This window comes from Enterococcus sp. AZ009, from assembly GCF_050548785.1.
Lineage (GTDB): Bacteria > Bacillota > Bacilli > Lactobacillales > Enterococcaceae > Enterococcus_D > Enterococcus_D entomosocium.
The window spans coordinates 2,248,542-2,306,212 of record NZ_CP172960.1; the positions used below are offsets into that span (position 1 = coordinate 2,248,542).

General features: G+C 41.8%; 50 protein-coding genes (2 of these 50 cut by a window edge). 8 read left to right on the forward strand and 42 right to left on the reverse strand.

Annotated features, from left to right (window positions below; translation table 11 throughout):
* The 5 genes from thrC to trxB all read right to left on the reverse strand — a co-directional run.
* Positions 1 to 936 carry the 5' portion of a threonine synthase gene (gene thrC, locus IGJ74_RS10840; protein ID WP_005235476.1) on the reverse strand. Its footprint begins 123 nt before the window's first position, so the window shows 936 of its 1,059 coding nt (coding positions 1-936); its start codon is at positions 934 to 936; the stop codon falls past the left edge of the window.
* A gap of 2 nt (positions 937 to 938) precedes the next feature.
* A complete protein-coding gene (locus tag IGJ74_RS10845) occupies positions 939 to 2,189 on the reverse strand; it encodes a homoserine dehydrogenase (RefSeq protein WP_061054254.1) in 1,251 nt (416 codons plus the stop codon).
* Positions 2,190 to 2,305: 116 nt separating this feature from the next.
* Complete coding sequence (locus tag IGJ74_RS10850; RefSeq protein ID WP_005235473.1) at positions 2,306 to 2,599, reverse strand: ArsR/SmtB family transcription factor; 294 nt, start codon at positions 2,597 to 2,599, stop codon at positions 2,306 to 2,308.
* Positions 2,600 to 2,846: 247 nt separating this feature from the next.
* A complete protein-coding gene (locus tag IGJ74_RS10855) occupies positions 2,847 to 4,574 on the reverse strand; it encodes a phospho-sugar mutase (RefSeq protein WP_016620427.1) in 1,728 nt (575 codons plus the stop codon).
* Positions 4,575 to 4,721: 147 nt separating this feature from the next.
* A complete protein-coding gene (gene trxB, locus IGJ74_RS10860) occupies positions 4,722 to 5,654 on the reverse strand; it encodes a thioredoxin-disulfide reductase (RefSeq protein WP_218192965.1) in 933 nt (310 codons plus the stop codon).
* Between the two features lie 185 nt (positions 5,655 to 5,839).
* Here trxB and IGJ74_RS10865 point away from each other — a divergent pair, with 185 nt between their 5' ends.
* Entirely contained in the window at positions 5,840 to 7,225 is a 1,386-nt protein-coding gene (locus IGJ74_RS10865; protein ID WP_008378420.1) for an MATE family efflux transporter, read from the forward strand.
* A gap of 153 nt (positions 7,226 to 7,378) precedes the next feature.
* Complete coding sequence (locus IGJ74_RS10870; protein ID WP_005235460.1) at positions 7,379 to 7,849, forward strand: glutathione peroxidase; 471 nt, start codon at positions 7,379 to 7,381, stop codon at positions 7,847 to 7,849.
* A 231-nt stretch (positions 7,850 to 8,080) separates the two neighbouring features.
* Here the strand turns inward: IGJ74_RS10870 and IGJ74_RS10875 are convergent, their stop codons facing one another.
* Together IGJ74_RS10875 and IGJ74_RS10880 are read right to left on the reverse strand one after the other, a co-directional pair.
* On the reverse strand, positions 8,081 to 9,514 hold the full coding sequence (locus IGJ74_RS10875; RefSeq protein ID WP_008378424.1) for a 6-phospho-beta-glucosidase: 1,434 nt from the start codon (positions 9,512 to 9,514) through the stop codon (positions 8,081 to 8,083).
* A gap of 20 nt (positions 9,515 to 9,534) precedes the next feature.
* Complete coding sequence (locus IGJ74_RS10880; RefSeq protein WP_008378426.1) at positions 9,535 to 10,926, reverse strand: 6-phospho-beta-glucosidase; 1,392 nt, start codon at positions 10,924 to 10,926, stop codon at positions 9,535 to 9,537.
* A gap of 260 nt (positions 10,927 to 11,186) precedes the next feature.
* Between IGJ74_RS10880 and IGJ74_RS10885 the strand changes: the two genes are divergently transcribed.
* Positions 11,187 to 12,107: a MurR/RpiR family transcriptional regulator gene (locus IGJ74_RS10885; protein ID WP_005235454.1), complete on the forward strand. Its 921-nt coding sequence runs from the start codon at positions 11,187 to 11,189 to the stop codon at positions 12,105 to 12,107.
* Positions 12,108 to 12,183: 76 nt separating this feature from the next.
* Here IGJ74_RS10885 and IGJ74_RS10890 read toward each other — a convergent pair whose 3' ends face one another.
* The 14 genes from IGJ74_RS10890 to IGJ74_RS10955 form a co-directional block, all read right to left on the reverse strand.
* Positions 12,184 to 14,103, reverse strand: coding sequence for a beta-glucoside-specific PTS transporter subunit IIABC (locus IGJ74_RS10890; RefSeq protein WP_005235453.1), 1,920 nt, complete (start codon positions 14,101 to 14,103; stop codon positions 12,184 to 12,186).
* 197 nt (positions 14,104 to 14,300) lie between these two features.
* Positions 14,301 to 15,143: a BglG family transcription antiterminator LicT gene (gene licT, locus IGJ74_RS10895; RefSeq protein WP_005235451.1), complete on the reverse strand. Its 843-nt coding sequence runs from the start codon at positions 15,141 to 15,143 to the stop codon at positions 14,301 to 14,303.
* A 306-nt stretch (positions 15,144 to 15,449) separates the two neighbouring features.
* Positions 15,450 to 17,225, reverse strand: coding sequence for an ABC transporter ATP-binding protein (locus IGJ74_RS10900; RefSeq protein WP_005235438.1), 1,776 nt, complete (start codon positions 17,223 to 17,225; stop codon positions 15,450 to 15,452).
* Positions 17,225 to 18,973, reverse strand: a complete 1,749-nt coding sequence (locus tag IGJ74_RS10905) for an ABC transporter transmembrane domain-containing protein (RefSeq protein ID WP_218192964.1) — start codon at positions 18,971 to 18,973, stop codon at positions 17,225 to 17,227. Before IGJ74_RS10905 ends, IGJ74_RS10900 begins: the two co-directional genes overlap by 1 nt.
* A 198-nt stretch (positions 18,974 to 19,171) precedes the next feature.
* The gene (locus IGJ74_RS10910; RefSeq protein WP_005235432.1) at positions 19,172 to 19,390 is read right to left on the reverse strand and encodes a YneF family protein; all 219 of its coding nucleotides are present in this window, start codon (positions 19,388 to 19,390) and stop codon (positions 19,172 to 19,174) included.
* 107 nt (positions 19,391 to 19,497) lie between these two features.
* Positions 19,498 to 20,301, reverse strand: coding sequence for an ABC transporter permease (locus IGJ74_RS10915; RefSeq protein ID WP_005235431.1), 804 nt, complete (start codon positions 20,299 to 20,301; stop codon positions 19,498 to 19,500).
* Between the two features lie 2 nt (positions 20,302 to 20,303).
* Positions 20,304 to 21,212, reverse strand: a complete 909-nt coding sequence (locus tag IGJ74_RS10920) for an ABC transporter ATP-binding protein (RefSeq protein ID WP_005235429.1) — start codon at positions 21,210 to 21,212, stop codon at positions 20,304 to 20,306.
* Between the two features lie 252 nt (positions 21,213 to 21,464).
* A complete protein-coding gene (locus tag IGJ74_RS10925) occupies positions 21,465 to 22,988 on the reverse strand; it encodes a helix-turn-helix domain-containing protein (protein ID WP_082741613.1) in 1,524 nt (507 codons plus the stop codon).
* Between the two features lie 298 nt (positions 22,989 to 23,286).
* Positions 23,287 to 24,336, reverse strand: coding sequence for an LPXTG cell wall anchor domain-containing protein (locus IGJ74_RS10930; protein WP_005235425.1), 1,050 nt, complete (start codon positions 24,334 to 24,336; stop codon positions 23,287 to 23,289).
* A gap of 182 nt (positions 24,337 to 24,518) precedes the next feature.
* On the reverse strand, positions 24,519 to 26,141 hold the full coding sequence (locus tag IGJ74_RS10935; protein ID WP_218192963.1) for an Ig-like domain-containing protein: 1,623 nt from the start codon (positions 26,139 to 26,141) through the stop codon (positions 24,519 to 24,521).
* Between the two features lie 265 nt (positions 26,142 to 26,406).
* Positions 26,407 to 28,497: an ABC transporter permease gene (locus IGJ74_RS10940; protein WP_087663995.1), complete on the reverse strand. Its 2,091-nt coding sequence runs from the start codon at positions 28,495 to 28,497 to the stop codon at positions 26,407 to 26,409.
* Entirely contained in the window at positions 28,469 to 29,245 is a 777-nt protein-coding gene (locus IGJ74_RS10945; protein WP_008378452.1) for an ABC transporter ATP-binding protein, read from the reverse strand. Before IGJ74_RS10945 ends, IGJ74_RS10940 begins: the two co-directional genes overlap by 29 nt.
* An 89-nt stretch (positions 29,246 to 29,334) precedes the next feature.
* Positions 29,335 to 30,282, reverse strand: a complete 948-nt coding sequence (locus tag IGJ74_RS10950; protein ID WP_218192962.1) for a sensor histidine kinase — start codon at positions 30,280 to 30,282, stop codon at positions 29,335 to 29,337.
* Positions 30,279 to 30,974, reverse strand: coding sequence for a response regulator transcription factor (locus tag IGJ74_RS10955; protein WP_005235415.1), 696 nt, complete (start codon positions 30,972 to 30,974; stop codon positions 30,279 to 30,281). The genes IGJ74_RS10950 and IGJ74_RS10955 overlap by 4 nt, the downstream gene beginning before the upstream one ends.
* A 162-nt stretch (positions 30,975 to 31,136) precedes the next feature.
* Between IGJ74_RS10955 and IGJ74_RS10960 the strand changes: the two genes are divergently transcribed.
* Positions 31,137 to 31,754 carry an FMN-dependent NADH-azoreductase gene (locus IGJ74_RS10960; RefSeq protein WP_005225804.1) on the forward strand — a complete coding sequence of 206 codons (618 nt, stop codon included), beginning with the start codon at positions 31,137 to 31,139 and terminating at the stop codon, positions 31,752 to 31,754.
* Positions 31,755 to 31,894: 140 nt separating this feature from the next.
* Here the strand turns inward: IGJ74_RS10960 and IGJ74_RS10965 are convergent, their stop codons facing one another.
* The 4 genes from IGJ74_RS10965 to tyrS all read right to left on the reverse strand — a co-directional run bounded on the left by IGJ74_RS10965 (position 31,895) and on the right by tyrS (position 35,552).
* On the reverse strand, positions 31,895 to 32,281 hold the full coding sequence (locus IGJ74_RS10965; protein ID WP_034872565.1) for a cytidine deaminase family protein: 387 nt from the start codon (positions 32,279 to 32,281) through the stop codon (positions 31,895 to 31,897).
* Between the two features lie 44 nt (positions 32,282 to 32,325).
* Positions 32,326 to 33,219 carry a deoxyribonuclease IV gene (locus tag IGJ74_RS10970; protein ID WP_008378462.1) on the reverse strand — a complete coding sequence of 298 codons (894 nt, stop codon included), beginning with the start codon at positions 33,217 to 33,219 and terminating at the stop codon, positions 32,326 to 32,328.
* 88 nt (positions 33,220 to 33,307) lie between these two features.
* On the reverse strand, positions 33,308 to 34,219 hold the full coding sequence (locus IGJ74_RS10975) for an AEC family transporter (protein ID WP_016612232.1): 912 nt from the start codon (positions 34,217 to 34,219) through the stop codon (positions 33,308 to 33,310).
* A 70-nt stretch (positions 34,220 to 34,289) separates the two neighbouring features.
* Positions 34,290 to 35,552: a tyrosine--tRNA ligase gene (tyrS, locus tag IGJ74_RS10980; protein WP_087663992.1), complete on the reverse strand. Its 1,263-nt coding sequence runs from the start codon at positions 35,550 to 35,552 to the stop codon at positions 34,290 to 34,292.
* A gap of 262 nt (positions 35,553 to 35,814) precedes the next feature.
* Between tyrS and IGJ74_RS10985 the strand changes: the two genes are divergently transcribed.
* Positions 35,815 to 38,253 (forward strand): transglycosylase domain-containing protein, encoded by a 2,439-nt coding sequence (locus tag IGJ74_RS10985; RefSeq protein ID WP_142437098.1) that lies wholly within the window; start codon positions 35,815 to 35,817, stop codon positions 38,251 to 38,253.
* Between the two features lie 142 nt (positions 38,254 to 38,395).
* Here the strand turns inward: IGJ74_RS10985 and ccpA are convergent, their stop codons facing one another.
* The gene (gene ccpA, locus IGJ74_RS10990; protein WP_008378470.1) at positions 38,396 to 39,394 is read right to left on the reverse strand and encodes a catabolite control protein A; all 999 of its coding nucleotides are present in this window, start codon (positions 39,392 to 39,394) and stop codon (positions 38,396 to 38,398) included.
* 194 nt (positions 39,395 to 39,588) lie between these two features.
* Between ccpA and IGJ74_RS10995 the strand changes: the two genes are divergently transcribed.
* Together IGJ74_RS10995 and IGJ74_RS11000 are read left to right on the forward strand one after the other, a co-directional pair.
* Positions 39,589 to 40,689, forward strand: coding sequence for a M24 family metallopeptidase (locus IGJ74_RS10995; protein WP_218192961.1), 1,101 nt, complete (start codon positions 39,589 to 39,591; stop codon positions 40,687 to 40,689).
* A 54-nt stretch (positions 40,690 to 40,743) separates the two neighbouring features.
* Positions 40,744 to 41,622 carry an NAD-dependent epimerase/dehydratase family protein gene (locus IGJ74_RS11000; protein WP_008378472.1) on the forward strand — a complete coding sequence of 293 codons (879 nt, stop codon included), beginning with the start codon at positions 40,744 to 40,746 and terminating at the stop codon, positions 41,620 to 41,622.
* A gap of 82 nt (positions 41,623 to 41,704) precedes the next feature.
* Here the strand turns inward: IGJ74_RS11000 and IGJ74_RS11005 are convergent, their stop codons facing one another.
* From IGJ74_RS11005 to hprK, 6 genes are all read right to left on the reverse strand, one after another.
* The gene (locus tag IGJ74_RS11005) at positions 41,705 to 42,385 is read right to left on the reverse strand and encodes a YtxH domain-containing protein (RefSeq protein WP_005235400.1); all 681 of its coding nucleotides are present in this window, start codon (positions 42,383 to 42,385) and stop codon (positions 41,705 to 41,707) included.
* A gap of 14 nt (positions 42,386 to 42,399) precedes the next feature.
* Positions 42,400 to 42,825 carry a DUF948 domain-containing protein gene (locus IGJ74_RS11010; RefSeq protein ID WP_005235398.1) on the reverse strand — a complete coding sequence of 142 codons (426 nt, stop codon included), beginning with the start codon at positions 42,823 to 42,825 and terminating at the stop codon, positions 42,400 to 42,402.
* A gap of 160 nt (positions 42,826 to 42,985) precedes the next feature.
* Positions 42,986 to 43,903 carry a UTP--glucose-1-phosphate uridylyltransferase GalU gene (gene galU, locus IGJ74_RS11015; RefSeq protein WP_008378473.1) on the reverse strand — a complete coding sequence of 306 codons (918 nt, stop codon included), beginning with the start codon at positions 43,901 to 43,903 and terminating at the stop codon, positions 42,986 to 42,988.
* A 17-nt stretch (positions 43,904 to 43,920) separates the two neighbouring features.
* Positions 43,921 to 44,949, reverse strand: a complete 1,029-nt coding sequence (locus tag IGJ74_RS11020; RefSeq protein ID WP_430608418.1) for an NAD(P)H-dependent glycerol-3-phosphate dehydrogenase — start codon at positions 44,947 to 44,949, stop codon at positions 43,921 to 43,923.
* Positions 44,950 to 45,024: 75 nt separating this feature from the next.
* Complete coding sequence (gene lgt / locus IGJ74_RS11025) at positions 45,025 to 45,855, reverse strand: prolipoprotein diacylglyceryl transferase (RefSeq protein WP_005235390.1); 831 nt, start codon at positions 45,853 to 45,855, stop codon at positions 45,025 to 45,027.
* A gap of 14 nt (positions 45,856 to 45,869) precedes the next feature.
* Positions 45,870 to 46,805: an HPr(Ser) kinase/phosphatase gene (hprK, locus tag IGJ74_RS11030; protein ID WP_005235388.1), complete on the reverse strand. Its 936-nt coding sequence runs from the start codon at positions 46,803 to 46,805 to the stop codon at positions 45,870 to 45,872.
* 157 nt (positions 46,806 to 46,962) lie between these two features.
* Here hprK and IGJ74_RS11035 point away from each other — a divergent pair, with 157 nt between their 5' ends.
* A complete protein-coding gene (locus IGJ74_RS11035; RefSeq protein WP_008378475.1) occupies positions 46,963 to 48,663 on the forward strand; it encodes a M3 family oligoendopeptidase in 1,701 nt (566 codons plus the stop codon).
* A gap of 63 nt (positions 48,664 to 48,726) precedes the next feature.
* On the opposite strand, the gene IGJ74_RS11040 is transcribed toward IGJ74_RS11035, so the two are convergent.
* From IGJ74_RS11040 to IGJ74_RS11085, 10 genes are all read right to left on the reverse strand, one after another.
* Positions 48,727 to 49,086 carry a phage holin family protein gene (locus IGJ74_RS11040; protein WP_005225788.1) on the reverse strand — a complete coding sequence of 120 codons (360 nt, stop codon included), beginning with the start codon at positions 49,084 to 49,086 and terminating at the stop codon, positions 48,727 to 48,729.
* The gene (locus IGJ74_RS11045) at positions 49,086 to 49,394 is read right to left on the reverse strand and encodes a PspC domain-containing protein (RefSeq protein ID WP_016612239.1); all 309 of its coding nucleotides are present in this window, start codon (positions 49,392 to 49,394) and stop codon (positions 49,086 to 49,088) included. Before IGJ74_RS11045 ends, IGJ74_RS11040 begins: the two co-directional genes overlap by 1 nt.
* Positions 49,395 to 49,443: 49 nt before the next feature.
* Positions 49,444 to 51,006 carry a daptomycin-sensing surface protein LiaX gene (gene liaX / locus IGJ74_RS11050; protein WP_016612240.1) on the reverse strand — a complete coding sequence of 521 codons (1,563 nt, stop codon included), beginning with the start codon at positions 51,004 to 51,006 and terminating at the stop codon, positions 49,444 to 49,446.
* 525 nt (positions 51,007 to 51,531) lie between these two features.
* A complete protein-coding gene (gene phoU, locus IGJ74_RS11055) occupies positions 51,532 to 52,209 on the reverse strand; it encodes a phosphate signaling complex protein PhoU (RefSeq protein WP_008378477.1) in 678 nt (225 codons plus the stop codon).
* An 11-nt stretch (positions 52,210 to 52,220) separates the two neighbouring features.
* On the reverse strand, positions 52,221 to 52,979 hold the full coding sequence (pstB, locus tag IGJ74_RS11060) for a phosphate ABC transporter ATP-binding protein PstB (RefSeq protein WP_005235379.1): 759 nt from the start codon (positions 52,977 to 52,979) through the stop codon (positions 52,221 to 52,223).
* Between the two features lie 31 nt (positions 52,980 to 53,010).
* Entirely contained in the window at positions 53,011 to 53,817 is an 807-nt protein-coding gene (gene pstB / locus IGJ74_RS11065; RefSeq protein ID WP_005225783.1) for a phosphate ABC transporter ATP-binding protein PstB, read from the reverse strand.
* A 13-nt stretch (positions 53,818 to 53,830) separates the two neighbouring features.
* Complete coding sequence (gene pstA / locus IGJ74_RS11070) at positions 53,831 to 54,715, reverse strand: phosphate ABC transporter permease PstA (RefSeq protein ID WP_008378478.1); 885 nt, start codon at positions 54,713 to 54,715, stop codon at positions 53,831 to 53,833.
* On the reverse strand, positions 54,715 to 55,635 hold the full coding sequence (pstC, locus tag IGJ74_RS11075) for a phosphate ABC transporter permease subunit PstC (protein ID WP_005235375.1): 921 nt from the start codon (positions 55,633 to 55,635) through the stop codon (positions 54,715 to 54,717). The genes pstA and pstC overlap by 1 nt, the downstream gene beginning before the upstream one ends.
* A gap of 97 nt (positions 55,636 to 55,732) precedes the next feature.
* Positions 55,733 to 56,587, reverse strand: coding sequence for a phosphate ABC transporter substrate-binding protein PstS (locus IGJ74_RS11080; RefSeq protein WP_304414150.1), 855 nt, complete (start codon positions 56,585 to 56,587; stop codon positions 55,733 to 55,735).
* A gap of 399 nt (positions 56,588 to 56,986) precedes the next feature.
* Positions 56,987 to 57,671: the 3' portion of an alpha/beta hydrolase gene (locus IGJ74_RS11085; protein WP_218192959.1), read on the reverse strand. It continues 47 nt past the right edge of the window; 685 of the gene's 732 nt are visible here — the last part of the coding sequence; its start codon lies off the right edge, out of view; the stop codon is at positions 56,987 to 56,989.

The window sequence follows — 57,671 nt, forward strand, 5'->3', positions numbered from 1 at the left end:
GACGGCAACGACAGTCTCACCTGGTTTGATTTTCCCTGCTTTCACGTGCTGGATGACACCAGCCAGCGATGCAGCTGAGCCTGGTTCAATAAACACACCATCTTGCGCAGCAATTTTACGGTAAGCATTCAAAATTTCCTCATCGGTTACTGCATCGATGTGTCCATTTGATTCATCACGAGCGGCTTCTGCCAACTGCCAGCTGGCTGGATTGCCGATCCGAATCGCTGTAGCGATCGTTTCTGGCTGTTCGATGACTTCCCCACGGACGATCGCAGCAGCACCTTCAGCTTCAAACCCATGCATTCTTGGCAACGTGGTGCCTTTTTTCTCATGCCATTCTTTGAATCCTTTCCAATAAGCCGAGATATTCCCAGCATTACCAACTGGAATTGCAAGAACATCAGGCGCCTGTCCTAGCTGTTCGCATACTTCAAAGGCAGCTGTTTTTTGTCCTTCTAAACGATAAGGATTGACAGAGTTCACTAATGCCACAGCTTCTGTTTTCGCAATATCCCGGACTGCTTTTAACGCTTCATCAAAGTTTCCTGGAATCGAAATGATGTCCGCTCCATAAACGATCGCTTGCGCCAGTTTCCCCATAGCGATCTTGCCTTCTGGAATGACGACATAAGCTTTGATTCCTGCTCTGGTCGCATAAGCGGCTGCGGCTGCACTAGTATTTCCTGTCGAGGCACAAACGATCGCTTTCGCGCCTTCTTCCACCGCTTTTGCCACCGCCATCACCATGCCGCGGTCTTTAAATGAGCCTGTCGGATTCAGGCCTTCGTATTTTCCATACAATTGGATCCCTAATTCATTTGAAAGACTTGGTAATGGAATCAGAGGTGTATTTCCTTCAGCCAGCGACAATGCTGGGGTATTTTCATTAACTGGGAGATATTCCTTGTATTGATGCAATAATCCTTGATACATGTTTATTCCTCCATCACTTTCATTATTTGCACGTTTTGCGTATTCGCGTATGCCTTGAGTGCTACTGTTAGGTCCTTTTCACTGATTGGCTTCGTGATTCCAGCTATTCGTTGGCTTGCTTCATCAAATGCTGTGTGCTTTGATTCAAACCATTCTGGGAAAGAAGCTGCATTAAGGTCTTTACTTGAAAAGGAAACATAGTGTTGCACAGGAACTTCTTGTACCGAAGCCAATGCTGTTTCTTTTTCAAAGGTTAAAAAAGGTTCAACGATCCCGAATGTTTTGTTTTTAGCCAATACCGTCAAATCGGCAACCACACTAGTGGCTGTCGGACGCGATCCAGCCCCTGGTCCATAAACCATCGACTGATCAATTCCGTCGCTTTTGATAAAAATACCATTGAACTCATTTTGGATCGTCGCCAAGGCGTGGTTTTTTGGCACTAACACCGGCCCAACCGATACAGTAAGGGAACCGTCATCAGTCTTTTGAGCTGCGCCAATCAATTTCACTTCATAGCCAAAAGCTTGTGCCTGCTTAATATCTTCTACAGCTAATCCGCGAATACCTTTTGTTGCAACATCAGCAACGTCGATTGTTTTCCCAAAAGCAAATTTGGTCAGGATCACCATTTTATAAGCCGCATCGATACCGTCAACATCATTGGAAGGATCTGATTCGGCAAAACCTTTTACTTGAGCTTGTGACAACGCATCTTCATAGGTCATGCCATCTTCCGTCATTTTCGTCAGCATATAATTGGTCGTCCCATTGACGATGCCAAAAATCCCTGTGATCGTATCAGGTAGATAGTGGGTGCTCAATGTGCGCAAAATCGGAATTCCTCCCCCCACACTGGCTTCATAATAAAGAGAAACACCGGCTTTTTCAGCAATTGCCAGCAGTTCAGGTCCATGGGTGGCAATCAGATCTTTATTTGCCGTCACAACATGCTTTTTATTTTCTAAAGCAGCTGAAATAAACGCTTTTGCCGGATCGATCTTCCCGATCAATTCCACAATTACGTCGATGGTCTCATCTTCAAACAACTCATTTGCCTCATTCGTCAAAGCAAACCCATACTTAGCTGCTAACGCAGACTTATCCTCATAAGGCGAAGCTAATGCTTTCGTGATTTGTACACTGACTCCTGTGCGTGCTAGAATGGCTTCTTTTTGCTCTGCCAGCACTTGGCATACCCCGCTGCCGACAACACCCATTCCTAATAATCCAATGTTCAATTGCTTACCCATAATGCCCCCTAACTGAAAACGTTATTAAAAACCGTTCATCTAATTTTAATATTTCCACTAGCATACCAAAAACAATAAGAAAAAACTAGGACTTTTGAGAAATTCTCGCCCTAGTTTTAACGGTGATGGATATGTTCGAATGTTTTTTGCAAAATATCCACAACATGTTTGTCATCAAGACTATAAAGGATGGTTTTTCCTTGTCTTTCCGACTTTACGATCCGATTATCTTTCAATAGTTTCAACTGATGAGAGACTGCTGATTGTTCCATATGTACTTGTTCCGCGATTGAAGTGACATTGCGTTCACCCTCTTGAAGGGACAACAAAATTTTTAATCTGGTCGGATCACTAAGCATCTTAAAAATCTGCGTTACTTGCTGAATTTCCTCTAATTTAGGCGGAGTCATCGCGCCACATCCTCTCTTATTTCCTTTTGCATTTTAGCCCTTGATAGACGGCTTGTCAATCAGCGGCCGCCAAACAAGGAGAAGTAATTAAATAAAAGACAAGAATAGATCCAAGTGTCAGAAAATTCCCTTTAGAAGCTTAGGTCCCTCAACAACTGTTCGTTGAGGGAAACAAATGCTTCTTTTTCTACCACTCGGATCATTCAGTCAAATTGCAATTTTTTGATTATGAAGGCAGCAGATGACTTTATTCACCTGTGATTTCTTCAATCGCTGCTTGCAGATCAGCAATTTTTTGTTCTGCTGCTTCTGCCGTTTCGCCTTTTACACCAATATAAAACTTGATTTTCGGTTCGGTCCCAGAAGGACGAACCGCAATCCAGCTTTCATCTTCCAAGGTGTATTTCAAAACATCAGAAGGCGGTGTGGTCATTTTTTGTTGGTGACCATCTAAGCCCACACGAGTCAAAAGTTTAAAGTCTTCTGTTTGTACGACAGGGGTTCCTGCGAAGACAGAAGGTGCTTTTTCACGGAAAGTCTTCATCAAGGCAGCAATCTTAGTTGCCCCTTCCATGCCGCTCATCGTTACAGAAATCGTTTTTTCTGCATAATAACCGTACTCTTCAAAAATATCTTGCAGACCGTCATACAATGTTTTGTTTGATTGTTTGTAAAAAGCAGCCACTTCTGCTAATAAAACGAGCGCTTGGATCGCGTCCTTGTCCCGTACGAATGGTTTTACTAAGTAGCCATAGCTTTCTTCAAAGCCAAACATAAAGGTTTGAGAATGGTCTTTTTCAAATTGTTGGATTTTTTCGGCAATAAATTTAAAGCCGGTCAATACATTGATCATATCCACATCGTAGGATTTAGCGATCGCTGTTGGCAATTCACTAGAAACGATCGATTTTAAGACTGCTGCATTTTCTGGCAATGTCCCAGCTGTTTTATGGGCTTCTAAAATGTAACGGATCATCAATGCGCCTAACTGATTACCTGTCAACACTTGGTAGTTGCCATCTGGCATTCTTACTGCAGCTCCTAAGCGATCGGCATCTGGATCTGTTGCGATCAACAGGTCAGCACCTTCTTTTTCTCCTAAAGCAATCGCATATTCAAAGGCAGAGTGCTCTTCTGGATTCGGTGATTTTACTGTACTGAAATTTGGATCAGCAACCGCTTGAGAAGGTTCAATAATGAATTGTTGGAAACCAGCTTGTTTCAACGCTTTCTCCCCAAGCATCCGCCCTGTTCCGTGAAGTGGTGTATAGACAAGTTTCAAATCTTTGCCCACCGTATCGATCAATTCTTGATCGATCGTGACTTCTTTGATCTCTTTCAGATAGGCAGTATCGATTTCTTCGCCAATAATAGAGATCAAGCCGCTGTTTTTGGCTTCTTCTTCACTTAATACAGGGATCTCTAACGGATTTTCAATTTCCCGAACGAATTTTGTCAATGCATCCGCATCTGCTGGTGGCATTTGTCCACCATCTTCCCCATATACTTTGTAGCCATTGTATTCGGCTGGATTGTGAGAAGCTGTGATCATGATTCCAGTAAAGGTTTTTAAGTAACGCACAGCAAAAGATAATTCTGGCGTCGGACGTAAGCTTTCAAAGACGAAGGCTGGAATATCGTGTTTTGCCAATGTTTTTGCCGCTTCCATCGCGAACTCAGGTGAAAAATGACGGGAATCATAGGCGATCGCTACGCCACGACGTCTTGTTTCAGGATCTTGTGTATCCATAAAGCGAGCCAATCCTTCGGTTGCTTGACGAATCGTATAAATGTTCATCCGATTGATACCAGGTCCTAAAATTCCTCGCATACCGGCAGTCCCAAATTCCAAAGGCATATAAAAAGCGTCTTCTAACATCGCAGGATCTGCTTCTAATGCGGTCAATTGTTCTTTTAATTGTGGATCTAAGTGTTCACTGTTTTTCCATTGATTAAATGTTTGTTCCCATGCCATAAAATAACCTCTCCTTTTTCCGTTAAAATGCTCTAAAATTAGTATAACACTACTTACAGATTTCTCAAAGAATAACCAAACGAAAAATAAAAACAGCTGCTATCAAAAGTGATTGACACTTTAAAAATAACAGCTGATTCCATTAAACTATTTCGTTAATTGAGCATCCTTTTGTGTTTCAATAAAATCAAACACTTGTTGACCAGCAATACTGCCATCGCCGACTGCCGTCGTGATTTGACGCAAGCCTTTTTCACGAACATCGCCAACCGCGTAAACACCAGGAATTGAAGTTTCCATCTGCTCATTGGTTAAAATCCAGCCAGCATCATTCGTGATACCGCTGGCTTTGAATGGTTCTGTCAACGGATCTAAACCAACATAGATAAAGACACCGCCAGCAGCTTCTTCTGTCACTTCATCCGTTTTTACGTTTCTGATTTGCACGCCAGTCACGACCATCTCATTGCCTTTGATTTCTTCAACAACAGAATCCCAAATAAAAGAGATTTTCTCGTTGGCAAATGCGCGGTCTTGAATGATTTTTTGTGCTCGTAATTCGTCACGACGGTGAACGATCGTTACTTCGGAAGCAAATTGTGTTAAGTAGATAGCTTCTTCGACTGCCGAGTCGCCTCCGCCAACAACAATCAAGCGTTTGTTACGGAAAAAGGCACCGTCACAAACCGCACAGTATGAAACACCGCGTCCCGCGAATTCTTCTTCGCCTTTGACGCCTAACTTTCTATGTACGCATCCTGTGGCAATGATGATTGTTTTCCCTTGATAAGTTTTGTCTTCGGTGGCAACTTCTTTGAATTCACCTTGATCCGTGATGCTCTGAACAATCCCATAGGCATTTTCAACACCAAATTTAATGGCACCTTCATACATTTTAAATGCTAATTCAGGGCCTAGGATTGATTCGTATCCTGGGTAGTTTTCAACTTCAGCCGTATTGTTCATTTGACCGCCAGGTGCGCCTCGTTCAATCATTAGTACTGATAAATTCGATCTTGACGCATAAAGCGCTGCTGTCATCCCCGCAGGGCCTGAGCCGATGATAATTACATCATACATATATTTCCCTCCAATTTGGACTACCCATACTTTACTTTCAAAAGCAAATTCTTTCAACTCATCTGCTTACAAAAAATAATAAGATATTCCTGCTTTTACTTTTGAAAATTACATTGACTTTCTTTTCAATTTTTGTAAAATTTTCACGATACGTCTATTATATAGAAAATAAGGAGTCCTTACAATTGAATAAGAAAAAACTTTTAGGAAAATCAGACCGTGAACTGCTTTTCCTCAGCTGGCCGATTTTTGTTGAGCTATTTTTGCGGGTCGTTATTGGGAATGTCAACGTTTGGATGATTTCTCATTACTCCGAGCCAGCAGTAGCGGCCGTCAGTGCTGCCAATCAACTATTGAATTTAACGGTCTTTATTTACGGTTTCATCACCGTGGGTACTCAGATCATTATCGCACAATTGATTGGTGCGAAAAAACGCGACCAGATACCGAAAGTCATCAATACCGCTCTTTTTGGCTCATTGTTCATCGGGATTTTGATCAGCTTAATGTTCCTTTTCGGCTCAACCTATCTCCTTCGTTTCATGGGATTGGATGCTGAATTAGTTGCTTTAGGTCATGGGTACTTACAAGTGTATGGGGGAAGTCTGTTCCTTTCATCGATCACGGCGGTCATAATTGCTGTCATGCGTAGCCACAGTTTCACAAAACCTGCGTTATTGGTGCCGATGTTTGCTAGTATCCTAGCCGTCATTGGGAATTACTTTGTCTTATATAGCCCCTTTGGTTTACCGAATTTTGGTGTGACCGGATTGGCATTTTCTAGCGTCTTTGGTAATTCGATTGGTTTAATAATTGCCGCAATGTTGCTGAAGAAGCATGTGAATTTTTCTGTTTTATCTGCCCGTTTCTCGAATGTCTCTTGGGGTGTGATGAAAAACATTTTGACTTACGGATTGCCTTCTTCTGGCGAGTCTCTTTCCTATCAAGGAGCGCAAGTCGTAGTGACGATGATCGTGGCTCAACTTGGTGCCAGCGTCTTGATTGCAAAATCTTACGTAACAGCTATCACCCAATTTGTTTATTTGATTGCCTCCGCATTGAGTCAAGGGAATCAAATCATGATTGGCCGCAATGTCGGTGCTGGAGAATACGATCGCGCGCATCAGCGAGGCATGCGCACGATGGTGATCGGGATCATTGCCTCGGTAACGATCTGTTTATTGACTTACTTGTTTATTGAGCCAATCATGGGAATCTTTACCACCAACGCGGAAGTGATCGAGATTGCCAAAGGTGTCTTTTTGGTAGAGATCGTTTTAGAAACGGCGCGTGCAGTCAATATGATCCTTGTGGGTTCCTTAAATGCAAGTGGCGATGTGAAGTTCCCATTGATCTGTAGTCTAGTTGTTCTATGGGTCATCAGCTTACCGTTTTCCTATTCACTGGCGATCGTCTTTAAATTCGGCTTGATCGGCGTTTGGATCGCTTATGCCATTGACGAAGCATTGCGCAGCGTCTTAATGATTTATCGTTGGCACTCCGGTGTATGGAAAACTAAATCTGTCGTTCATCCACAAGAAACAGAACCCGAAGTATTGCCAGAAGCATAATTAAAGTCCAGCGGTCTCGGTGACTGCTGGACTTTTTTGTTTTCCATAAAAAATAAAATGCGCCAAGAAGTTTGCTTGGTTTTTTTGAAGACTTTGCTCTATACTTGTCTCAGAAGCTATCGACTACGATTTACATTAAAAGGAGCGTTTGCTATGTCAATCTATGACTACCAAGCAACATTGGAAAATGGCGAAACTTATTCGCTAGCAAAATACGAAGGTCAACCGCTAGTGATCGTCAATACAGCTACGAAGTGTGGTTTGAGCCCGCAGTTCAAAGAATTACAAGGTCTTTATGAAACTTATAAAGACCAAGGATTGGTCGTTTTAGGGTTTCCTTCTGATCAGTTCAAACAAGAAGTCGGGTCAGCCGAAGAAGCCGCAGCCGCTTGCCGAACCACCTATGGTGTCGACTTTCCGATGCACAAGTTAACAGTGATCAATGGAAAAGACGCGGATCCCTTGTTTCGCTATTTGGAAGAAGAAGCACCTGGCACGCTAGGAAAAGCCATTAAATGGAATTTCACGAAATTCTTGGTGGATCGCCAAGGTAAAGTCGTTGAGCGTTTCGCTCCCCAGACAAATCCTCAAAAAATGATTCCAGAAATTGAAAAAGTTCTTTAAAAAACAGAGAAAGGCGATTTTGAGGACAAAACATGTCATCCTTAAGGTCACCTTTTTGTGATTGCTACAACATAAACATTATACAACAATCACATTGGCGCTTGTCAAAATATCTGAATGTCTATTTCTTCTTAAAGAAACCATTCGTTACAAAGATTTCAAAAAGACTTTAAAAAAACTGCAGTTGATCCCCTTTGATTTCTCAACGGGATCAACTGCAGCTTCTTTTGATTAGTTATTCGATAAATCTTCACCATTTGAAGCAATCACTTGTTTGTACCAATCAAATGATTTTTTCTTTGTTCGTTTCAAGGTGCCGTTTCCTTCATTGTCACGGTCCACATAAATGAAACCATAGCGTTTTTTCATTTCACCTGTTCCAGCTGAAACTAAATCGATACAACCCCAAGTCGTGTAACCCAATAAGTCGACACCATCTTGTTCAACCGCATCTTTCATTGCTTGGATATGCTCTGCCAAATATTGGATGCGGTAATCATCTTCCACATAGCCATCTGCATCTGGTGTATCCACAGCGCCTAGACCATTTTCAACGATAAACAATGGTTTTTGGTAACGGTCATAAATGTCATTCATTGTAATCCGCAAACCAAGTGGATCAATTTGCCAACCCCACTCACTTGCTTCCAAGTATGGGTTTTTCACAGAGGCAAAAATATTGCCAGCCGTTTGTTCTAACAATTCAGCGTCCGTTGTTGATACGCGTGAAGAATAGTAAGAGAAAGAAATAAAGTCTACGGTGTGAGCTTTCAACAGCTCAAGGTCGCCTTCTTCCATTTTGATTTCGATCCCATTGCGTTCCATTTCTTTCAGCGCATATTGTGGATATTCCCCACGTGATTGAACATCAATAAAGAAATAGTTTTCGCGATCTGCTTTGCGTGATTCCCAGACATCTTCTGGTTTGCTTGTATATGGATAGTACGCGCCAGCAGCCAGCATACAACCTACTTTGTTTTCAGGATCAACTTCGTGAGCGATTTTCGTTGCGATTGCGGATGCCAACAACTCGTGATGAGCCGCTTGATATTTCACTTGCTCAACGTTATCGCCTTCTTCAAAATAAAGTCCCGCTCCCATAAATGGCGCATGTAGAATCATGTTGATTTCGTTGAAGGTCAACCAGTATTTTACTAATCCTTTGTAGCGGTTGAAAATCACGTTACACAAGTTTTCATAGAATCCGACTAATTCACGAGAACGCCATGCTCCGTATTTTTCAACTAAATGCATTGGGCAATCAAAGTGAGTGATCGTTACTAATGGTTCGATCCCATATTTGTGGCATTCTTTGAAAAGATCTTCATAGAACTTCAAGCCGTCTTCATTTGGTTCTGTTTCATCCCCTTTAGGGAAAATCCGACTCCAAGCGATCGACAAACGGTAGGTTTTAAAGCCCATTTCGCCAAATAGCGCGATGTCTTCTTTGTAGCGATGATACATATCGATCGCTTCTTTTGCTGGGTAGAAATGTTCGTCATCAAAATCGAACATTTTCATTTGACCAGTAATGACTGGAAAACGATCTTTGCCGATCGGTACCACGTCAACGTTTGCCAAGCCGCGTCCTCCTTCTTGGTAGCCTCCTTCACATTGATTGGCAGCTGTTGCGCCGCCCCATAAAAAGTCTTTTCTAAATGCCATGTTTCTTTCCTACTTTCTCTTTATTTAACTAGTTCGCGATCAAGTTCGCGGGCTACTTCATCTTGTACTTCTACGCCTTCTTTTTCAAGACGTGCGATCGTTTCCTTAAATTTAGGCAAGTGATCTTTGTGGGCAATAAACAGTTCGTCCATGACACGTTTTGCCGTATCACCTGATGGAACCAATGGGTTGATGGTGAAGGCTTGTAATGCGATATTGTAATCCCCAGTCACTGCTGCTTCGATCGTTAATAATTCCATTGCTTTCATTACCTGTAACCAACCTTTTTCAGCTGTCGGTAACTCACCAAAGGCAACATTTCTAGCACCTTGTCCGCCAACGTAAGCTGTTACTTCAACTACACAATCGGCAGGAAGATCTGGAACGGCGCCTTCATTTTTTGTTGAAACAACGATTTGGGTATTTTTATTGGCATAAATGGAAGCAATCGTTTCACACGCTGCATCTGAGTAATACGCACCACCACGTTTTTGCAGCTGTTCAGGTTTATGATCCAATTCAGGGTCTTTGTACAACTCAAACAATTCGGCTTCGGTTTGTTTCACTTGCTGTGCACGGGTCCCAACAGTCTTGTATTCTTCGATCGCATGATTCAGCATTTCTTCTTGACGATAGTAGTAACGATGATAACCGCAAGGGATCATCTTCATTTGTTCTAGCTGTTCTTTGTAAAATGGAATATCAAAGATATTCTTCGGTAAGCCATTGTCTTCTTCATACATTTTATCAATAATATCCATCGTTACATCGTTGCCGTGTGAATCAGCAACTTTGTGCCAATGGAAGTGGTTCAATCCTGCAAATTTGTAGATCAATTCGTCCGGTTCTTTACCGATCAAGGCTGGCTCAATCATGGTTGCCATGACTGGCACATTACACAACCCGATCACTTTGTCCCATTTTCCGTAACGCACGATTGCTTCAGTCACCATGCCGCTTGGATTCGCAAAATTGATCAACCAAGCATCCGGACATAAACGTTTCATGTCTTCAACAATTTCAAGAATGATTGGAACCGTACGAAACGCTTTGAACATTCCGCCAGGGCCGTTGGTTTCTTGACCAATCATGCCATAATAAGCAGGAATTCGTTCATCTTTAATGCGGGCATTCAGCAACCCTACTCGAAATTGGGTCGTAACGAAATCAGCATCTTTTAGCGCTTCTTCTCGATCCAATGTCATGTGGATTTTTACATCGTAGGGTGACGCATCCCACATCCGTTGTGCCATCGCACCAACGATTGCTAATTTTTCTTTTCCTGCTTCGATATCTACTAGCCAAATTTCACGAATCGGCAATTCTTCATAGCGTTTGATAAAGCCTTCCATTAACTCCGGGGTATAGCTGCTGCCGCCACCAATGGTTGCAATTTTAATTCCTTTTGTCATTGTATTGCTCCTTTGCTATTTTATTTACATTCTTATTATCATTCATAAAAACATTTGATTCAATGTAAATAGCATATTTAGAAAAAGCGTTTGCAAATCTCGCTTCTTCTTGCAGATGTTTTGTAAAAAAGATTTACAAAGAGCATCAAATAAGGAATAATTAGGATGTAAACGATTCGCTAGGTACTGAATAAAAACGAATTTTTGTAAAAACCATTTACAAATAATCATAAAAAAATGTAAAAAGGAGCATATATACCATGTTGTTACAAGAAAAAATGCGCCAAATCAAACTAGCACCAGCGGAACGATCGTTGATCGATTATTTATTAGCCAACCCGACTGCGATGGCGGATCAAACCATTAAGGAATTGTCAGAAAAGACCTACGTTCATCCTTCTACTTTTATTCGGATTGCTAAAAAATTAGGCTTCAATGGTTGGCTCGACTTAAAAACGGCCTTTGTGGAAGAGCAAACTTATATGAGCAGCCATTTTACAGATGTAGATGCGAACTTCCCTTTTTCCTCCCATGACGGCATTATGACCATCGCCAAAAAGTTGGCAAAGCTTGAACAAACAACGATTGAAGATACGCTTTCCTTGATCCATCATGATGAATTACAAAAAGCGAAACAATCGTTGCTCAACGCCAACCATATCAAGATCTTCGCCAGTAATGCCAATACCTTGATTTCTCAAGACTTTGTTTTGAAGATGCGGCGTTTAGGAAAAAACATTCACGTCTGCGACACCTTCGGCGAGAGTGCTTACGAGGCATCTAACTGTACCTCCGATACGACCGCGATCTTGATTTCTTACACCGGTGAAAACAAAATGGTCAAAGAAATCGGTAAGATCCTTGCCGAGCGGCAGGTTTCCATCATTGGCATGACGAGTATCGGGGAGAACTCCTTGGCGAAATTAAGTAATTGTGTTTTGAATATCACGACAAGAGAACGGCTCTACTCAAAGATCGCCAACTTTACGATCAATACGTCCGTTTGCTACTTGCTGGATTTGTTGTACGCAGTCGTCTTTTCGGAGCATTATGAAAAAAACTTGCAGCATTTGATCGATATTGGCATGGCTTATGACAAGCGCCCTACATCATCGACGATAATCGCTGAGCCAACCTACGATAAAAATCTTCATTATAAAGACTCACTGTTTCCCAATTAAATGACTGACAAAAAGCGATCGCTTCACATGGGCGATCGCTTTTAACCTTACGTAGAACTTGTTAGAAAGTTTTTGGCTAAACTAAAGCCGTGATCAAATCATCGGAACAGCCTACCTCACGTTTGTCTGACTCGATGATATCCAAATAATCGGCGGAGTTGGTGACTAACACTGGGGTCTCAATATTAAATCCAGCTTTGATCAATGCATCCTTATCAAAGGTGATCAATTTTTGTCCGCGAGTCACCGTGTCTCCTTGCTTCACATGGGCTTCAAAGTATTCACCGTTTAATTGAACAGTATCTAAACCAATATGGATCAAAAGCTCTAAGCCGTTCTCAGAGATCAACCCAATGGCATGTTTGGTTGGGAACAAGGTCATTACTGTTCCGTCAAAAGGAGCCACAACTTCGCCTTTTGAGGGATGGATCAAGATGCCTTTTCCTAGAATCCCTTGTGCGAAGGCTTCATCTTTTGCACTGCTTAGTGGTGCGATCGTTCCTTCAACAGGGGAAGTGATTACTTCTTTCCGAACAGTCATCGCTGGTTGTCCTTCTGCGATTTCTTCTTCCACCGCATCATCTTTCCAGAAAGCCATCGTCAAACCAAAACCAATCGCTGCAGCGATCAAGATCCCGATGACCGAGAACCACATGCCACTGGCATCGCCTTCTGGAGTGATATAGTTAAAGATTCCAAAGACGCCTAAACCACCAGAGGTATAGCTCGTTGTGCCATTGATCATTAAGAAGGCACCTGCGACCGCCCCACCAATCATTGAGAAGAAAAACGGCATTTTTTTCGGTAACGTGATCCCATAAATTGCTGGTTCTGTTACACCAAAAAGTCCTGAGATAATGGCTGGTGGACATAGAGCTTTTAGTTTTTTGTCTTTAAGTTTAAAGTACATAGCCATCACTACCGCTGTTTGGGCAAAGCTGGCACCAAATGATGCTACCAAAATTTGACTGTAGCCGAGCTGTGTCACTTGCATAATGTGTAGTGGCACAACTGACCAATGCAAGCCGAAAATAACCAAGACTTGCCAGAAGAAGCCTAATAACAAACCATAAATCGCTGGAGAGAAGTCCATCAATGCTTCAAATCCTGAGCTTAAAAGATCCGTCAACATACTGATCACAGGTCCAATCACCAAAAAGCCAATTGGCAATGCAATCAATAAAACCAAGAAAGGCACTAAAAATGTTTGGACAACAGACGGAATGATTTTCTTCGCCAATTTTTGAACTTGTGCAGCGAATGCGATGATAAAGATTACTGGAACCACACTACTAGTATATGTCGCACCAACCCACGGAATCCCTAAGAAGGTTTCATACGCTGGCAAGCCTAATAAGCTATAAGGTGCAGCAGCTCCCTCGCCAGCTCCGGCAACAAATGCCGCTTGCAAGGCTGATCCTTGAATCGTCGGATAGCAAAGCGCCGACCCGATCACGATTCCCACCATTGGATTTAAGCGGAATTTTTTTGCTGACGTATACCCTAAAATCACCGGCATAAACATGAAGATCGAATCACCAATCGCATTGAACATCACATAGGTACCAGTCGTTGTTGTATAATCGATCAAACCTGTTGTACCAATAAAAAGCAACAGTGCGTTTAGTCCTTTGATCATCCCAGCCGCACACAAAGCACCTAAGAAGGGTTGGAAGCAGCCGCTCAAAATATCGATCAAACGATCAAACAAGTTGCCACCTGAGGCTGTTTCTTCAGCATCACCACTGATTCCTGCAACATCGATCACTTCTGCATAGACATCTGGCACATGGTTTCCGATAACCACCTGGTATTGACCGCCACTCTTCATGACCGTCACGACACCTTCCATGTTCTTTAAGACTTCATCATTTGCGACGCCTTCATCCTTTAATTTAAAACGCAGGCGTGTGATACAATGCGTCAAGCTATTGATGTTCTCTTTCCCACCGACATTTGCGACAATTTTTTCTGCTAATTCACGATATTTACCCATTTTTGATTCCTCCAATTTTTTTGTATTGAAGGTTTAGCCAACTGAATGTCACTATCCAAAATGTTTCGTCTTTGATATGCTGCTTCTTAACTAGCGGTCCTAAAAATACGTTTTAATAAAAATCATTGCCAAAAAATTATTCTTTCTTCTATATCTTGCACTGAGTAAAACTCCTTCTCCTTTCTTCTTTATTTCAATCAACGATTTTTTTGCACAAGTCTGGCAATATGAATCGTTAAATACAAACTTTCGTCACTGGACATTTGATACTGATATTGATTTTCTAATAGTTCAGCGATTTTTTGTACGCATTGATACGCATTTCGGTACTTCACTTTGACCATAGCCAAAAGATCTTCATCGGTTTCATCCGTATGAGGGGTATGGTTTTGCATTCTTGAGACAAAAAATTTCAAATGCGTAGTGAAGCGATAAAAATAAACGGACTCTTCATCAAAGGTGGTTTTGAAAAAATATTTAACAATGTTAATGATGTCTTGCATCGTTTGGGTTAGCTCAGCAATATTGCCTTGGTCACCATTTTCGGTTTGCGCATTGACCAGATGCAGAGCAATAAAGCCAGCTTCATCATCTGGCAGCTGAATCCCGTAATGTTCTTTGATTTTTTCTACTGTTTTGCAGCCTATTTGGTACTCATCGGGGAAAAAACGCTTGATATCCCACAATAAGACATTTTTGACCGTCATTCCTTTTTTCGATCGTTCAATGGCACAGTGCATATGATCTGTCAGCGAGATGTAGATGGAATCATTGATGGGGGATGACAATTCTCGCCGAGCATACTCAATGATCTCATTGGATAATTCAAGATATTCCAGTGGTAAGTCAGCAAGCAGCTCTTGAAATTGAGATAAGATCGTCTGATTTTCTAAGCGATATACTTTATCGACCGTTTCTGAAGAAATGTCATCTCCCACTTTTTTCTTAAAGGCAATCCCCCGCCCCATAACAATAATCTCGTTTTGACTTTGATCGGTAGTGATCACAACATTATTGTTTAACACTTTACTGATTTTCATGTCCTACCCCCACTTACTTTATCATTGCGGATATGGTTCATTGCTTGTCTTTATTGTTTAGCCAACAGTCAACACAGAAAAAACCTCATGAAAGCAGCGCAAATACCGCAGCTTCATCAGGTTTAGCTTGTTAAAAATCAACAATCACTATCCATTAGAACCAGTTCTATTATCTTTATCATAGCAAAGGTAGAAAGCGCTGTCAATCGTTGTTCGTTATTTTTATTTTCATCCCTTCCTTCTTTTTTTCGTACAAAAAAACCTTAAAAACGAGAGTCTTTAAGGTTAGCATTACTATCAAAGCTATTAAACTTCACTTGCCTGCAAACGGTACATATCGGCATACAACCCTTTTTGAGCCAAAAGTTCATCATGGGTGCCTCGTTCGACGATCGAGCCTTTATCAAGCACCAAAATCAACTCAGCATCGCGAATGGTAGACAATCGATGGGCGATCGCGATCGTGGTTCGCCCTTGACGCATATTTGCCAAGCCTTCTTGGATCAGTCCTTCTGTTTCAGTATCGATATTGGCAGTCGCCTCATCCAAGACCAGCACTTTCGGATCGGTCACCATCGTTCGGGCAAAGGAAATCAATTGCCGTTGCCCGCTTGAATAACTGGCACCCCGTTCAATCACTTTGGCGTGGTATTTACCAGGTAGTTTTTGAATAAAGGCATCTGCTTGAACAAATTTTGCTGCTGCTTCGATCTGTTCTTCACGAATGTCCTGATTCAATAAGCGGATATTGTCAGCGATGTCCCCATAAAACATGAAAGCATCTTGCAATACGAGTCCAACTTTTTTCCGAAGCTCTTCCATCGTGAAGTCGCGGATATCTTGATCATCGATCAAAATTTGCCCTTCCCCAAATTCGTAAAAACGCATCAACACATTGATGATCGAGCTCTTGCCACTTCCTGTGTGACCGACTAGAGCCACGGTCTCACCTGGATAGGCGATGAAAGAAATATGATTCAATACGTTGTTTTTTCCATCATAGGAAAAACTGACATCGCGAAATTCAATTTTTCCTTTGGTGATGGTTTGACTGGCATCGGAATTTTGCTGCGGCGTATATTCTTCGTTATCCATAATCTTCAAAATCCGGCTGCCGGCTACCATCCCATCAGTAAAGACGCTGAGAAAATCCATCATCTGTGTCATTGGATTAAAGAATCCTTGAATATAGGTCGTAAAGGCGAAAATTAACCCAACTTCAATCGGCGATTCTAAAGCATCAAACCCAAAGAGCGTCAATGACAAGGCGATCGCTAAGGCATACAACAAACTAATGATTGGTGATAGTAGCAGCGCATTCGTGCGGATCATAGCGTATCTGGTTTTCAAATAATCATCGTTGGTCGCTTCGAATTCTTCATTCAGCCGCGCCTCTTGGCGGAATTGTTGAATGATCTGCATACCAGAAATCGATTCATTCAATTTCGTATTCAGCTGACTCAGTTTTTCCCGCATTTGACGATAGATACGAGAGCTGAATTTTTGATAATACCAGATGACTACCATTAGGATTGGCAGAAAAATCAAGTTTAGTAAGGCAATTTTGACGTTGATGCGGAACATGGCGGCAAAAGAAGAAACCACCGCAAAAATTCCTGTCAATACCATCAAGAAGACATACCAAAATTCATACAATGTTTCTGTGTCGTTGCTGACCCGTGAAACGATCGAACCCGCTGGCGTCTGATCGAAATAGCGCATCCCAAGACTATGCAATTTTTCAAATAATTTTGCTCGAATATATTGATAGGTTTTTAAAGAACCCATTGAATAAAGGAACCATTGGAAAAACCAAATCACGGCTTTTACCAACACCCCAAAGAAATACAACGCAGCAAAGAAATAAATGACTTGCTGGGTCGCCGTCTGATTGGTCAAATAATTATCCATAAAGGTTTGAATGATCAAAGGCAACAAGATATTGATGATCGATAGCACAAAAGCAAAAAAGATCGCTGCATAGAAGGTTTTTCGAAACGGTTTGGCAAAAAGAAACATTCGTTTGATGATGTTTTTTTGCTCTTTAAAGGGAATCGATTTGCTCCATTCTGATTCTTGCATTAGGCTTCACTCCCTTCGATTTTGGCTTCTAGTTGCTGTTTGTCCCACATTTTTTTATACCAGCCATTTGCAGCCAATAATTGTTCATGGGTCCCACGTTCACTGATTTTCCCATTGTCGATCACGAGAATTTCTTCTGCATGCTTGACACTGCTTAGGCGGTGGGCAGCAATGATCGTTGTTTTATTCTGACGGAATGTCAGTAATTGTTGTAAAATAGCTTCTTCCGTTTTGGCATCTACTGCTGAAAGGGCGTCATCTAAAATCAATAATTCTGGGTCAGTGATCAAGGCACGGGCAATGGATAAACGCTGTTTTTGTCCGCCGGAAAGAGAAACACCACGTTCCCCCACCATCGTTTCGTACCCTTCAGGAAACTGACTGATATCCTCGTGGATCACTGCTAATCTAGCAGCCGCTTCAACTTCTGCTTGAGAAGCCCGTGGTTGCGCGAAGCGGATATTGTCTCGAATCGTCATGGAAAATAAGAAATGATCTTGCGGAACATAACCGATCGAACCCAAAAGAGCATTCAAAGAGTAATGCTTGCTGTCGATGCCCCCGAAGGTGATCGCCCCATCAAATGAATCATACTCTCGCAACAAGAGCTTCATCAAAGAGGTTTTTCCTGCACCAGTTTTCCCGACCACACCAAGTGTTTGCCCGGCAGGCAAAGTAAAGTGGATGTCTTGCAGGGCAAAATCATCTCCTTGATAGTGAAAATCATTGATTTGAACGTTCACCGTTCCTTGGGCTGGGGCATCGACCGCATCTTTGGCTTCAATGATATGGGTCTTTGCCGCCAACAATTCGGCAACCCGATCATAACTAGCATTGCCTCGTTCCAGCACATTAAACAGACGTCCGATGGCAAACATCGGCCAAACTAACATACCGATATAACTGATGAAGGATACCAATTGACCGATCGAGATGGTACCGTCCATAACATAATTGCCGCCAACGATGATCGTCAGCACATAGGAGATTCCGATGATGATCGTAATAAACGGATCAAACAAGGCATCCAGAAAATTGACTTTGCGGTTTTTGATAATGGCATGGTCGATTTTGGTTTGAAAATCAGCGATGTCCTCTTTTTCCTGTCCAAAAGTTTTGATGACTTTCATCCCAGTAATACTTTCTTGGGCTTTGTCGTTGATGGAAGAAAAGGCTTCTTGCGAGTCACGAAACGCATCATGCAATTTGCTACCAAGAACCCGTGCCATGACTGCTAAGAAAGGCAGCGGCAATAGAGCAATGATCGTTAACCGCCAGTCGATAAAGAGAACCATCGCAATGATGGTTGCCCCTCCCGAGATGAAGGAATCGGCAAAGGTTAAGATCCCCGCCCCTGCCACATTTTGGATGGCATTCAAGTCATTGGTGGCATGGGCCATCAAATCACCTGTCCGATGCTTTTGATAAAACAACTGATCCATCCTTGTAAAATGTGCAAATAGCTGTCTGCGTAACGTTTTTTCTAGCCGAGCGGCACTGCCCCAGATATGCGTTCGCCAGACAAAACGAAACACATATTGAGCGATAGCTGAAGCAATCAAGATCATAACCCAAAAAAAGATCGTCTGCATCGAGATCTCTTTTTCCGCAATTTCATCGATGATGATCCCGATAACTTTGGGAGGGGCCAACTGTACCAAGGCGACTAGGACTAAAGAGCCTACGCCTAACAAATAATGTTTCTTTTCTTGTTTAAAAAACCAACCTAACTTCCTAAATATTGACATAACACTCTCCATTTCTTTGTGACCTGTTGCCTAAATTTTGCGATTTTTCCGAATATTTATTAGATTCAGATTCGATTGCTACCCCGCTATTCACAGAACGTAAATAGAAAAAGCAGCCTGGGGACATTCTATTGGTTTCTGCATTTTGCCGCAATAAAAAGCGAGCTGATAAAATCAGCCCGCTTCTTAGAAAAAAACCTACTTTTGGTTTTTCATTTGCTGCATCATCTGACGAATCTTTTTCTCAGAAGGTTTTTGACCCATTGACATCATCATCGAGCGAAGCATATCCTCATTAACGGGAGGATTTTTCTTTAGATAATCTTGCATATATTTACGCGCCAAAAAGAAGCCGCCGACAGCGCCTAGTAATGCTGCAACAACAGCGATCACGATTACGATTCCTACACTAACCATTTGAAAACTCTCCTTTCTCTTGTACTCTCAATGAATCATTTTACTAGAAAAAAACACAAAAAGAAAGAGTGAAAGCTGGATTTATCCAAAAACTTTCACTCGTTTCCTCAACTTAATGCGACATCTCTTTTATTGAATAACCAATTTGTTAAAAGGTAGATTAAAACACTATAAACAAGGATCCCGATCGCCATTTCCCAATAGCCCAATCCCGGATCAAAGCCAGTCATCTGCATGTCAGGACTATTTAATAAACTCGGTATCTGCTCTTTGATATTCATAAAATTAAACGGGTTCCACTTCAGCCATGGGTATTTTTCTTGCGCAAAAAGCATGATCGAGTTGATGATGCTGCTTCCAAACAACATACCCAAGCCTAAGCCAACCGCCAGGCTTTGAGAGCGAATGACGGCTGAGATAAAGATGGTCAATGCAATATAAAAGACAATCAATAGCAAGTTGGTTCCCGCAAAAACAAGGGCAACGAAAATCGCCGCTAGCCCGTTGTAGCCAGTAGCAGCAAAAGGTGATTCAGCTGCTAAAAATAAATTGGCGGCTGCTAAACTACTGATTAGTAAAACAGCAGTCCCTAAAAGCGCAAATAAAAACGTGTTGATGGCTTTTGCTGCTAAGATTTGGCTTCTGGAAAAAGGCCGAATCAATAAGAACTTGATCGTTCCACGACTGAACTCTTCCGCCACTGAAGAAGCTGCCACAATCACTACAAATAAGTTTAAAAAGGAAGTCATGTCGCTCAAAGAAGCAAACAAATCATTGGCACCAATTTCTGGACTACCTAAGCGTACAACATAGGTCAAGCCAAACGTCATTAAAACCAATAAAAGCAACATGATCCAAGTAGAACGCTTTTTGGTTAATTTGATCCATTCATTTTTAATCAATGTCAGCATGCTTACAAACCTCCTTCTTCGGTCCAAGCCAAGAATGTATCTTCTAGAGAAGATTGCTTTGTCCGTAGTTCTTTCAAGCCGATCCCAGCCGTCACGATCGCTGCAGCGATTGCCGAACGCTGATCTGTTGCTAGAGTGACTTGCAATTCATCTGCAACCTGCAAGACCTCGACCTCAAAGGAAGCTTTTAACAGTGCTTCCGTTTCCGCATTATCATCAGTTTTAATAATCAGTACATTTTTCTCTGCTTTCAACTCTGCCATTGCTACTTGATGAGTGACTTTTCCTTTTTGCACCACGATCAAATGATCGGCAATTTGTTCGATATCGCTTAATTGATGACTGGAAACTAAGACAGAAACGCCTTTTTCTCTCAAAGAAAGAATCATTTCTCGAAACTCCCGCATGCCTTTAGGATCCAGGCCATTCATCGGTTCATCTAAAACTAATAAGTCTGGTTGATGGACCAATGCCTGGGCAACACCTAAACGCTGACGCATCCCTAATGAATAGGTTTTGACTTTTTGATGGATGTGTCCTTCTAAATGTACCTGACGAATAAGAGCTTCTAATTCTGCTGTCGTACTTTTTTTCTTCGCCATGCGCTGATACTGCATCAAATTTTCATAGCCTGTCATATAATTATAAAACTCAGGATTTTCAACGATCGCACCGACTGAGGCAATCGCGGTTTTAAAAGAAGAATCCAGTAAATTCCCCATAATGGCAATCGATCCTGTGTTGTGCTTCATCAACCCAACAATCATCCGAATGATCGTCGTCTTCCCAGCCCCATTAGGCCCTAATAAACCAACGACTTGTCCTTGGTCCACCACAAAGGAAACATCCTCAATGATTCGTTTGGTTCCAATCAATTTGGAAACATTTTGCAGTGCTAATACTTCTGTCAAAGTTACCCCTTCTTCCTAACACCTTTTCTGCAACGATTTTAAATAAAAAACGTTATGATAATATGTATACCATGCCATCTCTGTAAAAAAAAGTCAAGAAGCGAAAAAGGAACGACGATGTTCCTGTTTTTGCTTCTTGACACCTGTGTTTATCAAAGTCGCTTTTCACTTTCGCCTTACTGCCGAAACTTACGAAATTATAAGTTCTGTCTGCTCAGCCAACCCACGCGGCTGATTATTTACATGGTACGATCAAATCGATTGGGCAAAAACGAGCTTTTCAAAAGCTGCCTTGTTCTTGGCACTTCTGATCTGTTTGATCGTTTGTTTAAGTTGTTTCCACTCCTTTGCGCTTGGTTGACCGTTCCAATAAAAGATATAGGGCTGTTCTTCCTCAGAAAATTCTTGATGAATCGGATAATCACTGATGACCAAATCTGGTTTTTGAGTAAGTGAAAGATGCGCCATCGCTCGATGCGTTGCATTCAATAGTCGGTTCTTCATCCAAAGTTCTTGCGTTTTTCCGTATTTCGAATGGATCGAGAAAGTGACTGGCTGTTCATATTTGATAAAAATAACTCTCAATAACATACAGTATTGGAAAATCAATCGGTCATTCTTTTGCAGCAATGCACGCAAATCAGGTAAAGAAACAGTCGCTTCCTCAAAAAATCGTTTCACGGTCGGATAAAGCACTGGGAAAGCCGCTTGTAGCTCTTGCTTGTCGGTCGGTTTACCAAAACTATCACTTTTTTGTCGGGTACCAAAAAGGTTGGAAGCAGAATGGATCATTACGAAATTAACTAGTAAATAGTTTTTTTCAGCATCGGTAAACCTCAGACGAAAACACTGGGCTAGTTGTTCAACAAGTAATACTTCTGGCTGATACTTGGGTTGGGTCAACCACGAGAGTTCCGCCTCGCAAAGATCCTCTTCAAGATAGGTGTTCATTACGCCAAACATAAAATACAAGAAGCTGCATTCAGGCTCCGAGATTTCAGATAGAGAAAGGTGATTGCCGTTGAATAATGGCTTTAAAAAGACCTCAAAAAACTGATTCCTTTCAATCAGTGGATGTTCAAAGGTACTTACTTCCTCTGGTAAAAAAGTGATTGGATGCTTTTGATGAATTCTTTGCAGGGAGATAGCGAATAGATTAAGAAACTTATCGATATCGATTTTTCTCATATAAGAAGCATGAGTTTCAAACAAAGCCATAACGCTTTCTTTATCCTTGATCGATGCCACGACCTGTGAGTGCTTCTCATCGAAAATCTGCCAATAGGTTAAATGATAAAAATAGCGGATTGCGTATTCCTCACCTGTCAAGGGATCTCCTTTCTTCAGACTATAGGACAAATGATAGTTCGCCAAAATGTGATTTAGTTCTTTCAATTTTCGTTGGACCGTTCGGAGACTGCTGAAGGTTTTGAGGCTGAGTTGTTCAAGGGAGTGATAGTCCCCATGAAAGAGTGCATCGAGTAAGATAAACCCAACGGTTCCCTGTAACAATACATTATATGCTTGACTCAATAAAAATCGTGGAGAAAAAGCAATCACCACTTCTTTTTCTTGTTCATCATAAATCAACGTAAACTGAGGATAGCGGGCACAAAACCATTCGACTTGTTGCACGATCGACTGCATTTTATTCGTTCTCCTATTGAAAACATCAGAAAGCTCTTTAATTGTATATTTTGGTTTGTTCGTTTCGTAACAATAACTTAGAAACTGAAAAATTTGTTTTTCTGTGGTATCCAAAAGTGCGTGTAACATGAAAATTCCCTCGCTTGTATGGTCAGCCAAAGCTGTTTTTTGCTTTGAATCTATCACCTTACAAAATTGTAAGCTGTGAATGTTTGGTGATCGTACCACTGTGCCCTCTTTTCTGTCAAATTACTTTTAACAAATTTTCCTTTTGTTATCTGTATATTTTCATAAAAAAAGTCTGACGCCTCAAAACGATCGTCAGACTAATTATGAATTACGGCAAAACAACACGTGATTGTGCATTCTGGGGAAGAAATTTCCAATCGTGGGTTATCAATTTTCTCATGATTTTTGGGTATGTTCGTTACAGCTTCTCATCATAAAATAACTTTCGCTTCAGCCAGTAAAGAAACACAGTCAGAACCACTACTAGACCAAAGAGTAGATAGCGAAGATTGGTAGTTTTGCTGCCGGTTTTCGGTAGTACGGCTGCATTGACCTCCTTGCCACTGCTTATCTCCGTGGGTTGAAGTTGTTCCTTTTTGTCTTGAGAAGATGTTGTCGCTTGGTGCTCTTCTGTACGGACACTAGATGAAACGCTCGCCTGACTTTTCTGGGATTGATTGGCTGGCAATCCTTTGGTTTTCTTTTGTGAATCTGAATGCTTTGACGAAGCAGATTCCTTCTCGGTAGACGTTATGGCTGTTGCTGCGTTTTCTTGACAGCTCTCTGTCTGACTTGGCTCGCTTTTAGTGACTGGTTGGGTGCTGACGGTTTCCGAATCACTGATATCGATAGTGCTTTGTGTGCTTTGGATGTCTTCACTGGTAATTTCAGCCTCAGAAGTCGTTGGACTCGTCGATTGAGACTCGCTAAATTTCGGCTCGATACTACTAGAGGAAGCGCTTGTTGCTACCGTTTCGTTTGAGCTTTTACTTGTCTCAGCTGTCGTACTCTCATTACTGCTTGGCGGCGCGGTTACTTGCCAATGACCGGGCTTCAGGTTTTCAGTTATTGTTGTTTCACCATCATATATAACAACTAAATCAACTTTATCCATACTTTTTATCTCATCAATAGCCATCTCCGCATGGATCCTTAAGTAGTTTTCAACACCTGAAAACCAATCGACTTTCGTTAAAACTGTTTCGCCGATCACTTTTTCACTGTGTCCGTTCCCATCCCAACCATAAGTTAGTAAGACACGAACCTTTTGTGAAGTCAGTGTTTTGTTCGGACGTACCGGAACCGTGATCATTTTCAAGGCTTCGTCATAAATCACTCGGTTCGTTTGTACAGAAAACGACAGATTTCCTCTGGAACGTTCTTTTGCTGAAGTATGATCGAAACCAAACACAAGAATCAATAACCCTATTAGCAGTATTGTGATTAATACACCAACCAGTTTTCTCATTTCCTCACTTCCTAAATGAATATTTCAAGATAACTTGATAAAGAAATTATAATAAAATCTCAGAGAAAACATGCGCCGAAAAAAAAAGGAAAGTGGCCATAAAATGGCATCTTTCCTTTAAATAAGTCTTTATTAATTTTTCTTCCAAGTAATAAAACTGCCTCCAAAATTTCAGTTTCTATCTACCTGATAAATTTACTCCAACCTAACTTCAATGCGCATCCTGCTAAAACCATTCCTATTGCAATCCATAAATGATTAGACACTTCATTCGTTTGAGGAAAGTGCTGTTTTTCTGATTGATTATGCAAATTATTTGTTTTGGATAACTTATTGATCCCAGAGGATGAATTTTCAGGTGACACCGCCCCAGTATTACTAGAACTACTCCTGTTAGTTGATTCGGTGGATTCACTGGTGCTACTGTCGCTACTTGGTTCCGTACTACTACTAGTGCGGCTTTCACTACTTGGTTCCGTGTTACTACTTGTACTGCTTTCACTACTTGGTTCCGTGTTACTACTTGTACTGCTTTCACTACTTGGTTCGGTGGTACTACTTGTACTACTTTCACTACTTGGTTCGGTAGTACTACTAGTGCTGCTTTCACTACTTGGTTCTGTGCTACTGCTGGTGCTGCTTTCACTACTTGGTTCCGTGCTACTACTTGTACTGCTTTCACTACTTGGTTCGGTAGTACTACTAGTACTGCTTCCACTACTTGGTTCTGTGCTACTGCTGGTGCTGCTTTCACTACTTGGTTCGGTAGTACTACTAGTACTGCTTCCACTACTTGGTTCGGTAGTACTACTGGTGCTGCTTTCACTACTTGGTTCCGTGCTGCTGGACTCCCCTGGTTCACCGGTTCCGCCACCACCGCCACCATAGCGTGGCGTATAGCCAGTAATACTGCTTGTTCTTGGCACATCATTGACCACGGCATCAAGGATGCCCCGATTGGTATATTGTTCCAATGAACCATCCGTTTCTGTTTTGTAGGTAATGTAGATCCGTTCCTCCGTATCCCGCAAAGGAATTTCAAAGGAGCCATCACTATTTAAAACGATCGGTACTTGCTCAACATACGTTGGGTTGGAAACGCTGGGGCCGTAAACCACTCGGGCAGTCGTACTGATGAGTGTCTGATGGGGACCTAAAATATCAATAAACGTTCCATCTTTGATCGTCACTTGATTTGTATCAAACGAGTTGATGTACACACGCCAATCAATAATCCGTTTGGGTTCTTGCGTACCTAAATACAGTCCTTGTTTGGTGAGTAAGGCTCCCTCCCCTGTATCATCCACTGCTTGAATAAAAATAGGCACCGATTGCGTTCCATTTACTGTTTCGAAGTTGATGTTGTTGATTTGGTTCTCTGTCACTTCATCGCTGAACTTTGTCCAAAAATAAAAGTCCCCGTGTACATTGGTATTTTGTTCGACAAATTCCGTGAAAACAAAGGTCAGCTGATTGCCAACTTGGGTAACATTGACCACTAAGTTGTTATTTTCATCGTATAAAGCATACGTATTATTGACGCCTTCAATCTCAACTGGCAAGGTGACAGTCGCTTTGTCACCGGCTTTTAAATCTCCTAAATCCTCCAAACTCCAGGTCATATCTATTTTGAAGGAATCATCCTTTTCAATACTTGTGATGACCTCGTTGCGGCTATTAACGATCGATACATTTGTGATCAGGTTGGCACCCACATCGGTTTCCCCATAAACAATCTGGATACCAGCAAATAAAGGAATCAGCAACAGTAAGACTGCAAATGCTTTTCCAAGTCGTGTGATCATTGGTCTCCTCCCTCAAATAAGTGCTTCCCTAAATCCATCGACCGCAGCCTTCACTGTACTCGAAATGAATTTTGCATCTGACAGTTGTCGTGTTCTAACAGTGTCTCTTCGTTTGTTTGACAAAATGAGCGTTACTTAATTTTATCTGCTTTTTAATGATTTGCACAATTAAAAGGCTTCATGGATAGAAATTTAGACAAACTAGCTAATAAAAAGCCAAATCCCAATCAGTACAAACTGAAAGAGATTTGGCTTGAAGAATAAATTACTCTGTAGGATCGGCGATCCTATCAATTTGCTGCAAGTACCGATACTGACAAACAAAGTAAAAAACGATTTGGAAAATCAAAAAGAGACTAACGATCACACCGTAGTATTGCCATACAGGCAATTCTACTAAAATACGCAAAGCGGTCATTGCCACCGCAAAATGGATCATTGCCACGACTGTTGGCAAGAAGTACATCACTTGCAGTTGGCGTCGCAGAACTTTGTGACGCTCCTTCGGCGACACACCTAAGATATGCAAGGAACGGTGGTACGCCCCATCTTTATCTAAATCTGCAAATAAACGGAAATAGATAATTGAAGCGGAGAAAATAAAGAAAACCGAACCCAGTAATACCGTGATCATTAAGATGATGCCATTTCCTTGACGATTTTCTTGGAAAACTTGGTATTTCGAGGTATAAGACGTACGCATCGGAATGTCTTTTGCTGCTTCTGCCCACTCTTCATCCGTATAGTCACCTTTGGCTTCAAACTCCTGACTGAGCTCTTCGTATTGCTGATCGATCAAGGCATTTTCTTTATCTAAAATCCCATTGAAATCAGATACCAATTCAGGTGTTTCAGCCCATTCTGGATAGTCTAACCAAATAAAACCAGATTCCATATCGTCGGTGGATTTTTGCAAGAGGGCTTGCCACTCCTCAAAGGTTTTATCTGTCACAACTGACAGTCCAAAGTAATCCAGAGAAAGCATTGAGGGACTGTGGACAATCGTAACATCTTTTTTTATACCGGTCTCTGATCCCAATTCGATTGGATAGATACTTGTACGTTCGTTCTCAGGGACTTCTAGAAGCTGTTTTCGACGTGAATAATTAGCACTAAGTGTCATTATTTGATTATCTGCAACAGAATCAGCTTCCTCACCAATTTGTTTCATCATTTTCTGATAGTCGCTTTCTCGCATAATTGAAAAGCCATTCGTCGTATAGAATGAATCATTCGTAACTGCAGATTCATCAAGATTCGCATATGCCCATAGTAAGGAAACACTATCCGTTACAGGCGCATACCCTTTTTCTTCTATAGCAGTTTTAATTTCGTTTACTTTTCCCTCGGTATGATTGAGGTCTTCTGGCCCAGACCACGGAAACACATAGGCTACACTGATTCCTTGGATCGAAGAAAAAGAAGAGCTGCCGATTGCCAACATCACGGAAATCCCAACGAATGCCACGGAGGTACTAATAGCGATCAGACTATACATCGCCGCATTGTCTCGCATGCGAAAGATCCATTCGCTGATAGTCAACATCCGAGTGCCCCGTAAGAAGGTCGACCGTTTCTTTAATCGTTTCAACAGAAATACGCTGAACTGATGGAATGACAAAATCGTGCCTGCAACAGTCAACAAGACTCCTAGCATAAGTGGCAGCATTGAGTACGTTTGGTAGCTAAAATAAAAGACCAATCCATAGCCAACTAGCAACAGCACAATTCCTGAAAATGCCAATGCCCAATGACTTTTTGGCTCAGGACGCGGTTTTTCATTTTCCTTGATCAAGGAGATGATCTGCTCTCCTTGCAAAGCCCGAGTACTGAAAAAGGAGATCAAGAGAAAAATAAAAACATAAATCCCAAAGGTCAATCCTAAACCTTCCATAGGAACCATAAATTTCAGTCCTTCTGTTAGATACATGACATTTTGCGCAATCAGCAGCAATAATTTCGTCAATAAAATCCCTAACCCAATACCGGTCACTGTGGCACAGGTTCCTAAAAGGGCATTTTCGACAAACAAAATCTTTCGCAGATCTTTTTCTTCGATCCCCAAAATCAAGTAGATTGCCAGATCACGTTTGCGTCGTTTTAAAAAGACCACAAATGTATACCATAAAAACAACAGCGACAGTAAAGCGATCACCACAAGTGCGACGGATAGACCGACCTTCGCCAATTCTGAAAGTGTACCGCTATTGGACAAATTTTCTTCCAATTGCGGATGAAAGAGCAAAAGACTAAAGATATAAAACACCATCGCCGCAAAGGCGCTACTGACGAAGTAGGCCGCATAGGTTCGAAAATTCCCCCGCAGATTACGAATGATCAACTGTCTGAAATTCATGACGGCGACCTCCTAAATGTGCTAGGACTTCAAGAATTTTTTGATAAAATTGCTGTTGATCAGCCCCGCGATAGACTTCGTTATACAGCTTTCCATCTTTGATGAAAACGACCCGATCAGAAAAGCTGGCAGAATAAGGATCATGGGTGACCATCATGGTGGTGACCTTAAGTTGCTTGTTCATCTGACTTAGTATTTCCATGACATCTCGTGCTGCCTTTGAATCAAGATTGCCCGTCGGTTCATCTGCTAAAAGCAATTCCGGTTGATGGATCAAAGCTCTAGCAATCGCAACTCTCTGCTGCTCTCCACCGGAAAGCTGATAGATGCGTTTGTCTTTTTTCTCATAGATCCCAAGCTCACGTAATAGCTGTTCCGAACGTTCTTTCATCTCAAGAACCGGCACCCGATCCAATGTCAGTGGTAAAATCACATTCTCAAGCACGCTCAATGGCGAAAGTAAATTGTAGTTTTGAAAAACAAAACCTAGTTGCCGACGACGAAACTCCGCGAGTTTTTGCTTAGATAATTCTAGGGGCTGCTCGCCCTTGATGATCACCGAACCTGAAGTCGGTTTATCCAATGTTGCCACCAAATTCAGCATTGTGGTCTTGCCACTGCCAGATGGACCCATAATGCTGATAAATTCTCCTTCTGGCACTTTGAGATCGATTTGCTGTAAAACCTCAACAGACACTTCCCCTGTGTAGGTTTTCGATACATTTTTCAATTCTAGTAAAGCCATCATCTTCACTCCTTTGCTACCAGTTTAGCAGGCGGCACCGCAATCAGTTATCGATTTCATGATAGAAAGCTTACAAAATTGTAAGAAAGCCTTCACCTCCGAAATGTTAGGGTAACCGTCGTGCCTTGATTCTCCATAGAGGCAAGCGACAAATCGATATCTAATTGCGTACTGATCGTTTCAACTAAATAAAGACCGATCCCAGTTGCCTCTCCTGTTTGCCGACCATTCTGACCTGTATAAAAGGGGCGAAAAACCCTTGGCAGATCCGCTTCTGCAATTCCGCACCCTTCATCTGAGATCGTCAATTTTCTAGAAAAAGGATCGATCTCAAAATAGACCTTACTGTCTGGCTTTGAGTACTTGACGGCGTTGCTGATGAGCTGAAAGAGCAAAATACCTAGCCATTTTTTATCTGTTGTCACCGTGATATCTGCTTCACTCATCAGCTTCGGATAGACTTCACTGCGAATGAAATTCCGCTTCTGGTCACCGATACTGTGTTTTAACAATTCCAACAGTGAGGCTGACTCGATAACGAAGTCCTCCGTGAAATCTTCCAAGCGCACAAAATTCAGCGCAGTCGCCAAGCCACTTTTTAAGCGATCTGTTTCAGCCAAAAGATCATAGCTATCGACTTCTTCACTTTCAGCCATTAGCGCCAAAACTGAGACAGGTGTTTTCATTTGATGAACCCAGATATTCATGAAACGAATATGATTTTGATGGTGCTGATCTAGTTCTGTCAGCCGTTCTTGCTCTTGCTGTTCTTGTGCATCGAACTGCTTGCGCCATTGCTTGGAAAGGTAGCCATTGCTTCGGTGAGTCGCTCTTCCATGCTTGATATAATGATAAAATGCAGTATTGGAAAGGTAATCTACCAAATAAACAAGAACAATGAACAGCCCGAATAGAAGCAGACCATAACCAATCACGAGGTAATTTCGATAGCCATCCAACCAAAACACCAAAACGAACAATGAAATGGCTAGGAATGTAACGAGTAGTTTAGGTAAATGAACACTTGCATATGCTCTCATTCTTCTGTACCTACTACCGATAAGGCGTAACCCTTGCCGCGAATCGTTTGGATCGGATCATTGATGCCCATTGCCGCCAATTTTTTTCGCAAACGGCCGACATTGACAGAAAGCGTATTGTCATCAACGAAGCGCTCATCATCCCATAATAGATTTAAAATCCGTTCCCGTTTGACCATCTCTGGGTGTGCCGACATTAACAGGGTCAATAATTCTCCTTCTCGAACAGTCAGCCATTCACTGGCTTCACGATAGACCATCTTCAACGCTTCCGGATAATAGGTCAATTCGCCAGCCTTCAAGCTTCTCGCCCGATCAGACTGTGCATAATCCCCATAGACTCTGCGAATATGGCTCTTCACTTTAGCCAGCAGCAAGTCATAAGAAAAAGGTTTGACCAGATAATCATCAGCACCGTATTCTAATGCCATCACTTGGTCCATATTGCCGTCACGTGCGGAGATGAAGAGAATTGGAACCAATGAATGTTCCCTGATTTTTTGGCACCAATAAAACCCATCATAATAAGGCAGATTGACATCTAACAAAACCAAATCAGGTTGGATCATCAAGAATTCAGCTAAAACCGCAGCGAAATTTTCCGGAACAAAGGTTTGATACGCATAGCGGGATAATTGATTTTCCATCATTTTGACTAACGATTTGTCATCTTCGACCACGAATATTTTCATAGAACCCCTCCTGTTTTCTCTAAAGTTTACCAAAACTACGTGAAAAATACTGCAAAATTCCAGCTTTTTTAAAAAAAGTACACTTATTTATTGTAAGCAAAATTATTTTATAGTATACTACGTTTTGTGATTAAAACTTACTTAAAGTAAAGGTGGAAAAAAATGAAAAATATTTTAGTTGTTAAAGCCAATAACCGTCCTGATGGAGTATCTGCAAAAATGTTTGATACGTTCGTTGAAAATCTTGATACGAACAATGTGGACGTTGTAACCTTTGATGTGTACGCACAACCAATGCCTTATATCGGTCAAACGTTATTTGAAGCATTTGGCAAACTTTCACAAGAACAAGAATTAAACCAAGAAGAACAAGAATTGATGACTGTCCGTCAAGACGTGATGAACAAATTCGCAGCAGCAGATACCATCGTTTTCGCTTTCCCAATGTGGAACCTAACGATCCCAGCAGCTTTGCACACATTCATCGACTATATCTTCCAAGCTGGCTTTACTTTCTCTTATAACGAAGATGGTTCAATGAACCAATTGTTGAAAGACAAAGAAATCGTTCTATTGAATGCCCGTGGTGGTGTTTACTCAGGCGAAATGAGCGCAATGGAAAACGCTGTAACCTTTATGGAAAAAGTTTTCGGTGGTATGTTCGGCATGAACATCACAGAAGAAGTAATCATCGAAGGTCACAATGCAGATCCTTCTAAAACAGCAGAAATCATTGCTGAAGGTTTAGAACGCGTAGCAGCAGCTGCGAAAAAATTCTAATCATTGCTATCGATCAACTCCTCAACAAAGCACTATTGCTGGTTGAGGAGTTTTTTTATCTAAACATGTTGATCGTCCATTGGATCGATAAAACAAAGATGCCCCTTAGAACAGAGCGGTCTAAGGGGCTAAATCTCTTTTTATTTTGATGCTTTCCAATCAAAAGGCAACAGCTCTTCTATCGTCATGATTTTTCCTGCTGCGATCATGACCTGCGTGTTGTGGTTGGCAGGATCCAGCTGGCTGATGAATTCACGGCAACGACCACAAGGTGGGATCGGCTCACCTGCCGAATTGATTGCAACCATCTGTAACACCCGCTGCTGCCCATCGGTGATCATTTGCGCAGCCGCAGCTTGTTCGGCGCAAAAACCCATGGAACAGCTGGTATCGATACAGATCCCTGTATAAATCTGTCCATCTGCAGTAGCCAGAGCTGCCGCGACACTCCCTGCTTCTGCAAATTGAGAGAGCTGTCTGAATCCCAGTTTTTGTTTCGCGGCATCGATCAGCAACTGAAAGTCCATTTTTCTTCCTCCAAAATAAGCTGGTTCATAGTTAAATGAACCGTTTAAGCACCCGCCATGATTTTTGTTAATAGCTCAGGATCAAAGTTCTTTTCCCGCAGCATCGCGATTTCATAGCCATAAGGAGCTTTTTTGTTCTTTTTGTCTTCGCCGACATACGGTGTTTCCAAAATTTTCGGTAACGCTGATAATTGCTCATGATGAACGATCTTATTCAAGGCTTCAAAGCCGATCGTGCCAAAACCAATGTTCGCATGTCGGTCTTTGTGGCTGCCCTGTGGATTTTTTGAATCATTGACATGGATGACCTTCAAGCGATCCAATCCGATGATTTTGTCAAACTCGTTTAAGACGCCGTCAAAGTCTTCTTTGACATTGTAGCCGGCATCATTCGTGTGACAAGTATCTAGTGTAACGGATAATTTTTCATTTAAGGTAACGCCATCGATAATTGCTGCCAATTCTTCAAAGCTGCGACCAATCTCGGTGCCTTTACCTGCCATTGTTTCTAATGCGATCTGGGCGGTTTGATTTTTTTCAAGGACCTCGTTCAAGCCTTTAATGATCTGCTTGATCCCAGCTTCGGGTCCTGCACCGACATGGGCACCGGGGTGCAACGTGATTTGAGTTGCACCTAAAGCTTGGGCTCGTTGGATTTCTTCTTGTAAGAACGAAACGGCAAAGCCAAAGTTTTCTGGTTTGATGGTATTACCTAAATTAATGATGTAAGGGGCATGGACAACGATATTCGAAATTCCCTTTTCCGTCATAAAATCTTGTCCAGCTGCGATCTGCATCTCTTCGATCGGTTTGCGCCGCGTGTTTTGCGGAGCTCCGGTATAGATCATAAACGTAGTAGCTTGATAGCTAGCCGCCTCTTCTGCTGCTCCTAAAAGCATTTTTTTGCCGCTCATTGAAACGTGTGAACCAATCAACATTTTTCTTTTCCTCCTAAATCTAGTCTTCTCTATTATCGATAAAAGCACCTTGTAAAGCGATTATTTTGCTCATTGCCGTATTTTTTTATCAAGCGAGTCCAAATAACATCAGGACACCCGTCATTAGCGGCATACTTATCAAAAAGCTAATGGAAGAAACAAATCCCACCGCCTCTTCCTCCATCCCAGCAATCACGGAATTAATGACCCCAAATAAAGGGATCGGAGCAAACACTAACAAACAAAGTACTGGTTTTAATAAAACTGGGATCGGTAAAACATAGAAAGCCGCGAACAGCACGAAAGCCAGTCCGTAGCGTAAGCTTAAAATTTTGATTACCGTTGGCGTAGTGTGCTTCGGTAAGCGGAAATCCAAAAATAAGCCAATCATAAACATGGACAGAAACGTATTTGCGATCCCGATTGGCTGAACGAGCGCCAAGGCTGACTCGGGAATCCTCCAATCCGCACTGCGGATAATCAGCATCACTAGATAAATGGTAAATGTTGGCGAGCGCAGGAGATTCAAAAAGATTTTTCCTGGTTCAAACGTCGTCCGCTTTCCAATCAAGAACTCGATGAAAATCGTCGTTCCCCCTGCCAACATGATACTGTTCCCCATATCAAACAGCGAAATCAGTGGAATCCCTAAAGGATAAAAACTTTGGGCAAAAGGAATTGCAAAATTGCCGATATTAAAGCCTGACCCGCAGTACATAGCAAACTGTTGCAGCGTGTTCGATTCTTTTTTGGTCAAGAAAAATGCGAAGAGGATCTGGACGATCGTAATGATCAAAGCGATCACAATCAAACTAAGCGCACTGACTTGTACTTGCATTGAAGCTAAATTCAAAATGATTGCTGCCGGTAACGTCACATTCAAAATAATTTTGGATAAGATCGAGCCATCCGCTTTTGAAAGGACATTTAGCCGTTTAAGAAAATACCCTAAGAAGATCATGGCAAATAAGCCGGCGGCATTCAACACTATATTTCCCATTCCAACAAAGACCCTTCCTCTACAAAAATTTGAAAAAAAGCGAACCAACAGGTCGGTTCGCTTTTTGCGATTAAAATGTTAATAAGAAATATTTTTTCTTGCCACGACGAATCACGACGTATTTTCCACCGATCCGATCACTTGCTTGGATCTCGTACGTTAGGGCTTGGACGCGTTCCCCATTGATGTAGATGGCCCCATTTTGTACGTCTTCTCTTGCTTGACGTTTTGATGGTTCGATTTTAGCAGTCGTCAACACTTCAACGATGTTCAAAGAATCATCCGCTGTTACCTGATGACTAGGAACCCCTTTAAAGCCTTGTTCGATCTCTTCAGCGTTCAATTCTTTGATATTGCCGCTGAATAAACTTGCTGAGATGCGTACGGCTTGTTCATAAGCCTCTGCCCCATGAACCAAAGTAGTGACTTCTTTTGCCAAAGCTTTTTGTGCTGCTCGAGATTCTGGTGCAGCGTTAAATTCAGCTTCGATCGCAGCGATTTCTTCTAATGATAAGAAGGTGAAATATTTCAAGAATTTGACTGCATCACGATCATCCGTATTGATCCAGAATTGGTAGAACTCGTAAGGCGTTGTTTTCTTGGCATCTAGCCAAACCGCATTGCCTTCTGTTTTCCCAAATTTCGTTCCATCTGCTTTTGTGATCAATGGCATAGTCAACCCAAACCCTTGGACTTCACGCTCACGACGCAATAATTCGATTCCAGAGGTGATATTCCCCCATTGATCGCTACCACCTAATTGCAACAAGCAACCGTGGTTGTCGTAAAGGTTCAAAAAGTCATAGGCTTGTAAAAGCTGGTATGCAAATTCCGTGTAGGAAATTCCTGTTTCGATCCGACGTTTGACACTTTCTTTGCTCATCATGTAGTTGATAGTAAAGTTTTTCCCAGTGTCCCGTAAGAAATCGATCAGTTTCAATTCCCCTAACCATTCATAGTTATTGGCAATGATGGCAGGATTTTCTTGGTCATCAAAATCAATAAAGCGAGATAATTGGCTCTTGATACTTTGTGACCATTCCAAAACGGTATCTAATGTGTTTAATTGACGTTCTTGATCTTTAAAGGATGGGTCACCGATCATTCCTGTACCGCCACCAACTAATGCGATCGGCACATGTCCGTTTTGTTGGAAACGGCGCAACATCAAAATAGGCAATAAATGACCAATATGCAGGCTATCTGCGGTAGGATCAAAGCCGATATATAGTTTCACAGACTCTTCATTTAATTGTTTGGTCAAGGCTGCTTCGTCTGTGGTCTGATGAACTAATCCGCGTTGCTTTAGTTCTTCAAAAAAGTCTGTACTCATTCTTTCTCCTCCTAATAAATGCTTCATTGTTCATCTTAACTGAAAAAGAGGGCAATGAAAAGTCTTTCTCTCAAAGTCCTTTACCAAAAAAGAAACTTTTAGGCAAATCTGTTCGTTTTCCCTTATTATCGCTGGTTCAATACAAATACCAACTGGCATTTTCTCGCACACTTCTTTCGATAACAGATAGGGTGCTACCCAAGCGCCTTGTTTTTTGCTATAATTACACGGAATCTATTCTAATTTATTGAGGTGACTCTTTTTGTCCCAGAAAACGAAAAATCAAAAGAATACAGAAAACAAAAATAGAGGCTGGTTCTATTTCAATATCAGTCTTAGGGTTTTACATGCCTTGTTCTTAGTGGCTATTTCTTTACTGGTGCTAGGCGGTTCTTTAGCTTTGGGGATCGGTGCCGGCTACTTTGCTTTTCTTGTGGAAGATACCGCAGCTCCTTCTAAAGATGAGTTGCAGAAAGAACTGACCGACATCACAGAGACTTCTCAACTCGCATACGCTGATGGCAGTAAAATCGCAACGATTCGCTCAGATCTGATGCGAACGTCGGTTAATTCCGATCAAATTTCAGACTACTTGAAAAAAGCGATCATCGCAACAGAGGACGAATATTTTAATATTCATAATGGCGTCGTACCAAAAGCAGTCGTGCGGGCGTTATTATCCGAAGCGACAGGCTTTGGCGGCAGCGGGGGTTCCACTTTGACCCAGCAGCTGGTGAAACAACAAATCCTTTCTAGTGAAACGACCTTCAAACGCAAAGCCAATGAGATTTTATTAGCCATGGAAGTGGAGAAATTTTTCGATAAAGATGAGATCGTCACCATGTATCTAAACATCTCCCCTTTCGGCCGGAACAATAAAGGGCAAAATATCGCAGGTGTGCAAGAAGCGGCGCAAGGAATTTTTGGCGTTAACGCAGCTGACCTGTCTTTACCGCAAGCAGCCTTTATTGCGGGTCTGCCACAAAGCCCGATCGTCTACAGTCCTTATACAAATACGGGCGAGATCAAGGAAAACTTGACCGCTGGCTTAGAGCGGAAAGACTTCGTGCTCTTCAGTATGTATCGTAACCACGATATTACGAAAGAAGAATACGAAGAAGCGCTTAATTATGACTTGAAGCAAGACTTCAAAAAACAAGAAGCCATTGAACAAACGGATCAAAGCTTCCTTTATTACACTGTGTTAAATGAAGCAAAAGACATTATTGCCAAACAGCTGGCAGATGAAGATGATGTCAGTGACGAAGAATATGCCAAAGACGAAACCTACCAAAAATACTTCGAATTGGCGCAGCAAAAACTAGTTAATGGTGGCTATACCGTCACATCAACGATCGATAAAGATATTTATAATGCAATGCAAGATGCCGTCGATAAATACGGCTATATGTTAGACAACTGGGGCGACTCCACCATCGAAGTCGGCAACGTCATGATGGACAATGCCACCGGGAAAGTATTAGGCTTTATTGGCGGTCGTAACTATGCTGACAATCAATTCAACCATGCCTTTGATGCCAAACGCCAAGCAGGTTCAAGTATCAAACCAATGCTGGTTTACGGACCGGCGATCGAAAGTGGCTTGATGGGCTCTGAATCAATGGTTTCTGATTATGCCGCAAAGTGGCGGACAGGAGAAAACGCCGGTGAGCCGATCGTCAATGCCACAAACCGTGGGACCAATACCTTCATGTCGATTCGTGAATCTTTGGAGGTTTCCAGTAATATCGCAGCGACAAATATTTTCCAAGATCTGTGGGAAAAAGAAGGCGATCATTTTTATGCCTATTCAAATTATTTGAGCAAAATGGGCTATCCTGAAGATAACAGCTGGGCATATGAATCAGCGCCATTAGGGGTTACCGATGTCACAGTGTTGAATCAAACAAATGGCTTCCAAACATTTGCCAATAACGGTGTCTATCAGCAAGGCTACATCATCGAATCAATCAAGGATAATGAAGGCGAAGTGCTTTATCAGCATGAAGCCAAACCGGTCCAAGTCTTTTCTGAAGCGACAGCTTCCATCATGACCGACATGATGCGTAGTGTTATCGATGAGCAAAAAACCAGTTCCTTTAAATCGGTTATCAGCGGATTAGATTGGAACCTCGGGAATGCCGATTGGGTCGGTAAAACTGGGTCTACCAATAATTGGTCTGACTCTTGGCTAGTCGTTTCCACCCCATCGATCACCATCAGCAGCTGGTCAGGGCGGGATGACAATAAAGCTACCGATAGTGCAGCAGGAACTCGGACAGCCAATTACATGGCTTACTTGATCAATCGTATCTATCAAACAAACCAAGAAGTCTTTGGTGTAAATCAGAAGTTTGAACTTTCTAGTGATGTCAAAAAAGCTCAAGTTTCCAAGTTTACTGGTACCCAACCAGGAGGAACCGTGCGAGTCGATAATCGAACCTATACGAATCCAAGTAGTACCGTTACTTCTTATTGGGCAACTGGCGGACCAGCTACGGTCGATTTCAAATTTGGACTCGGTGGTTCAGATGCAAACTATGCTGACTATTGGAAAAAAGCATCTTCTAGCCGTTCAACAAATCGTTCGTCGAATACATCATCGAATAACGCATCCAACAATGTTACACCTACTGCAAATGATGACGACGAGGACGAGCAAGAAAATAACCAACCTAATACAAATGATGATGATGACTGATCAGCCTTGTGCTGATCAGTTTTTTTATACAAAAAAAGTGTGGGTAGAAAATCCATAGATTTTCTACTCACACGAACGATCGTTGAAGCAAAAAGTGGAACAACAAAGCGTTGCTCCACTAGTCTTTTTATTAAATCGCTGCTTATTTCGTAGAGCTTTTTTCTGAAATACCGTAAGGCAAGACGATCGTTTTTTGTTCTACATCTTCTTTGTTCATCATTTTAGTTAATAGACGCATCGCAACGGCACCCATATCATACAATGGTTGCGTCACACTTGATAAGCGTGGACGAGCTGCTTCAGCCAATAATGAGTTGTTGCTGGTGATGATCTCGAAATCCTCAGGAACTTTAACGCCTTTGTCTAACAAACCATCTAAGACGCCGATCGCTAACTCATCGTCTGTAACATAAGCTGCTGTTGCACCACTGTTGATGATGCGATCAACTAATGCTAAGCCTTCTTTAAAGCTGTATGGTGATTCAAAGATCAACCCTTCAGAATAGTCAAGGTTGTTTTCTTTCAAGGCTTCTTTATAGCCTTTCAAGCGGTTTTGGCCATTGATTGGATCGATTAAAGCACCGCTGACAAAAGCGATTTTTTGATTGTTTTTCGCCAATAATGAAACAGCATCTTTGGCAGCTGCTGTGTAATCAATATTGACACTTCCTACTTGTTCATCAGGATCGATCGAACCAGCTAAAACGACTGGTGTTTTTGAGCGAGAGAATTCCCCGCGAATTTCATCCGTGATGCGATGACCCATGAAGATAACGCCGTCCACTTGTTTTGCTAACAAGTTGTTCAATACGTTGACTTCTTTCATCGTATCGCCATCAGAGTTGGCTAAGATGATATTGTATTTATACATGGTCGCTACATCATCGATCCCACGAGCAAGTGATGAGAAGAACATATTGCTGACATCAGGAATGATAACACCAACAGTTGTGGTCTTTTTACTTGCCAACCCTCGAGCAACTGCGTTTGGACGATAATCCAAGCGGTCGATCACTTCCAGCACTTTCTTACGAGTTGCTGGTTTTACATTTGGATTTCCGTTGACTACCCGTGAAACAGTTGCCATCGATACATTCGCTTCCCGTGCAACATCATAAATCGTAATTGTTTGTTTTTCCATGATATATCTCCCTTATTCTATTTTCAGAAAATCTTATTTACATTTCTTTGTTAGGATAGCAAATTTTTTCTGGATTTGCAACCGTTTTAATTTTGTTTTCATGAAAACTTAGCAATTTCCTACTTTCCCCTCCCCTATTCTCTTCGAAAGCATGATAAAATAGAAAAAGAATACTTGAAAGAAGGTTTTTTCAAATGAATGATAAAAAAATCAATGAGTTAAATGGCTGGCTGAAAACCACTGGCGCCGATGTTGCCTATATTTCTAATCCAGCAACGATCGCTTATTTTTCCGGTTTTAAAAGTGAACCTCATGAACGGGTTCTTGCTTTGTTTGTCGCACCTGGAAAAGATCCCTTTCTTTTCACACCAGCTCTGGAAGTAGAAGAAGCAAAAAATAGCGGTTGGTCCTTTGACATTATCGGCTATCTCGATAGTGAAGACCCTTGGGCGAAAATCTGTCAGGAATTGACCTCTCGTTACGAGGTTTCATCCTTGGCACTAGAAAAAAATGACCTTTCCGTCGAGCGCTATGAAGCATTGAAACGGTTCTTGCCAAAAACCGATTTTTCTTTAGATGTGACCCCGGTGATTCAAAAAATGCAATTAACAAAAACCGCGTCTGAGATTGACACCTTGCTAGAAGCCGGCAACTGGGCAGATGTTGCTTTTGAGGTTGGGTTTGCTGCCATCAAAGAAGGCGTTAGTGAAATGGAAATCGTGGCAGAAATTGAGTACGAGTTGAAAAAACGTGGGATTTCCCATATGTCCTTCGATACGACCGTATTAGCTGGTGCCAATGCAGCAAGTCCTCATGGCGTACCTGGGGATCGCAAAGTGACTGCCAATGAACTCGTCTTATTTGATTTAGGAGTCATCTGGAAAGGGTATTGCAGCGATGCAACCAGAACGGTTGCCTATAAAGAACCGACTGCATTACAAAGAAAAATTTATGACATCGTCTTAGAGGCGGAATTGGCCGCTCAAGCAGCAGTTAAACCTGGGATCACCGCTGGAGAATTAGACAAGATCGCTCGTGATGTGATTACGGGTTATGGCTATGGCGACTACTTCAACCATCGTTTAGGTCATGGCATCGGGACCACGGTTCATGAGTTCCCCTCTTTGATCACTGGCAATGATTTAGTGATTGAAGAAGGCATGTGCTTCTCTATCGAACCAGGGATTTATTTGCCAGATCAAGTCGGTGTTCGTATTGAAGATTGCATCTATGTCACTGCAGATGGCTGTGTACCATTTACCAAAACAGAAAAAGAATTGTTGATTTTATCTTGATTCTTTTAATGAAACGGCGCAATATGTTGTAATTACATGAAAAGGAGTGTTCTTATGAGTAAAAAAGTGTTAGTTTTAGGCGGCACGCGTTTTTTCGGTAAATATTTGGTCCAATCTTTAGTGGATCAAGGCTGTGATGTCACGATCGCTACCAGAGGGAAGACGACTGATTCTTTTGGCGATCAAGTCAACCGACTTGTCTTTGATCGCACGGATGAAGAAAGTATCAAAACGACGTTGACACAAGAAACCTATGATGTTATTTACGACAATATTGCTTATACTTCCAACGACATTGAGATTCTACTGCGTCATGTCACACCCAAACGCTACATTGTCACTAGTTCGATGTCTGCCTATCATGAACTGCACTTCGATTTGAAAGAAACGGATTTTGACCCTGCCAAAGAAGCGGTCAAAATTGTCTGCTCTGAGGAAGTCAATTATGCTGAAGGCAAACGAACCGTTGAAGAGATTCTTACCCAAAACTACAGTCAGATTCCGTCCGTTTTTGTCCGCTTTCCTTACGTGATCGGTGCAGATGATTATACAAAACGTTTTGCCTTTTACATCGACCATCTGATAAAGCAAAAGCCAATGGCTGTCGATAATCTAACGCATCAAATGGGCTTTGTCGATGCTGAAGAAGCTGGCCAATTTTTAGCGTTTTTAGGTACCAGCTCTTTCACAGGACCCATCAACGGTGCGTCAAAAGGCACGATTTCTTTAGAAGAAGTGCTGCAATACGTAACGGAAAAAACCGGTCTTTCCCCTCTCTTTTCAGAAACAGGTGATCAAGGCCCTTACAATGGTACACCTGTTTATTCGATCAATGTTGCTCTCGCTGAGGGAATTGGGTTTCCATTCAGTCAACTGCGGGATTGGATCTATCAACTTTGCGATTGGGAAATCACCCAAGCATCAAACGAATAGCTACTGAAGTCACGAAAAACGTTCGCCGATTTAACTGGCGAACGTTTTTATCTTTTAAAGTAATCAAATTTTGTATCCTTGCTTATGCTTCAGGATTGTTTTTTTCTAATGTATCTTTTAATTCTTCTTTTGCATCTTCCAAGTCAGCTTTAGCTTCTTTTGTTTCTGCTTTCGCTGTTTTTTTGGCATCATCCGCTGCTTTTCCAGCTTCTTTTTTCAAATCAGCTGCGGCTGCTTGACCGTCTTTTTTGGCTTCTTCAACTACAGGTTTTGCTTCTTGTGCCCCTTCTTTGACGGTTTGTTTCATATCCGCTGCAGAAGATTTTGCATCAATGATGATATCTTGGACTGTATCATCTGCATCTTCTTTGGCATCTTTCGCTGTTTCTTTCACATCGCTTGCTGATTTTTTGAAGCGTTCTGATAGATCACCTGCTTGTTTCTTTAACTCTTCAACGGTTTCTTCTGATGAACCAGCTGCTGTTTCTTTTAAGTCATCGACTTTCGCTGTTAAAGAACCGGTAAAGTCAGATGCTTGCTCGCTTAATTTTGCTGCTTTATCTTTAGCGATATCGACAAGATCCGTACTTCTTTCTTTGGCTAAATCACCATAATCAGATGCTTTATCTAATAAATCGTCTGCTTGTTTTGCTAATTTATTTCTTAATGTTTTACCAGATTCTGGCGCCAACAAAAGTGCTGCTGCTGCTGCCGCTGTTCCTCCGATGATTGCTCCTAATAAAAATCCGCCTTTTTTACTCATTGAAAGTCCTCCTTTTATTTTTGGTTATTTTTGTCTTTGAAAAATTTCATGGCTGTTTGACCGACTTTTCCAGCTACCGTTGCTTTGGCAGTGGTCCGGCCAAGACTACCCACACGCGTAATTAAATTTTTTCCAGAAACATTTAGTTCTGAAACACTGGTACTTAGATCTGCAACTGCTGTGAACAAAGGATCGATGGTTGCGACTTTTCCGTTCACATCTTGTAAAAGCTCATTCGTTTTTACCAAAAGACCTTCAACCTCTTTTGAAAGAATATCAACGTCTTTGGTAATGACACGGATGGTTGTGTTTGCTTCTTCGACCGTTTTGTCTACTTTGGTCATTGTCTTGCTGACTTGCATCAACAAACGAACGACGAAAATGACCAATACGACAAATGCGATCGCAGCAATCAATGCAGCTAGTTCTCCTCCTGACATAGAATGGCTCCTTTCCCCATTTACTTATATTAAGAATAGCATTTCACTGCACTTTCTACAAATAAAAGACTGCATTTTTAAGAAAATTATCCGCTTTCAACAGGAAATAATAAAAAAACAAAGCAATTTCATCAGAAATTGCCTTGTTTAGGAGTTTTTGTTATTTTTTTGACTCTTTCGGTGCTTCTTTGACTTCTTTTTGAGCCGGAGCTAGTTCTTTTCCTAACTCGATCAAATACTCTTTCAAGTTGTCCTTGACTTCAGGGTGTACTAAACCATACTCAATACTTGTTTTTAAGAAACCAAACTTGTCTCCTACATCGTAACGCTTGCCGGTAAATTGATGAGCAAACACGCGTTGGGTTTTGTTTAATGTGTCGATGGCATCCGTCAATTGGATCTCGCCGCCAGCACCAGGTTCCTGATTGGCTAAAATATCAAAAATTTCAGGGGTCAGCAAGTAGCGACCAATAATTGCTAAATCACTTGGCGCATTTTCTGGCGCTGGTTTTTCAACAAAGTTTTTGACATTGAACAAGCCTTTTTCAACTTCCATACCAGGATCAATGATTCCGTATTTTGATGTATCTTCATGAGGAACATCCATGACAGCGATCGTTGATGCATGCGTTTTTTCATAATTATCGATCAGCTGTTTCGTCAATGGCACTTGATCTTCCATCAAGTCATCACCTAGCATGACTACAAACGGTTCATTTCCGACAAATGCCCGCGCCTGTAATACGGCATGGCCTAATCCTTTCGGATGAGATTGGCGAATGAAATGCAGATTTACGTCAGTTGTTTCTTCCACTAATTTCAAAAGCTCTGTCTTGCCTTTTTCTTTTAGATTCATCTCTAATTCTAAATTGGCATCGAAATGGTCTTCGATCGGACGCTTTGCTTTTCCTGTTACGATCAAAATATCTTCGATCCCTGATTGTAAAGCTTCTTCCACGATAAATTGGATCGTTGGTTTGTCAACGATCGGCAACATTTCCTTTGCCATTGCCTTTGTAGCTGGTAAAAATCGGGTACCTAGACCGGCTGCTGGGATAACTGCTTTTTTGACATTCATGTGACTCGCTCCTTTAATCATAATGATTGATCTACCGTAAATTCGTTTTCTTCTTTGCCGTCTCGCAGCATAATATCTTTAGCTGCTTGCTTGATGTCTTTGCCTTCATACAAGACCGAATAAATCGTTTCTGTGATTGGCATTTCCACTGACAAAGCTTCTGCTAATTCGCGGGCAGCTTTGGTGGTTGAAACTCCTTCAACGATCATGCCCATATTGTCTAACACTTCGTCTAAGCTATGGCCTTTTCCTAATAGATTTCCGGCACGCCAATTCCGCGAATGGACACTGGTACACGTGACGATCAAATCGCCAACACCACTCAATCCGATAAAGGTTAATGGATTTGCACCCATTGCCACACCGAGACGACTGATTTCTGCTAACCCACGGGTCATGATCGCAGCCTTCGCATCATCCCCAAAGCCCAGTCCAGCAATCGCTCCGGCACCAATAGCGATGATGTTTTTCAGCGCGGCGCCAGTTTCGACACCGATCACATCGTTATTGGTGTAGATTCTAAAGTAATCATTCATAAATAGCTCTTGTACATATTTAGCAGCCGATTCATTTTCTGAAGCTGCCGTGATCGTGGTAATATCATGGACAGCGACTTCTTCGGCATGTGATGGTCCTGACAGGACAACGATTTCTTGCCGTTTATCGGCTGGGATCTCTTCGGCAAGTACTTCTGAGATTCGTTTATGACTGCCTTGTTCTAATCCTTTTGAGGCATGGATGATGACTGGTTTACCGGTTGTCTTCTTAGTGAATTCTTGTGCCACGGCACGAATCGCTTTGGTTGGTACTACAAACAAGACAGCATCTACCCCTTGGATCGCCTCTTCTAGATTTTTGCAGCCTAAAATATTTTCAGGTAATTTCAAATCAGGCAAATAATGCCGATTGGTATGATACGTATTGATTTCATCGATTTGGGCGGGATTGTTGCCCCAAATAGTCACTTCATGTCCGTTTTCAGACAAGACTTGTGCCAAAGCAGTCCCCCATGATCCGGGACCTAAAACGGCGATTTTCTGTTTCACTATGGAAACCTCCTCTATCCTTTTCGCAAATTCATGCACTTTATCATTTTACCATAATTTCGATAAAATAACTGTTTAGATAATCGTTTGGTTTTTGCCAAAGCTGCGATTGTAGTCTTTTAAAGTTTGGTTTTTCCGACGCCAGATCAATAGCCCAATCGCTCCAAAGAATAATAAAGCGGAAAGTGCTTGTGACACACGGATATCCCCAAATAAGTATAAACTATCGGTGCGCATTCCTTCAATAAAGAAGCGTCCGAACCCATACCAAATTAAGTAGCTCAAGAAAACTTCGCCTTCTTTTAATAACCCAGTTTTCTTGCGCAAGAAAATCAAAACGATAAATCCGATCACATTCCAAACCGATTCATAAAGAAACGTCGGCTGCCGATACGCTTCGTCGATATACATATTATCGATAATAAATTTCGGTATATACAAACTTTCTAAGAAGGAGCGGCTGACTTCTGCTCCAAATGCTTCATGGTTCATAAAGTTGCCCCAACGCCCGATGCCTTGTGCCAATAGGACACTTGGTGCGGCGATATCTAAAAAGGTCCAGGGAGAAATAAAATTTCGTTGGCAGAAAAAGTACAGCCAAATCCCCCCGGCGATCAATGCACCATAGATAGCGATCCCACCAGACCGAATATTGAAAATTTGACTTGGGTCATCAATATAGTATTGCAAGTCAAATAGAATATAATAAAGCCGTGCACCAATGATCGATACTGGCAATCCAATCAACATAAAATCAGTCACATCATCTGGCTTGAGCCCGACACGAACCGCCTCTCTCGTGCTTAACCACATAGCAATGATCACGCCTGATACGATAATGATCGCATACCAATAAATCGGCAAACCAAATAGTTCAAATGCGACTCGATTTACTAAACCTAACATCTATCTTATCCTCTCTAGTTTCCAGAATTTTCTTCGATCAATTGCGTCAATCGATTTTCAAAGGTCTTCGTAGCATCATAACCCATCGTTTTCGCCCGGAAATTCATGGCAGCAACTTCGATAATGATCGCAACATTTCGACCAGTTTTTACGGGGATTTTGATTTGTGGTACATCAACGCCACCAATTTCAACCGTCGTATCATCGGTTCCTAGTCGATCATACTTTTTGTCTTTCGCCCAAGCTTCTAAATACACCGCTACTTGAACCTGCATATACCCTCGTACGGCACTGGCACCAAAAAGATTCATGACATCGATGATCCCGATTCCCCGGATCTCGATCAAGTGTTGCAAGATTTTCGGCGGTTCCCCCACCAAAGTCAATTCATCTTGCTTATACACATCCACACGGTCGTCAGCGATCAACCGATGCCCACGTTTGATCAACTCTAATGCTGTTTCGCTTTTACCAATTCCGCTATCGCCTTGGATCAAAACGCCCAAGCCATAGACATCCACTAATACCCCATGGACACTGGTTCTTGTTGCTAAACGCCCATCGAGAAAACTAGAAAGCTCTCCTTGCAGACGTGACGTTGAGATGGGCGAACGTAGAATCGTAATCTCATGTTCTTTGCAGGCTTGAATCATTTCTGCTGGTACTTCCAAGCCGCGAGAAACAATAAATCCCGGTGTATCATCGGCACACATTTTGCGCATCACCATCAAGCGTTCTTCTGGCATCATTCGTTCCGCAAAGGTGATCTCTTTGCTGCCGAATAATTGCAGACGATCATGGGAATAGTAATTAAAATAACCCGTCAATTCCAAACCAGGTCGGGAAATATCGCCGGTAATGATTTCTCTTTCTAAACTGTTTTCAGTTCCTTCAACTATCTCTAAATTTAAAGCCTCCGCCAGCTCGCTGACTTTGACGGTTTCTGCCATAGGTTTTCCCTCTTTTCTCAATGATTCTTGCCGCTGCTTCTTGTAAACGACACTCTGGTTCTATTTTATCATTCTATCAGTAAAGTTACTACCTTCGCCAATAGAAGTCCTCATTCTTTTTCGTTTGTGTTATTATTTTACTAAGGAGGGATTTTTAATGAAATTTTCAGCATACACGTATCAACGCCCTGATTTTCCAGTCTATCAAGAAACATTCAAAAAAGCATTAGCAAACCTTCAGTCAGCCGATACCTTCTCGGAGGCGAAGCAAGCTCTTGATGCTTTGAACGAACTAAGAGGAACGATCGATACCGCAATGAACTTGGCTTCGATCCGTTATTCGATCGATACCAACGATGCCTTTTATGAAACAGAAGACACTTTCTGGAATGAATACCAGCCTCATTTTGAAGCTCTGGATTTTCAATTCTATCAAGCACTCTTGGCTTCACCGGTCTTAGATGAATTAAAAGCCGAATATCCAGAAACACTTTTCTTGTTTGCCGAAAGCCGCGTGAAGCTTTTTGATGATGCCTTGATCGAATTGTTTCAAAAAGAAAACCAATTGGCTTCCGATTACAGCAAATTGGTCGCTTCTGCCCAAATCGACTTCCAAGGAGAAACCTATACCCTCGCACAACTGCGACCATTTACCGAAAATAAAGATCGCAGCGTTCGTAAAGAAGCGTTTGAAAAGCAAACGGCTTTCTTCACGGAAAATGAAGACCGTTTTGATCAAATTTATGACGAGATGGTCAAGGTTCGTACCGAGATCGCCCACAAGCTCGGCTTTGAAAATTACGTCGCCTTTGCGGATACCCAAATGAATCGTTGGGACTATGATCGTTCAATGATTGAGACCTATCGTCGTGAAATTTTAGAAAAAGTCGTCCCAATCACCCAAAAACTGTACCAAAGACAGGCACAGCGTAATCAATTGGCACAAGCAACTTTTACCGACTTGCCACTTGTTTATCCTAGTGGCAACGCAGAGCCTAAAGGAACACCTGAAGAACTAGTGGAAAAAGCCCGTGTGATGTATCAGGAACTATCCCCTGAAACTGGCGAATTTTTTGACTTTATGGTCGAACATGACTTGCTTGATCTCCTCAGCAAAAAAGGCAAACAATCTGGCGGCTACTGTACCTTTATCCAAGAATATCAATCGCCATTTATCTTTGCCAACTTTAACGGTACTTCGGGCGATGTCGATGTTTTGACCCACGAAGCTGGCCACGCCTTTCAAGCCTTTCGCTCTCGTTGGATCAAAGAACCAGAAATTTTGTTTCCAAATTATGAATCTTGCGAGATCCATTCAATGTCGATGGAGTTTATCGCTTGGCCATGGATGGACGCCTTTTTTGGAGAAGAAACAGAAAAATACAAATTTGCGCATCTTGCTAGCAGCCTGCAATTTCTGCCTTATGGCGTTTTAGTAGATCACTTCCAACAAGACGTTTATGAGCATCCTGAATGGACACCATCACAGCGCAAAGCCCGTTGGCGGGAATTAGAGCGCCAATACTGTCCAGAACGGGATTATTCAGAGTATCCAGACCTTGATCGTGGCTTGTATTGGTTCAGACAGGGGCATATTTTTGAATCACCTTTCTACTATATCGATTACACATTGGCACAAGTGTGTGCGTTCCAATTTTGGTATCGATTCATCGTGGCAAAAGACGAAACCGCTTGGCAAGATTATTTGGCCATTTGCGAAGTCGGCGGCACGAAAACATTTCTTGAGATCCTGGCTCTGGCTCATCTACGTTCACCTTTTGAAAAAGGAGCGCTTGATGAAACCTTACAGGCAGTAGATACGTATCTGTCAGCCATCAAAGAAGAACAGTTAAACTAAAAAAAGACGTTTCCGTTTCTCCACTAGCTTCGTAGCTAGTAGGAGAAAACGTGAAACGTCTTTTTAACGTGAATATTTTTCGATATGGTGTTCGGTCACGATCATATTGATCACTGACATGATCAGTGCCACTAATAAAGCAGCCCCAAACGAGGAAAAGCCGAAGTTGGCTGACCCAACAAAATACGAAGTCAAATTCAGCATGAGCGCATTGATCACAAAGGTGAAAAACCCAAGCGTCAGTAAAGTCAATGGAAATGAAATGACGATCAGAATTGGTTTAATCAAAGCATTCAGGATCGACAGTACAAAACTGGCGATCACTGCAGTCATAATGCTTTGAACGTGGATCATATTTGGTAATAGAACCGCCAATGTGACAAACGTCAGTGTATTCATGATAAGCCGTTGAAAATAAGACACTAGAAGTCACTCCAGTCCTCATCCTCTACCTTTTCCGCTTCTTTACGGGGACGATTTGCTTCATTGTATTTGTTTTGTTTGTAATATCGATTGTCATGACCATATCCTGAGGAGCTCTTGCGTCCTGAAGGAATCAAGACCGCCATGATGATATATAAAGTGATTCCAGGGAACCCAGCAGTCACTAAAGATAGAAAGACATAGATCACGCGAACGATAGTTGGATCGATTCGCAAGTATTCTGCCAGACCCCCTAGAGTCCCTGTAATGACAACGTTATTGGCTGATTTTGTTAATTTTTTGTTCATTTATCTACACCTTCCTTCTTTTCTTTAATGAGTGTATACTCAACTATTCTTATTTATCTGTATCTTTGATAAAGACATTTCCTGTTGTTGTGGATAGATCGATTTGTGCGACTTTATCGGCAACCCGACGGAATTGCAATAGTTGGTTTAGGCGTTCTTTTTTCTCCCGTACAACTTCCATCTCACTTAAGCGATTGTTAATGCTACCTAAACTTGTTTTGGCGATCCCTTCAAAACCGATCCCTGCAGGTAATGCTACTTTAACATTGCCATTTACAGAGCTGGCGTTTAATTTTTGGACCGTTTCTTCTTTGTAGGTCACACGGATATTGCCGTTTACTAAAGAAATACCGGTGTTTTGTGGTGTGGCTGTCAACGTCACGTCGCCATTCACTGTTTCGATGATGGCATCTAAAATCTCACCCTCTTGAACAGTGATCGTTCCATTCACGCCTTCAATCTCTAACATCGATGCGTTTACTTTGCGGAAATCGATATTGCCATTTGTTGATTTTGTATAAACATCTTTTGCATCCAATTCATTGAATGTAACATTTCCGTTCAATAGTTTTACTGCTACATGATCATAGGTACGTTTTGGTAAATAGAAAACCAGATCGGCACGAATGCGTTTGTTTGGAATTTGGAAGGAGATGCGTTCATCATCGACATTGATTTGGCTTCTTGCTTCAAAAGCATCGAAAGGCTCCGCCGCATCCATTTTACCATATAGTTTGATTTTGGCATCTACTTTGACACCTGGTTCATCCCATAATTGGAAGGAAACATTGCCGTTGGCTAACTTCACATCGATCAATGTCGCTGCCGTTTCGTCATAGCTGAATGTGTGTTCAAATTTCGTCGCTGCAACACCGGGAACTTTCAAGTTGATATCTTTCCATTCCATGTTGTCGTTAACAGAATCCGTTACTGCTCGAACCGTTTTCTTCAAGAAGTGTCCGAAGTGGGTGCTGGCATCGACCATTTTTTCACTTACTTGATTGATAGTATCGGTCGCTTGCTCTTTCCAATCTTCTGGAATATCTAATTTTTGAGAGATTTTCTCTTTCGTTTGAGACCATTGGTCTTTGCGAATATTTTTTAGTTTTGCTTCCAATTCTGCTTTTTCTTCGGTTAAGCCATCTAACGTTTCTTCTAAGCCAGTAATGGTCGCTTCTGTTTCATGACGTGTTGCCAATTCCTCTTCTGACAATTGATCCAATTCTTCTTTGGTATTCAATTGCATCAGAGTTTCTTGCGCTTCTTTTAATTCTTCTTTGACGCCAAGAATTTCAGCATTGATTTCGTCCAACTCAGCAGATGCTTGGTTGGCTTCCGTTGCTAAGCCATCAAGAATCTTTTCAAGATTTTCTTTGTCTTGCGCTTCGTTTTGACGAAGTTTTTCTTCGCCGTCAAACGTGAACATCTCATCGTCATTTTCAGTATCATCAAATGGGCTTGTCGCATTCTTATCCGCGGTTACCTCAGCAGCAGCTTTGTTAATTTGTTTTTCGTCTTTGGCTTTTGCCATACCTTCTAGTAAATCTAAGGCTTCTTCTGTAGAAAGCACACCTTTTTTTACTAGATCCAATATACGTTCTCTTTCGTTCATGGAAATTGCCTCCTTCAGCAAATGTGTGATTGCAAGTTTAGCTTACGAACCTATTATGCCTTGTTTTTGCAAAAGTGTCATAGGTCTTAAGTACCAAGTTTTTCTCAATCTGCAGATTGGCAAGCAGAACCGGCACTTTTCTTCATTACTTTAGGCACAAAACGATCTTCCTTATCTTAACAGTACCACGAAAAACCATTGGAAACAAAAGTTTCAGCTAATAGCAGCCTTGAGGAATAGGCCTGCTAGAGTAAATGATCTATTGTTCATTTCACTGCGGGTCGGGGATGAAAAGAGCAGAAGGTTCAACTTGAAAAATTCGGTTACGATAGAATCGATTTCCATTGTCCATCTTTAGGGAAGCCATTTTATAATTTGTCTATCTTGTTCACGTCATCTATTTCAGTGATTCTTCCAAATCAAAAAGACCGCCGAGAGAAGTTACTCCTTAAAGGTCAACTTCTTTCGGCGGTCTGTCCCATCTCTTTTAAAAGAGATAAGTGATCAAGAACCTAAGCTGGTTTCTTAAATCATTTCCGTACGGTTTGTATTCAATTCACTGATTTTTCCAGTAGCAAGATACACGATCCATTCACAAATATTCGTTACGTAGTCACCGATACGTTCTAAGTACTGTGCAACAGATAAATAATCGGTTCCACTAACAACGGTTTCCGGATTTTCTTTCATACTCTCGATCGTTTTGTAATAGATGTCTTTGTAATACTCATTGACCCGATCATCCATTTGGGCGATCATACGGGCATCTTCTTGGTCAGTTTTTACATAGGCAACTAAAACATTATCGACCATTTTCTTCACATAATCCGACATATCAGAAATTTCTTTTTCGATTTCGGCGATCCGTGTTTCACCTTTGACCCGAATCGTTGACTTCGCGATCGATACTGCATGGTCTCCCATTCGTTCCAAGTCAGAGCTGGCTTTCATTACAGTAATGATCATTCGTAGATCGGTGGTTACTGGTTGTTGCAAAGCAATCATTTCAAAGCTCTTTTTCTCCAAACGAACTTCCATATTGTTGATCGCCAAATCATTTTCAATCACTTCTTGAGCAATTGCTTTATCATGTCTGACATATGCTCGTACGGATTTGTGGATCGCGCTGCTGACTAGCATCCCCATCTCATAAAATTGATTGTGTAGATTTAATAATTCTTCTTCAAACTGTGTACGCAACATCCCTTTTCCTCCTAACCAAATCTTCCTGAGATATAATCTTCTGTTTCTTTTTTGCTTGGACTTAGGAACACTTTTTTCGTGTCATTGAACTCGATCAAGTTGCCGTCCAAAAAGAACGCGGTTTTATCTGAGATTCTTGAAGCTTGTGACATGTTGTGAGTCACGATGATCATGGTATAGCGTTCTTTCAGTGCCAAAAGGGTATTCTCGATTTTCCCAGATGAAATTGGGTCTAACGCACTGGTTGGTTCATCCAGCAAAATGATTTCTGGATCGACAGCCAATACCCGAGCGATGCATACCCGCTGCTGTTGTCCACCGGATAAAGATAGCGCACTTTGGTGAAGTTTGTCTTTGACATCTTCCCAGACAGACGCTGCTTTCAAGCTTTCCTCTACCGTCTTATCAAGAATCGCCTTGTCCGTGACTCCTTTTAATTTTAACCCATAAATCACATTTTCGTAAATTGAAAAGGGAAATGGATTCGGTTGCTGAAAAACCATCCCGATTTCTTTACGCAAATCAACGATGTCTTGCTTCGGACTATAAATGTCTTTCCCTTTATAGACAACACTTCCTGTAATTGTCACACCAGGGATCAAATCATTCATTCGATTAAGAGAACGCAAGTAGGTCGATTTCCCACAACCTGAAGGACCGATCATCGCAGTGATCTCGCCTTTTTTGATGGAAAGGTCGATTCCTTTTAATGCTTCTTTTTTTCCGTAGTATAAATGCAGATCTTTCGATGTAATAATTTCTTCTGCCATTGTTTTGCCTCCGTTTACTGATCGAATCGGCTCAGCCAAAATGACCGGATACGTAATCTTCTGTTGCTTTAATTTTTGGACGAGTAAATATCTTACGGGTCTCATCGTACTCGATCGCATTTCCTAAGTAGAAAAAGGCGGTATAATCGCTGATCCGAGCAGCTTGCTGCATGTTGTGGGTCACGATGATGATTGAATAGTCGTTTTTCAAGTTGATAAGAGTTTCTTCCACTGTCCCGGTTGAGATGGGGTCAAGGGCACTAGCTGGTTCATCTAGAAGCAAAATATCTGGTTTCATCGCAATTGCTCGAGCGATACACAGACGTTGCTGCTGTCCACCGGACAATGCCAAAGCACTTTTGTCTAAGCTGTCCTTTACTTGATCCCAAAGTGCGGCTTGTTTCAAGCTGGTTTCGACTGCTTCATCCAATTTCTTTTTGTTTCTTTCTCCATGACGTCGCAAAGCAAAGGCGATGTTGTCATAGATGGATTTACTGAAAGGGTTTGGTCGTTGGAAAACCATGCCGATCCGCTTACGCATTTCGAAGACATCGACTTCTTTCGTGTTCACGTCGACCCCTTTGTACATGATGTTTCCTGTGACTCTCGTATTTGCGATTCCGTCATTCATTCGATTCAAGGAACGCAGATACGTTGATTTTCCGCAACCAGAGGGACCGATCAATGCGGTGATTTTATTCTTTTCAAATTGTAGATCAATGCCTTTGATGGCTTCATTTGATCCATACCATACATGCAAGTCAGTGGTATAAAGCGCCACATCTTCTGGTTTATCGAAGGTAATGATATTTCGATCATCCCAATTGTAATCGTTCATACTGTCATTCTCCTTATGCTGACGTCATTTTCTTGTACAACCGTTTGCCAGCTGCACGGGCGCCAAAGTTAAATAGCAAGACGGCAATGATCAATACTGCCGAAGCTCCAGCTGAAACTTGTGCGCCATCAGGCATCGTGCCCTCTGTATTGATTTTCCAAATATGGACTGCCAGCGTCTCCGCTTGTCGGAAAAGACCGATCGGGCTGGAAACACTCAATGGATTCCAGTTTGTAAAATCAAGGGCCGGTGCACTTTGTCCTGCAGTATAGATCAGCGCTGCCGCTTCACCAAAAATCCGACCAGAACTTAGAATGACCCCAGTCAAAATCCCTGGTGTTGCTTCTGGAACAATGATGCGTGTGACCGTTTCCCAACGTGACAACCCAAGAGACAAGCCTGCTTCACGTTGCGTGTAATGAATCGCTTGAAGTGATTCTTCTACATTTCTCGTCAATAGTGGCAAATTGAAGAAGGTCAATGCCAAGGCACCAGAAATAATTGAAAAGCCATAACCAAACTGAATAACAAAGACTAAGAAACCAAAGAGACCGACAACCACTGAAGGCAGTGAGCTCAAAATCTCGATCGATGTCCGAATGATATCCGTTAACCAGTTTTTCTTTGCATACTCTGATAAGTAGATCCCCGCTCCTAAAGAAATCGGGAAGCTAATGATCATTGTTACTAAAAGCAAGTAAAGGGAATTGAACAATTGGATGCCGATCCCGCCGCCTTCTTGATACGCTTTTGAAGAAGAGGTCAGAAATTCCCAGCTAATGTGAGGAACCCCCCGAACCAAAATGTACAGTAATAAGGAAGCCAAAATCAAAACAATGATTCCAGCAACGGCATACAAGACGCCGGTAGCAATTTTATCTGAACGTTTTGCATTCATTATTTCAAGGCTCCTTTCTTCCCAATAAAGCGAATAACAATGTTAAATAGTAAGGACATCAATAACAAGATCAAGGCTAATGACCATAAAACATTATTTTGGACTGTCCCCATGATCGTATTTCCGATACCCATCGTTAGGATAGAAGTCAATGTTGAAGCTGGTGTCACTAAGCTAGTTGGCATCAATGCCGCATTACCAATAACCATTTGAATCGCCAATGCTTCACCAAACGCCCGCGCCATTCCAAAAACAACCGCTGTTAAAATACCAGGAACAGCTGCTCGTAAAACAACTTTGTAAATCGTTTGCCAGCGAGTCGCACCTAAAGCTAACGAAGCTTCACGATAATGCCGTGGAACTGCCCGCAAAGCGTCGACAGTCATCGTAGTCACTGTCGGTAAGATCATGATAAACAGGACAAACGTCCCTGCCAAGATCCCAAAACCAGTACCGCCAAAAACGGAGCGGACTGCTGGTACAACGACAGACAAACCGATGAATCCATAAACAACTGAAGGGATACCGACTAAAAGTTCGATGACCGGCTGCAAGATCTTCTCTCCATTACGAGGTGAGATTTCTACCATAAAGACGGCTGCACCGATGGCAAAAGGTGTTGCCACGATCGCTGATAAGAACGTTACGAAGAACGATCCTAGAATCATCGGCAAGGCACCAACTAACGGTTGTCCATCAGGTCCCACAGCACTCGGATTCCATTGGGTACCAAACAAAAAGTCAAACACATTGACTTTGTCTACAAAGAATGTCGCTAATCCTCGGCTAGCAACGAAATAAAAAATGGAGATCACAACCAAAACAATCAACGCGATACAAAGAAAACTGATTAGTTTTCCTCTTTGTTCCATTCTTGCGCGCTTAGATTTTTTTGTTAACACTTCTTTTACATTTTCCACGAGGGTTCCTCCTCAAAAATCAAACTAAACTCATAACCATTAGTTTATCGGTTCAACATCAATTTCTGTTAAAGCTTGTGTAAATTTTGTGTAAAGATTATTCAACAATGTTGCCTTCCCAGTCTCTTTCCACCTGCATGATGGAAATTGGAATATAGCCTAGATCCCCAACGATATGCTCTTGGACTTCGTCAGAAAGCATATATTCTAAAAACTCAGCAGTTAATCCGGTTGGTTCTCCTTTTGTATACATATGCTCATACGCCCAAACTTTCCAATCATTCGTCGTCACATTTTCAATCGTAGGTTCAACGCCATCAATTGAAAGGACATTGACTTCATCAGTCACATAAGAAAATGCAACGTAGCTAATAGCCCCTGGTGTATCAGAAACGATCGAGCGTACCATCCCACTAGAATCTTGCTCTTGAGAAGGAATAGCGGTTTCGCCATCCATGATCCATTTTTCAAACGTGCTTCTCGTACCACTACCTGTCGCCCGGTTCAATAAAACGATCGGCAGATCATTTCCACCGACTTCGCTCCAATTGGTGATCTTTCCTAAGAAGATATTTTTTAGATCTTCTGTGGAAATGTCTGTGATACCAACTCCTTTGTTAACGATTGGTGTGATTCCCACCGTTGCCACCCGATGATCAACAAGGGCATCAGCATCGATTCCTGGCTTTTCTTCCGCAAACAAATCAGAATTTCCGATATCGACTGCACCCACTTGGACTTGACTTAGTCCGGTTCCGCTTCCGCCTCCTTGGACATTGATGAACCGTCCTGGATTTGAGTTTTGAAATTCTTCTGCAACTGTTTCTACTAGCGGCTGCAAAGCAGAGGAACCGACTGCGGTGATCGATTCTCCTCTATCTGCCCAGCTTGCACATCCTGAGAGTAAAATAACCAATCCGATAATAGGACTTAGAAGTTTAAATTTTTTCATCATAACGCTCCTTGTACTTTCGTAAGTCATTGATCTTAAAAATCAATTATTTTCATTTTACCATTAGTTGAATTTAATGAAAATTATTATTTGCTTTTTTTTCTGGAACAGCGTCCGTTCGTTTATTTAAAACGCTTTTTTTCTTTTTCAAAATAACTGTTTCGTAAAAAAAATGACAGAATTTCTTAATTAAATTACGTGCATCCAGAAGGTATGCTATGCTATACTGTGAGAGGAAACGTATTTTAAAAGAACATAATTATTAATCTTGCTTCCCCAATCAAGTACAATATGTTGTTATGTTCAGCGTTTTCACGATTTCATCAACATTTCCCCAAAATGTCTGTTGAATCGAAACGGCAGAAAGAAGCATTTCTATGCATCTTCTGCCGTCTTTTTTTACTCTAATTCACTTAGCCACGCAGCCATCTGCTCAACGATGGCTTTTTGCTGTGCTTCATTTGATAAATCAGCGGCGGCTTCTCCTTTTTGTAACCCATAGGTACCAAAGCCAGCATGATTGCCGCCTTCGATCGTTTGGAACGTGGTAGATTCTGGAAGGAAGCTACGGGCAGCTTGCCAATTTTCTTGATTGACCACCTGATCTTGACTCCCTGTCAACGATAGCACAGAAATCGACTGATCAGCCAAAGACCCTTTTTCATCGGGATAGCTTGCGAAGAAAAAGCCCCCTTTTAAATCCTTGTCGTTTGCAGCCAATTGATTCGCTGCAAAACGGCTCGCCATTACCCCACCTAATGAATGACCACCAATAACATAGGAGTTATGGGGAATTTCTTTCAAGACCTCTTCTGCACGATTGCCTGATAAAACAGCCATGTTAAAGGGCATTTTAACGATCGCGACAGGATAGCCTTTTTCCGCTAAACCTGCTGCCCATACACTATAGCTTTCCGCATCGACAAGGGCACCGGGATAGAAAATGACCAATGGCTTTTCTTCATCTCCAGCAAAATAAAGGACATTCCCCTCATCTTCTGCCTCTTTCGCAGCTGTGACTGCAGCATCAACTGCTGGGTAGTGTAGTTGTTGCCAACCGATCCAACCGGCAATAGTTAAAATA

Excerpts from the sequence above, each read along its gene's own strand:
- IGJ74_RS10845 (WP_061054254.1), bottom strand. The coding sequence starts at position 2,189 with ATGGGTAAGCAATTGAACATTGGATTATTAGGAATGGGTGTTGTCGGC.
- IGJ74_RS10850 (WP_005235473.1), bottom strand. The coding sequence starts at position 2,599 with ATGACTCCGCCTAAATTAGAGGAAATTCAGCAAGTAACGCAGATTTTT.
- IGJ74_RS10855 (WP_016620427.1), bottom strand. The coding sequence starts at position 4,574 with ATGGCATGGGAACAAACATTTAATCAATGGAAAAACAGTGAACACTTA.
- trxB (WP_218192965.1), bottom strand. The coding sequence starts at position 5,654 with ATGTATGATGTAATTATCATCGGCTCAGGCCCTGCGGGGATGACAGCA.
- IGJ74_RS10870 (WP_005235460.1), top strand. The coding sequence starts at position 7,379 with ATGTCAATCTATGACTACCAAGCAACATTGGAAAATGGCGAAACTTAT.
- IGJ74_RS10875 (WP_008378424.1), bottom strand. The coding sequence starts at position 9,514 with ATGGCATTTAGAAAAGACTTTTTATGGGGCGGCGCAACAGCTGCCAAT.
- IGJ74_RS10880 (WP_008378426.1), bottom strand. The coding sequence starts at position 10,926 with ATGACAAAAGGAATTAAAATTGCAACCATTGGTGGCGGCAGCAGCTAT.
- IGJ74_RS10885 (WP_005235454.1), top strand. The coding sequence starts at position 11,187 with ATGTTGTTACAAGAAAAAATGCGCCAAATCAAACTAGCACCAGCGGAA.
- IGJ74_RS10890 (WP_005235453.1), bottom strand. The coding sequence starts at position 14,103 with ATGGGTAAATATCGTGAATTAGCAGAAAAAATTGTCGCAAATGTCGGT.
- licT (WP_005235451.1), bottom strand. The coding sequence starts at position 15,143 with ATGAAAATCAGTAAAGTGTTAAACAATAATGTTGTGATCACTACCGAT.
- IGJ74_RS10900 (WP_005235438.1), bottom strand. The coding sequence starts at position 17,225 with ATGCAAGAATCAGAATGGAGCAAATCGATTCCCTTTAAAGAGCAAAAA.
- IGJ74_RS10905 (WP_218192964.1), bottom strand. The coding sequence starts at position 18,973 with ATGTCAATATTTAGGAAGTTAGGTTGGTTTTTTAAACAAGAAAAGAAA.
- IGJ74_RS10910 (WP_005235432.1), bottom strand. The coding sequence starts at position 19,390 with ATGGTTAGTGTAGGAATCGTAATCGTGATCGCTGTTGTTGCAGCATTA.
- IGJ74_RS10915 (WP_005235431.1), bottom strand. The coding sequence starts at position 20,301 with ATGCTGACATTGATTAAAAATGAATGGATCAAATTAACCAAAAAGCGT.
- IGJ74_RS10925 (WP_082741613.1), bottom strand. The coding sequence starts at position 22,988 with ATGTTACACGCACTTTTGGATACCACAGAAAAACAAATTTTTCAGTTT.
- IGJ74_RS10930 (WP_005235425.1), bottom strand. The coding sequence starts at position 24,336 with ATGAGAAAACTGGTTGGTGTATTAATCACAATACTGCTAATAGGGTTA.
- IGJ74_RS10935 (WP_218192963.1), bottom strand. The coding sequence starts at position 26,141 with ATGATCACACGACTTGGAAAAGCATTTGCAGTCTTACTGTTGCTGATT.
- IGJ74_RS10940 (WP_087663995.1), bottom strand. The coding sequence starts at position 28,497 with ATGAATTTCAGACAGTTGATCATTCGTAATCTGCGGGGGAATTTTCGA.
- IGJ74_RS10945 (WP_008378452.1), bottom strand. The coding sequence starts at position 29,245 with ATGATGGCTTTACTAGAATTGAAAAATGTATCGAAAACCTACACAGGG.
- IGJ74_RS10950 (WP_218192962.1), bottom strand. The coding sequence starts at position 30,282 with ATGAGAGCATATGCAAGTGTTCATTTACCTAAACTACTCGTTACATTC.
- IGJ74_RS10955 (WP_005235415.1), bottom strand. The coding sequence starts at position 30,974 with ATGAAAATATTCGTGGTCGAAGATGACAAATCGTTAGTCAAAATGATG.
- IGJ74_RS10960 (WP_005225804.1), top strand. The coding sequence starts at position 31,137 with ATGAAAAATATTTTAGTTGTTAAAGCCAATAACCGTCCTGATGGAGTA.
- IGJ74_RS10965 (WP_034872565.1), bottom strand. The coding sequence starts at position 32,281 with ATGGACTTTCAGTTGCTGATCGATGCCGCGAAACAAAAACTGGGATTC.
- IGJ74_RS10970 (WP_008378462.1), bottom strand. The coding sequence starts at position 33,219 with ATGTTGATTGGTTCACACGTTTCAATGAGCGGCAAAAAAATGCTTTTA.
- IGJ74_RS10975 (WP_016612232.1), bottom strand. The coding sequence starts at position 34,219 with ATGGGAAATATAGTGTTGAATGCCGCCGGCTTATTTGCCATGATCTTC.
- tyrS (WP_087663992.1), bottom strand. The coding sequence starts at position 35,552 with ATGAGTACAGACTTTTTTGAAGAACTAAAGCAACGCGGATTAGTTCAT.
- ccpA (WP_008378470.1), bottom strand. The coding sequence starts at position 39,394 with ATGGAAAAACAAACAATTACGATTTATGATGTTGCACGGGAAGCGAAT.
- IGJ74_RS10995 (WP_218192961.1), top strand. The coding sequence starts at position 39,589 with ATGAATGATAAAAAAATCAATGAGTTAAATGGCTGGCTGAAAACCACT.
- IGJ74_RS11000 (WP_008378472.1), top strand. The coding sequence starts at position 40,744 with ATGAGTAAAAAAGTGTTAGTTTTAGGCGGCACGCGTTTTTTCGGTAAA.
- IGJ74_RS11005 (WP_005235400.1), bottom strand. The coding sequence starts at position 42,385 with ATGAGTAAAAAAGGCGGATTTTTATTAGGAGCAATCATCGGAGGAACA.
- IGJ74_RS11010 (WP_005235398.1), bottom strand. The coding sequence starts at position 42,825 with ATGTCAGGAGGAGAACTAGCTGCATTGATTGCTGCGATCGCATTTGTC.
- galU (WP_008378473.1), bottom strand. The coding sequence starts at position 43,903 with ATGAATGTCAAAAAAGCAGTTATCCCAGCAGCCGGTCTAGGTACCCGA.
- lgt (WP_005235390.1), bottom strand. The coding sequence starts at position 45,855 with ATGTTAGGTTTAGTAAATCGAGTCGCATTTGAACTATTTGGTTTGCCG.
- hprK (WP_005235388.1), bottom strand. The coding sequence starts at position 46,805 with ATGGCAGAAACCGTCAAAGTCAGCGAGCTGGCGGAGGCTTTAAATTTA.
- IGJ74_RS11035 (WP_008378475.1), top strand. The coding sequence starts at position 46,963 with ATGAAATTTTCAGCATACACGTATCAACGCCCTGATTTTCCAGTCTAT.
- IGJ74_RS11045 (WP_016612239.1), bottom strand. The coding sequence starts at position 49,394 with ATGAACAAAAAATTAACAAAATCAGCCAATAACGTTGTCATTACAGGG.
- liaX (WP_016612240.1), bottom strand. The coding sequence starts at position 51,006 with ATGAACGAAAGAGAACGTATATTGGATCTAGTAAAAAAAGGTGTGCTT.
- phoU (WP_008378477.1), bottom strand. The coding sequence starts at position 52,209 with ATGTTGCGTACACAGTTTGAAGAAGAATTATTAAATCTACACAATCAA.
- pstB (WP_005235379.1), bottom strand. The coding sequence starts at position 52,979 with ATGGCAGAAGAAATTATTACATCGAAAGATCTGCATTTATACTACGGA.
- pstB (WP_005225783.1), bottom strand. The coding sequence starts at position 53,817 with ATGAACGATTACAATTGGGATGATCGAAATATCATTACCTTCGATAAA.
- pstA (WP_008378478.1), bottom strand. The coding sequence starts at position 54,715 with ATGAATGCAAAACGTTCAGATAAAATTGCTACCGGCGTCTTGTATGCC.
- IGJ74_RS11080 (WP_304414150.1), bottom strand. The coding sequence starts at position 56,587 with ATGAAAAAATTTAAACTTCTAAGTCCTATTATCGGATTGGTTATTTTA.